Origin of the sequence: uncultured Clostridium sp., from assembly GCF_900547735.1 — a bacterium.
GTDB lineage: Bacteria > Bacillota > Clostridia > Lachnospirales > Lachnospiraceae > Otoolea.
Window position 1 is genome coordinate 1 of sequence record NZ_URHZ01000021.1, and the last position, 57,671, is coordinate 57,671.

Annotated in this window: 51 protein-coding genes and 1 riboswitch (1 of these 52 running past the window's edge); of the genes, 12 read left to right on the plus strand and 39 right to left on the minus strand. The window is 47.0% G+C overall.

Annotation, left to right across the window (positions count from 1 at the left end):
- Positions 1–131 precede the first annotated feature (131 nt).
- From QZT18_RS08755 to QZT18_RS08770, 4 genes are all read right to left on the minus strand, one after another.
- On the minus strand, positions 132–821 hold the full coding sequence (locus QZT18_RS08755; RefSeq protein ID WP_294146756.1) for a YkgJ family cysteine cluster protein: 690 nt from the start codon (positions 819–821) through the stop codon (positions 132–134).
- Between the two features lie 9 nt (positions 822–830).
- Positions 831–1,625, minus strand: a complete 795-nt coding sequence (locus QZT18_RS08760) for a creatininase family protein (protein ID WP_294146759.1) — start codon at positions 1,623–1,625, stop codon at positions 831–833.
- A gap of 5 nt (positions 1,626–1,630) precedes the next feature.
- Entirely contained in the window at positions 1,631–2,251 is a 621-nt protein-coding gene (locus QZT18_RS08765; protein ID WP_294146761.1) for an ECF transporter S component, read from the minus strand.
- Between the two features lie 310 nt (positions 2,252–2,561).
- Positions 2,562–2,681, minus strand: a riboswitch (FMN riboswitch).
- Positions 2,682–2,779: 98 nt separating this feature from the next.
- Positions 2,780–2,953 carry a hypothetical protein gene (locus QZT18_RS08770; protein ID WP_294146763.1) on the minus strand — a complete coding sequence of 58 codons (174 nt, stop codon included), beginning with the start codon at positions 2,951–2,953 and terminating at the stop codon, positions 2,780–2,782.
- A 317-nt stretch (positions 2,954–3,270) separates the two neighbouring features.
- Here QZT18_RS08770 and QZT18_RS08775 point away from each other — a divergent pair, with 317 nt between their 5' ends.
- From QZT18_RS08775 to QZT18_RS08790, 4 genes are all read left to right on the plus strand, one after another.
- Positions 3,271–5,502, plus strand: a complete 2,232-nt coding sequence (locus tag QZT18_RS08775; protein ID WP_294146764.1) for a hypothetical protein — start codon at positions 3,271–3,273, stop codon at positions 5,500–5,502.
- 261 nt (positions 5,503–5,763) lie between these two features.
- Complete coding sequence (locus QZT18_RS08780) at positions 5,764–6,213, plus strand: hypothetical protein (RefSeq protein WP_294146766.1); 450 nt, start codon at positions 5,764–5,766, stop codon at positions 6,211–6,213.
- Between the two features lie 101 nt (positions 6,214–6,314).
- Positions 6,315–7,508, plus strand: coding sequence for a glycosyl hydrolase family 18 protein (locus QZT18_RS08785; protein WP_294146768.1), 1,194 nt, complete (start codon positions 6,315–6,317; stop codon positions 7,506–7,508).
- Positions 7,509–7,599: 91 nt separating this feature from the next.
- The gene (locus QZT18_RS08790) at positions 7,600–8,937 is read left to right on the plus strand and encodes a putative ABC transporter permease (RefSeq protein WP_294146770.1); all 1,338 of its coding nucleotides are present in this window, start codon (positions 7,600–7,602) and stop codon (positions 8,935–8,937) included.
- A 37-nt stretch (positions 8,938–8,974) separates the two neighbouring features.
- Here the strand turns inward: QZT18_RS08790 and QZT18_RS08795 are convergent, their stop codons facing one another.
- Both QZT18_RS08795 and QZT18_RS08800 read right to left on the minus strand, forming a co-directional pair.
- A complete protein-coding gene (locus tag QZT18_RS08795) occupies positions 8,975–9,748 on the minus strand; it encodes a PhzF family phenazine biosynthesis protein (protein ID WP_294146772.1) in 774 nt (257 codons plus the stop codon).
- 47 nt (positions 9,749–9,795) lie between these two features.
- Positions 9,796–10,293 carry a YbaK/EbsC family protein gene (locus QZT18_RS08800; protein ID WP_294146774.1) on the minus strand — a complete coding sequence of 166 codons (498 nt, stop codon included), beginning with the start codon at positions 10,291–10,293 and terminating at the stop codon, positions 9,796–9,798.
- A gap of 120 nt (positions 10,294–10,413) precedes the next feature.
- Between QZT18_RS08800 and QZT18_RS08805 the strand changes: the two genes are divergently transcribed.
- A complete protein-coding gene (locus QZT18_RS08805) occupies positions 10,414–11,283 on the plus strand; it encodes a LysR family transcriptional regulator (protein ID WP_294146775.1) in 870 nt (289 codons plus the stop codon).
- A gap of 391 nt (positions 11,284–11,674) precedes the next feature.
- Here QZT18_RS08805 and QZT18_RS08810 read toward each other — a convergent pair whose 3' ends face one another.
- From QZT18_RS08810 to rpiA, 20 genes are all read right to left on the minus strand, one after another.
- Positions 11,675–13,117, minus strand: coding sequence for an amidohydrolase (locus tag QZT18_RS08810; RefSeq protein WP_294146776.1), 1,443 nt, complete (start codon positions 13,115–13,117; stop codon positions 11,675–11,677).
- A 42-nt stretch (positions 13,118–13,159) separates the two neighbouring features.
- Complete coding sequence (locus QZT18_RS08815; protein WP_294146777.1) at positions 13,160–13,948, minus strand: amino acid ABC transporter ATP-binding protein; 789 nt, start codon at positions 13,946–13,948, stop codon at positions 13,160–13,162.
- Complete coding sequence (locus QZT18_RS08820; RefSeq protein WP_294146778.1) at positions 13,938–14,603, minus strand: amino acid ABC transporter permease; 666 nt, start codon at positions 14,601–14,603, stop codon at positions 13,938–13,940. Before QZT18_RS08820 ends, QZT18_RS08815 begins: the two co-directional genes overlap by 11 nt.
- Before the next feature lie 33 nt (positions 14,604–14,636).
- Positions 14,637–15,602, minus strand: a complete 966-nt coding sequence (locus QZT18_RS08825; protein WP_294146779.1) for an ABC transporter substrate-binding protein — start codon at positions 15,600–15,602, stop codon at positions 14,637–14,639.
- Positions 15,603–15,995: 393 nt separating this feature from the next.
- Complete coding sequence (locus QZT18_RS08830; RefSeq protein ID WP_294146781.1) at positions 15,996–17,345, minus strand: ATP-binding protein; 1,350 nt, start codon at positions 17,343–17,345, stop codon at positions 15,996–15,998.
- Between the two features lie 112 nt (positions 17,346–17,457).
- Entirely contained in the window at positions 17,458–18,240 is a 783-nt protein-coding gene (locus tag QZT18_RS08835) for a CPBP family intramembrane glutamic endopeptidase (protein ID WP_294146783.1), read from the minus strand.
- 388 nt (positions 18,241–18,628) lie between these two features.
- Positions 18,629–19,687 (minus strand): FUSC family protein, encoded by a 1,059-nt coding sequence (locus QZT18_RS08840; RefSeq protein ID WP_294146785.1) that lies wholly within the window; start codon positions 19,685–19,687, stop codon positions 18,629–18,631.
- Positions 19,688–19,712: 25 nt separating this feature from the next.
- Positions 19,713–20,156 (minus strand): MarR family winged helix-turn-helix transcriptional regulator, encoded by a 444-nt coding sequence (locus QZT18_RS08845; RefSeq protein WP_294146790.1) that lies wholly within the window; start codon positions 20,154–20,156, stop codon positions 19,713–19,715.
- 458 nt (positions 20,157–20,614) lie between these two features.
- The gene (locus QZT18_RS08850; RefSeq protein ID WP_294146798.1) at positions 20,615–21,091 is read right to left on the minus strand and encodes a hypothetical protein; all 477 of its coding nucleotides are present in this window, start codon (positions 21,089–21,091) and stop codon (positions 20,615–20,617) included.
- A gap of 124 nt (positions 21,092–21,215) precedes the next feature.
- Positions 21,216–22,064 (minus strand): PhzF family phenazine biosynthesis protein, encoded by an 849-nt coding sequence (locus tag QZT18_RS08855; protein WP_294146801.1) that lies wholly within the window; start codon positions 22,062–22,064, stop codon positions 21,216–21,218.
- Between the two features lie 174 nt (positions 22,065–22,238).
- Complete coding sequence (locus tag QZT18_RS08860) at positions 22,239–23,072, minus strand: alpha/beta fold hydrolase (protein ID WP_294146803.1); 834 nt, start codon at positions 23,070–23,072, stop codon at positions 22,239–22,241.
- Complete coding sequence (locus QZT18_RS08865; RefSeq protein WP_294146805.1) at positions 23,065–23,622, minus strand: cysteine hydrolase family protein; 558 nt, start codon at positions 23,620–23,622, stop codon at positions 23,065–23,067. The genes QZT18_RS08860 and QZT18_RS08865 overlap by 8 nt, the downstream gene beginning before the upstream one ends.
- A gap of 25 nt (positions 23,623–23,647) precedes the next feature.
- Positions 23,648–24,004 (minus strand): MGMT family protein, encoded by a 357-nt coding sequence (locus QZT18_RS08870; RefSeq protein ID WP_294146807.1) that lies wholly within the window; start codon positions 24,002–24,004, stop codon positions 23,648–23,650.
- Positions 24,005–24,129: 125 nt separating this feature from the next.
- Complete coding sequence (locus QZT18_RS08875; protein WP_294146810.1) at positions 24,130–24,639, minus strand: O-acetyl-ADP-ribose deacetylase; 510 nt, start codon at positions 24,637–24,639, stop codon at positions 24,130–24,132.
- Positions 24,640–24,749: 110 nt separating this feature from the next.
- Positions 24,750–25,766 carry a transglutaminase domain-containing protein gene (locus QZT18_RS08880; RefSeq protein WP_294146812.1) on the minus strand — a complete coding sequence of 339 codons (1,017 nt, stop codon included), beginning with the start codon at positions 25,764–25,766 and terminating at the stop codon, positions 24,750–24,752.
- 62 nt (positions 25,767–25,828) lie between these two features.
- Positions 25,829–28,339, minus strand: a complete 2,511-nt coding sequence (locus QZT18_RS08885) for a UvrD-helicase domain-containing protein (protein ID WP_294146818.1) — start codon at positions 28,337–28,339, stop codon at positions 25,829–25,831.
- A 240-nt stretch (positions 28,340–28,579) separates the two neighbouring features.
- Positions 28,580–29,971: a glucose-6-phosphate dehydrogenase gene (gene zwf, locus QZT18_RS08890; RefSeq protein ID WP_294146824.1), complete on the minus strand. Its 1,392-nt coding sequence runs from the start codon at positions 29,969–29,971 to the stop codon at positions 28,580–28,582.
- The gene (gndA, locus tag QZT18_RS08895; RefSeq protein WP_294146827.1) at positions 29,964–31,379 is read right to left on the minus strand and encodes an NADP-dependent phosphogluconate dehydrogenase; all 1,416 of its coding nucleotides are present in this window, start codon (positions 31,377–31,379) and stop codon (positions 29,964–29,966) included. Before gndA ends, zwf begins: the two co-directional genes overlap by 8 nt.
- A gap of 37 nt (positions 31,380–31,416) precedes the next feature.
- Entirely contained in the window at positions 31,417–32,475 is a 1,059-nt protein-coding gene (locus QZT18_RS08900) for a beta-propeller fold lactonase family protein (protein WP_294146829.1), read from the minus strand.
- A 3-nt stretch (positions 32,476–32,478) separates the two neighbouring features.
- On the minus strand, positions 32,479–33,225 hold the full coding sequence (gene rpiA / locus QZT18_RS08905) for a ribose-5-phosphate isomerase RpiA (protein WP_294146831.1): 747 nt from the start codon (positions 33,223–33,225) through the stop codon (positions 32,479–32,481).
- A gap of 471 nt (positions 33,226–33,696) precedes the next feature.
- On the opposite strand from rpiA, the gene QZT18_RS08910 reads away from it, so the two are divergent.
- Positions 33,697–34,413: a LytTR family DNA-binding domain-containing protein gene (locus QZT18_RS08910; protein ID WP_294146833.1), complete on the plus strand. Its 717-nt coding sequence runs from the start codon at positions 33,697–33,699 to the stop codon at positions 34,411–34,413.
- A complete protein-coding gene (locus tag QZT18_RS08915; protein ID WP_294146835.1) occupies positions 34,410–35,735 on the plus strand; it encodes an ATP-binding protein in 1,326 nt (441 codons plus the stop codon). Before QZT18_RS08910 ends, QZT18_RS08915 begins: the two co-directional genes overlap by 4 nt.
- Here QZT18_RS08915 and QZT18_RS08920 read toward each other — a convergent pair.
- The 3 genes from QZT18_RS08920 to QZT18_RS08930 form a co-directional block, all read right to left on the minus strand.
- The gene (locus QZT18_RS08920) at positions 35,689–36,309 is read right to left on the minus strand and encodes a hypothetical protein (RefSeq protein ID WP_294146837.1); all 621 of its coding nucleotides are present in this window, start codon (positions 36,307–36,309) and stop codon (positions 35,689–35,691) included. The genes QZT18_RS08915 and QZT18_RS08920 overlap by 47 nt on opposite strands.
- A gap of 125 nt (positions 36,310–36,434) precedes the next feature.
- On the minus strand, positions 36,435–38,957 hold the full coding sequence (locus QZT18_RS08925; RefSeq protein WP_294146839.1) for a glycoside hydrolase family 3 C-terminal domain-containing protein: 2,523 nt from the start codon (positions 38,955–38,957) through the stop codon (positions 36,435–36,437).
- Positions 38,958–38,985: 28 nt separating this feature from the next.
- Positions 38,986–41,898: a glycoside hydrolase family 3 protein gene (locus QZT18_RS08930; protein ID WP_294146841.1), complete on the minus strand. Its 2,913-nt coding sequence runs from the start codon at positions 41,896–41,898 to the stop codon at positions 38,986–38,988.
- A gap of 340 nt (positions 41,899–42,238) precedes the next feature.
- Here QZT18_RS08930 and QZT18_RS08935 point away from each other — a divergent pair, with 340 nt between their 5' ends.
- Positions 42,239–42,361 carry a hypothetical protein gene (locus QZT18_RS08935; protein ID WP_294146843.1) on the plus strand — a complete coding sequence of 41 codons (123 nt, stop codon included), beginning with the start codon at positions 42,239–42,241 and terminating at the stop codon, positions 42,359–42,361.
- Between the two features lie 64 nt (positions 42,362–42,425).
- On the opposite strand, the gene QZT18_RS08940 is transcribed toward QZT18_RS08935, so the two are convergent.
- From QZT18_RS08940 to QZT18_RS08955, 4 genes are all read right to left on the minus strand, one after another.
- A complete protein-coding gene (locus QZT18_RS08940) occupies positions 42,426–44,288 on the minus strand; it encodes an ABC transporter ATP-binding protein (RefSeq protein WP_294146844.1) in 1,863 nt (620 codons plus the stop codon).
- Between the two features lie 3 nt (positions 44,289–44,291).
- Complete coding sequence (locus tag QZT18_RS08945; RefSeq protein WP_294146847.1) at positions 44,292–46,106, minus strand: ABC transporter ATP-binding protein; 1,815 nt, start codon at positions 46,104–46,106, stop codon at positions 44,292–44,294.
- Between the two features lie 708 nt (positions 46,107–46,814).
- Entirely contained in the window at positions 46,815–47,384 is a 570-nt protein-coding gene (locus QZT18_RS08950) for a phosphoribosyltransferase family protein (RefSeq protein ID WP_294146849.1), read from the minus strand.
- Between the two features lie 72 nt (positions 47,385–47,456).
- The gene (locus QZT18_RS08955) at positions 47,457–48,515 is read right to left on the minus strand and encodes an NCS2 family permease (RefSeq protein WP_294146851.1); all 1,059 of its coding nucleotides are present in this window, start codon (positions 48,513–48,515) and stop codon (positions 47,457–47,459) included.
- Positions 48,516–48,702: 187 nt separating this feature from the next.
- Between QZT18_RS08955 and QZT18_RS08960 the strand changes: the two genes are divergently transcribed.
- From QZT18_RS08960 to QZT18_RS23530, 4 genes are all read left to right on the plus strand, one after another.
- On the plus strand, positions 48,703–49,581 hold the full coding sequence (locus QZT18_RS08960) for a LysR family transcriptional regulator (RefSeq protein WP_294146858.1): 879 nt from the start codon (positions 48,703–48,705) through the stop codon (positions 49,579–49,581).
- Positions 49,582–49,824: 243 nt separating this feature from the next.
- Complete coding sequence (locus QZT18_RS23520) at positions 49,825–50,229, plus strand: transposase (RefSeq protein ID WP_366925834.1); 405 nt, start codon at positions 49,825–49,827, stop codon at positions 50,227–50,229.
- A gap of 7 nt (positions 50,230–50,236) precedes the next feature.
- The gene (locus QZT18_RS23525; protein ID WP_366925835.1) at positions 50,237–51,211 is read left to right on the plus strand and encodes a transposase; all 975 of its coding nucleotides are present in this window, start codon (positions 50,237–50,239) and stop codon (positions 51,209–51,211) included.
- Entirely contained in the window at positions 51,208–51,408 is a 201-nt protein-coding gene (locus tag QZT18_RS23530; protein ID WP_366925836.1) for a transposase, read from the plus strand. Before QZT18_RS23525 ends, QZT18_RS23530 begins: the two co-directional genes overlap by 4 nt.
- Before the next feature lie 155 nt (positions 51,409–51,563).
- Here QZT18_RS23530 and QZT18_RS08970 read toward each other — a convergent pair whose 3' ends face one another.
- From QZT18_RS08970 to QZT18_RS08995, 6 genes are all read right to left on the minus strand, one after another.
- Complete coding sequence (locus tag QZT18_RS08970; RefSeq protein WP_294146861.1) at positions 51,564–52,775, minus strand: helix-turn-helix transcriptional regulator; 1,212 nt, start codon at positions 52,773–52,775, stop codon at positions 51,564–51,566.
- 109 nt (positions 52,776–52,884) lie between these two features.
- A complete protein-coding gene (locus QZT18_RS08975) occupies positions 52,885–53,244 on the minus strand; it encodes a hypothetical protein (protein WP_294146863.1) in 360 nt (119 codons plus the stop codon).
- A complete protein-coding gene (locus tag QZT18_RS08980; RefSeq protein WP_294146866.1) occupies positions 53,228–53,437 on the minus strand; it encodes a hypothetical protein in 210 nt (69 codons plus the stop codon). The genes QZT18_RS08975 and QZT18_RS08980 overlap by 17 nt, the downstream gene beginning before the upstream one ends.
- Positions 53,438–53,481: 44 nt before the next feature.
- Positions 53,482–53,679, minus strand: coding sequence for a hypothetical protein (locus QZT18_RS08985; RefSeq protein WP_294146868.1), 198 nt, complete (start codon positions 53,677–53,679; stop codon positions 53,482–53,484).
- Positions 53,680–53,748: 69 nt separating this feature from the next.
- Positions 53,749–55,098, minus strand: a complete 1,350-nt coding sequence (locus QZT18_RS08990) for a hypothetical protein (protein ID WP_294146869.1) — start codon at positions 55,096–55,098, stop codon at positions 53,749–53,751.
- Between the two features lie 13 nt (positions 55,099–55,111).
- Positions 55,112–57,671: the 3' portion of an AAA family ATPase gene (locus tag QZT18_RS08995; RefSeq protein ID WP_294146872.1), read on the minus strand. 392 nt of this gene lie beyond the right edge of the window; 2,560 of the gene's 2,952 nt are visible here — the last part of the coding sequence; the start codon falls outside the window, past its right edge; the stop codon is at positions 55,112–55,114.

Sequence of the window (57,671 nt, forward strand, 5' to 3'; positions counted from 1 at the left end):
CGCATCCTGCCCGGAGGGCTTTTTATATCATAGGAGCATTTTCCTATGATATAAAGAAAGACCGGGATTCCGGGATTCCACCGCCATTAAGCGTATGGAGCCCCGGAATCCCGGTCTTTTAATCATATCTCTTATTCCGCATATAAACTCTTTAAGAACTGCTCTGAAAACGCCACGGCAGCTTCAAACCTCTGATAAAACTGACCGTAAAAATCATGTTCCGCTTCATAGGGCAGCATATAAAACTGCTTCAGGATATACATACTGATATTCTTTACCGCCCCTTCATCCGGTTTTTCTTTTACCGCATTCTGGAGCTTCTTCAGAAAATAATGCCAGTCCGAAACAAACTGCTCATACTGTCTGATATCCGGCGTATCAATCCATTTGCGGACCTTTACCTTGGTCCTGTTCTCCTTCCGGCACTCGTTCGTCTGGAGAAAATACCGGAAACCGCCGTCCTCATAGAAACGCCCGAGCGGGAAAAGCCGGCAGATTCCCGGCCTGTATGCATGAATGCTGCACCTGCCGTTTCCGTCCAGAAAGGCACACCGCTCATCTTCCCCTCTCATTCCGAGATTGGGGAGTATCAGCCCGTCTGCCAGGTTCAGCTCCACTCCGGACGCCAGCAGCTCCTCAAAGCTCCTGCCCAGATGAACCGTCAGACGGTAAATATCAAGCGGATCGAGGACAATCGAAGTTCCCATCCCTCTGCAGCAGGCAGAACAGCCCTTACAGTCCTGGCAGTCTGCTTTCACCATATCGTTCGGCCCGTACAGTTTGCCGTCCGATATCTCTTCCATACTCACATTGCGCTCCATTATCTTATGTCAACCTTTCCAATCTCTCATTTCTTTCAGGCCCGGCACCAGAACCCCGGCGCTTGTCTCCAGGATAATCCGTCCCTTTTCGGCCGTAGCTCCGGAAGGATCCCCGCCGATTCCAATGGGTTTTCCGTCCTTTGTTTTCCAGTCCTCGGAAACCCAGCCAATGGAAACATTGCCGTATGGTTTCAGGGCTTTATTATGTTCAAACGCCGTGGGGATGCCCGCCTCGGAGAGTTCCAGTTTCACCAGGCTCTCATCCACAGCCATCACCATCGATGTCTCCATCTCGCCGCCATGGAAATCCCATATATTACCCTCGGAGATTGTCGCCGTCACATCAGGATGGCTGAACGCTCCCGAAGAGAGGATAAACGGGGAAATCGAAAACTCACTTCTCAGTTCTCTGCTGAGCACCTGGACAATTGGAGCATTTCCTCCATGACAAATCAGAAACGCCAGCTTTTTGAAACCGTGATGCACCAGACTGACACTGATGTCGTAAAGCATATGGTAATAAGTATCCGGCTTCACCGTGATGGAGCCGCAGAAATTTTTATGTTCCGTGCTCAGTCCGACGGGAATGACGGGGAAAACCAGCATGGGGAAATCGTCCTCCCCCTCCTTCGCCAGCGCCTTCTTTATTTCCTCCGTCATCGCTTCCGCGATAATATCATCCGTGCCCAGCGGAGCCTGGTTTCCATGCTGTTCCAGCGCTCCCAGGGGAATCAGGACGATTGTCTCCTCCTTATCCACCCGTTCCATTTCCCATCTTGTTAAATCCCGGTAATTGCGTATCATTTTCTTCACACCACCTTTGGAACGATTTTGGCTGCCAGCAGACGGCTGTAAAGCAGATGCGCCACCACACTGTTGAGACCGATTTTCAGAATATTAAACGGTATCGTTGCCAATATGATAAATCCGTTGAGGTTCTGGATAGCCGGGTTCACGGCCGCCACCATCGTAATAACCTGGTCAAGAGGCAGGTTCATTGCCTGTGCATAAAGCGGAAGGGTAATAAACGCGTTGGTAAAGCAGGCAAATGCCGTTCTAATCGGAATGCTTACCACCAGAGCCTCAATTGCAGCCTTCCTGCCTGAGCCCCTCTTCTTGTAGACAAACCAGAGCGGTCCCACAAACAGGATAATTCCCATCAGGTTCGCGAACTCACCCACATACATGGTGTTGGTTCCAACCGTGATTAACTTGATCAGAATCTTGATCACTTCCACGCACACGCCGGACACCGGCCCCATCAGAAATACAGCCACGATAGACGGCACATCGCTGAAATCCACCTTGTAGAACGGCGGCATAAGCGGTACGGAAAACTCAAACGACATCAGCACACCTGCCAGCGCCGCCAGCATTCCCGTATAAATCAGTTTCTGGACACTCCATTTTGAATTTGTTTTTGTTCTCATACTTCATTTCTCCTTTCGGTTATGTCGGTCTTGCAAATTTCTTAAATTCTCCGAAAAAGAGTCTGCTGTCATGATAGAATAAAGAATCCTGCTCGCGGGATTCTTGCGCTGCCGCGCGGTTGCTCCAGCAACGATTTACCTCTGCGCGGCATGTGCATCCTCGCGGAGCGTTTTTTGATTCATAGGACGTAATTTCCTATGAATTAAAAAAATCCCAAATCACGGGGATCTGGGATTAAAATTTCATCATATCAGACAACATCTCACCGCATTTTGAGCATGTCAAAATAACGATGTATCTAATTGACTCTAATTTCTTCTCTCATCCAGACTATACTGTCGGTTTTGGATTTCCACCAAATCAACCGTTAAAAACGGGTCGCGGACTATGACCGCCGGTAGGGACTTGCACCCTGCCCCGAAGAACTTATTCAACTTGTGATTTAAAAATAGCACAGATTACTATTATTGTCAATAGGGAGTTAGGGGAGAAATGAGGGATGGTGTGGGTCTTCACTCCCGGGGAAGTTATTTGTCTTCTTTCCCGCTTCTGTTCACAGGATATCCATTTCCCTGGAGGTCGGTGGTCATTTCGTTTAAATGGCCGCACTCGTCTGTTCTCATTTCCCGGTCTGTGGTTCCGGCTTCGTACGCTCCCTTGGGGATTGTGTTGATTGTTTCTTTATCTCTTGGTTTCTGCATATATTACCTCCGTTTTTTGTATTCAGATATTAAAATTAGTATAACCGGCCGTGGTGCGGATTATGATGGAGGCTTATTCCATATGCATTTTCCCGTTGTGGCAACTTTTGATATAAAGATGGAAGGGATTTACTTTTTTTATGATTTTCCGGTTCTCCGATTCCCTTTGCTGTACATTTTTTTGGTTCTTTAACGGTTAAGACAAATTATGTATATCAGGTTAAATTTTGTTTATTTACCGTATCTGTAATATGCCATATAGTCAGATCAGCTAAACCAATTGCCCGAGAGGCTAAATTATCAAGGAGGAAATCACAATGAAAAAGCATTACCCAACCATCATCCTGACGGCTCTGGCTCTGACGCTGGGACTGTCGGTCAGTGCCGCGGCCGCAGGGCCAGGCTCTACGGCGCCCGATGATCTGAACGCCTATCTTCTGGCCCGCACCACGGTCAGCGACGGCAGCCGTTCGCTGCCAATTGACCGCAGCGAGGTCAACGAACATGCAATTACGGGTTACTACACCTACACATTTCAGGAGGGAGAAGCAGCCGGACGTTCATTTAAGCTCTATGCCGGCCGTCATGCAGCCCTGCGCGCCTATATTACCGTGATTGCCGTTCCCGACGGAACCGCCGACACCTATGATTTTCTGGATAAACAGGGATGGCTGCAACAGGCCGATACATACGGGGAACTCCTCTTCGTCCTGGAACCGGAAAATGGAAGCTGGAAGACCCCGGACGACGAGGCCGCCTATCTGGACGCCTGCCTGGGCGAAAGCGTGGGCAATACTGCCTTCGGTACCCGCGAAACAAGTTCCGGCGGCATCGTCCAGAGCGGAAGGATTCCGGTCAGCGACGGTACATCCTGCCCTGTCTTCACCGGACATTCCTGTAACTATTATGTCGGTTATGGCAAAGGCTGCGCTGTCCTCGAATCCTGGACCGCCAATCATCCTCTCTATGTCATAAGTCAGGCATTTATCGAAGGAACGGGTGTAGGGACGGAGTATCTGCAGCGCTCTGCGGCCCGGACCTACAACGGCATAAATACCGGCTCCTACTATCCCGGCTTTCAGGATTCCTCTTTCTCAGCCACCCTCAAGGCAATGCAGAAAGGCGGGGTGGGCAGCGGCAAATTTATCACAAACGCCGATATTCCGGTTCCCACGCTGTTTGCCGGATACAGTGACGAAGACACAAGTATTCCTTACTGGATCAGCGTAAATGATGCCGTGCCGGTGCCCGGTGAACAGGGTCTTTACCGCCAGAGCATCACTTCCGATGCATGGCAGACGGCATATGCCAACCAAAATGCCGCGAACTGGGAGCCGGGAACCGCTTACGGTATTTCCAAAGTCCAGGTTACCCGGGACAGCAGCCTGACCGCCTCCCAAATCCGCGGTTTTCTGGCCGGATATACCCGATACACCAATCCCTTTGCCTACAGCAATAATCTGTCCTACCGCCTGGACTATTACAAAGCAACCGAGGCGGCCCGCGTTTCCGCCAGGAAAGGTAAGACCGTCGCCTCCTATTCCTATCACGGTTATGACGGAACGGAAGCAAATGTAGAACTCCGTGCCCTTCAATCAACACGGGTAGCCGCTCCCGGCTGCAGTACCGAAGGCACCGTCTATTCCTGCATTTCCGCTTTCGGAGATTATAATGACGATGGAGTAATGGATCCGAGGGAATCTCTTATCTATGTCCCCGACACAGCCAAAAATTCCGGCCCGGACGGAGTTCCTGTCGTGGTTGTTTTCCCCGGAAGCACACAGGCTGCATCCACCTTTATGGATTGTTCCGGCTGGTGGGCCGTGGCAAACGATGAGGGCTGTGTAGTCATTATTGTAGGACAGTTCTGCCGCAGCAGCGCCGCCAGTCTCACCTACGGCGAAGAAGGGGACAGCGCCAATTTTGCCCGCTCAAGCCTTGTTCTGCTGGATCGCGTAATCAGCCGGGACGCAGGCGTTACACCGGACTTCACACGAGTGTACGGCAGCGGCCATTCCCTGGGCAGCAATACCATACAAACACTTTGCAATAATACGGAGGCCTACTATTTTGCAGCCGTTGCCTCCACCTCCTTCCCCAACCCGCAGTTTACCGCCGGACAGATGCCCTGCTGTCTTATTGTCGGACAGGCGGACATCAGTGAACCGCTGCCCGACCCAAGAGCCAGGGATCTTGTAAAAAATCCATGGGACACCTCGGCCGACAGCGCCATCTACAACTGGGTGACGGGAGCCCAGGCCATGAACGGGCTGACCGCGGCGTTCCTGCCCAATAATCATGCCAGCTTCCTGGCTGCCTGCTCCAGTTTCCAGGAGAGCGGACGGTATTACACCTATACCTGGAATAATAAAAACAACATTCCTGTAGTCCGATTTACCCGCACCCTGGCCCGCGAACATAACTGCTACCCGGAAGAATTCCGGCTGGCCTGGGATTTCCTCAAACACTACCGCCTGAAACCGGACGGCGCCCGCACCTACAGCGCATCCGCCTTTGAATCGGACGACTCCGTGTTAATCGTTAAGTAAAATATCGTTACCGGGCACAGAATGAACCGTAACAACGAAAAGCACGCTTCGCAAACTTTTCATTGCCACTCAACAAAATACAGCTCCGGAACATCAATGCAGTTTCATCCGTCATTGATGTTCCGGAGCATTACATTTAGATTGGCCCAAAAACTGAATTTAAAAATTTCGGAATAACAAGGATACCACAGGCCGGCGCAAGGAATACTATCAGGAGAAACTCATTAATTCCACCTCAAAACACACTTCAGGAGGTTAAAAATGGAAACAGATATGACAATGAAAAATGATACCATAAGCCTTGCCGGCCACTGTGACGCCGGATGCAAGATGGCGGTCGACAGCATGGAACAAATCAGCCGTTATGTGACCGATGAGAACCTGAGAACCGTTATAAACTCCAGCAAAAACAGGCACAAAGATTTGGAGCAGGAAGCTTCCGGCCTGCTGAACAAGTACGGCACAAATGAGAAGGAGCCTGCAAAAATGGCCTCTGCTTTTTCCTGGATCAGCACAGAAATGAAAATGATGTTCAAGGATGATAATAACCAGGTGGCCAAAATCATGATGAACGGCTGTAATATGGGAATCCAGTCCATCAGTGAGGATATTAATAAGTATTCTAATGCCTCGGGCGAAAGTGTATCTCTGGCTAAAAAAATCGTCAAAGCAGAGGAAAACTTTATGAAGGACCTGGAACGTTTTCTCTAAAACGGTTTGAACGTGCCGCCCTTTAAAAAAAAAAGTGAAATATATTATCTGTATGAAGTGAATATATAATAGTTAAGAACATACAGAGACAGCAGGTCATTATGCAAATATATATAGTAAAAGAGGGCGACACGATCGACGCCATCGCAGGCGCTGCCGGTATGGATCCGCTGCGTCTGGCTTTTGAAAATCAGATTGACGCTCCGTACCGTCTTGTTGTGGGACAGTCACTTCTTGTTACGGGCGGCGGGGAAAACGGCACAGAGAGCCGTCTGGAGGGAATTCAGATCAGTGATGAACAGACCGGCCCCGTAATTATGAACGGATATGCCTATCCCTGGATAGAGGAAGAGGTGCTGACCGAAACCTGCCGGTTTCTGACCAGCATTTCTATATTTTCCTACGGTTTTACAGAGACCGGGGAACTGATTCCGCCTTCCGGAGAAGGCGAAGAGGATGTGATACAGGAGGCCGAACGGCAAAATGTAATTCCTGTACTGGTTCTGACCCCTCTGGGAGCAGACGGCCGTTTTAACAACAACCTCGTTTCCGTCCTCGTGGGCAGTCTGGAAATCCAGCAGAAGCTCATAAGGGAACTCTGGACCGTAGTCCAGGAAAAGGGTTACGGCGAGGTTGATGTGGATTTTGAATATGTGCTGGCCGAAGACAGGGAATTATTCGCCGACTTCGTGCGGCGTCTGAGAATCATTATGAACCTCTTCGGCATCCGGGTGACCGTTGCCCTGGCGCCGAAAACCTCCCGGGACCAAAGAGGGCTTTTGTATGAGGGAATTGACTATAAAGCACTGGGAGAGGCCGCCAACGGCGTTTTGCTGATGACCTATGAATGGGGGTACACCTACGGGCCTCCAATGGCCGTAGCCCCGATCAACATGGTACGCCGCGTTGTGGAATATGCCCTGTCTGAAATTCCCGCTGAAAAAATCAGCCTTGGGATTCCCAACTACGGTTATGACTGGCCCATTCCCTACGAGCAGGGGGTGACGAGGGCGATAAGTATCGGTTATACCGAGGCAATCCGGCTGGCCGTCGATCACGGCGTGCGGATTTACTTCGATGAAACCGCGCAGTCACCGCATTTCCGTTACTGGCAATATGGAATCCAGCATGAGGTATGGTTTGAGGATGTCAGGAGTATGCATGCGAAGTTTGAGCTGATAAAAGAGTTCGGTCTGGCGGGAACCGGATACTGGCAGTTGATGAGACTGTTCCGTGCCAACTGGCTCCTGGCCGATCATGAATTTTTGATACAAAAGGGAAGGTCTGTTATTTAGAATCATTTTGTGATAGAATGGCATTATTTCAGAACCGGCAGGTACTGCAACTTCATTTCCGTGCAGAACATTCCGGTACAAAGGAGAATATATGGAATATACATTATATCAGCTTCTCTGGTTCTTCCTCATCTATGCGGCCGCAGGATGGTGCGCCGGAGTCGCATTTTTCGCCGTGCGCAAAAGACGTTTTATCAATACAGGATTTTTAAATGCTCCCTGGTGTCCCATCTATGGTCTGGGCGCCGTGGTATTTTCTGTTTTTCTTCAGGAGCTGAAGGGTAATCTCTTCTTTCTGTTCCTGGGAGGAATGATTCTGTCCGCTTTCCTGACGTTCATTACCGGATTCATTCTGGAACGCCTGATACACAGGCGCTGGTGGGATTTCACCAAACAGCGGCTGCAGTTTGAGGGTTACATAAATCTGCCATACATGGCGGTCTGCGGCCTGGCTGCCGTGGTTTGTATCCATTTTACAAATCCCCTGGCGGTGAGGCTGCTGGAACTGATACCGGCATTCATTGGGAAAATAACGCTAATCGGGCTGTACTGTCTGCTGGCGATCGATCTTTCTGTTTCCCTGGCCGCCGCATGGCGCATGAGAACCAGTCTGAAGGAACTGGAACAGGTGGCTGAGGAATTGAGGCGCGTCTCAAATTCGTTCGGCAATGCAATTACATCCAGAATTGAACGGAGGATGGTGCGCGCCTACCCTAACCTGAGGGAACAGGCGGCCGAAAGGGCAGTGGCTGATCTGGCCGCGGTCCAGGCCGGCGCGGCGGATTCCATTTTTGCAAAGGGCTGCTGTTTTTACAAGCTGACCGGGCTGTTTTTTCTCGGAGCATTCCTGGGAGATATCACGGAAACAATTTTCTGCTACGCCACCACCGGAGTCTTAATGAGCCGGAGCAGCGTCGTTTACGGGCCTTTCAGCATTGTGTGGGGACTCGGCTGTGCCATGCTCACCGCATTCCTGTATAAATATAAAGATCGAAGCGACCGGTATATCTTTCTCGCCGGCACGGTCCTCGGCGGCGCCTACGAATATATCTGCAGCGTGTTCACCGAGCTGGTCTTCGGCACCGTTTTCTGGGACTACAGCGCCATTCCGTTTAACCTGGGCGGGCGTATCAACCTATTATACTGCTTTTTCTGGGGCATTGCCGCCGTCGTATGGCTGAAGGGACTTTATCCCATTCTTTCCGCACTGATAGAGAAGATTCCCAAAAAGGCAGGAACCGCCGGAACCTGGATTCTGATCGTATTCATGGCGGTTAATATCACCCTGTCGGGGCTTTCGCTGGCCAGGTACTCGGAGCGGCAGACAAACCCGGCCGCGGAGCAAAACGCGGTCACCCTGTTTCTGGACGTGCACTTTCCCGACAGCCGGATGGAACGGATTTATCCGAATGCGAAGCTGGTGGACTAGGTTTTAGCCGAATGTCTCTGTACGAAGTGTTGCGATATCAGACCCGGAGTTCCGCAATGGAATACAGCGCCGCTTTTCCGGCTAATTTTACCCGTTTCCCATCCAGACGGCAGTACAGAATACCTCCCCGCTTTGAGGCCTGAACGGCTGTAATCCGCTCTTTTTTCAGCCGTTTTGCCCAATAGGGGACGATGTGGCAATGGCCGGAACCGCAGACCGCGTCCTCCGCCACGCCGCACTTTGGTGCAAAGGAGCGGGAAACACAGTCTGCATCCGTCCCCCTGGCCGTGGCGTGAAGGAGCAGGCCGTCCAGCGATTTTACTTTTTCCTGATTTGGGTTCAGTGCCCTGATTATTTCCTCGTTTTCAAAAATACAAAGCAAATCGCGCCCCATGTAGGCCTCCGAGGGTACGGCCCCAATCGCGCCGGCCATCTCTTCCGTCACAGGCACCGGTGTCAGTTCATACGCCGGAAAATCCATCTCATAAAGGCCGTCCCTTTTCTCAACAATCAACTCCCCGCTCAGCGTTTTAAATGTGATCTGTCCCGCTTCCGTTTCATAGTAGTTGAAAAGAACAAATGCACAGGCTAATGTCGCATGTCCGCAAAGGTCAATCTCACCGCCGGGAGTAAACCAGCGCAGTCGATATGTTTCACCTTCTTTTACCGCAAATGCGGTCTCGGAAAAATTATTCTCTATCGCTATGTTCATCATCAGTTCTTCTGAAATCCACGCGTCCAGGATACAAATAGCCGCCGGGTTTCCGTGAAACACCTGATCGGTAAAAGCGTCTGCCACATACTGTTTCATTTTTCAAAATCCTCCCTTTATTAACCTCTATTGAAAATACTGCTCTTTCATGCGGATTGAGCCGCCCCCTCATGGACCGTCCACCCTTTGCAGACATCCACCCAGCCCGCCGCGTGGGAATGCGTTTCCAGCTCCGCCAGATCCAGTTGAATCGTAGCGGTATCGATTCCCCCTGCGGTATGGACGGTGGAAAACCGTTTTAAGGAGATATCCAGATAAATCTCCACTCCCTCATTGACAGCAAAGGGACACACCGCCCCGGGCCGGTGTCCAATCAGCTCCTCTACCCGTTCACGGGGAACCATACCAGGTTTTTGATGAAAATACTGCTTAAACTTGGAACTGTTTACTCTTGTGTCTCCGGCCGTAACTATCATCACCGGCTTCCCGTCCACAAGAAAAGTAATGGCCTTGGCTATCTCAGCCTGAGTACAGCCAATGGTCTCGGCCGCATGTTCCACGGTATCTCCCGTCTGCGTGCGGACCGTAATGCGATCCGCCAGGCCCGCCTGTTCAAAATAGGTTTTTACATTTTGATATGACATAGTACTTTCTCCTTATTGTAATTTGCTCTTGCCTCTGATTTGCTCTTAGTATATACTTCAGATATGCATAAGTAAAACGAATATTTCTAATGATTACTTTAGAGAAAGTGAAGTAAAAACATGAACCGATATATTGCCTTACAGAAAATCGTGGAGCTGGGCAGCTTTGCAAAAGCCGCCGACGCCCTGGGTTATACTCAGTCGGCCGTCAGCCAGATGATTTCCTCCCTGGAAAATGAACTTCAGATTAAACTGGTAAACCGGTTCCGGACAGGAACGAAACTTACCATTGAGGGCGAGGAACTTTATCCCTACATCGAGCAGCTTGTTTATCAGTATTTTTCCATGCAGGAGAAAACGAAAGAGATTAAGGGGCTGGAGACCGGAGTCATACGCATGGGAACGATCGCCAGTATCTCGGCCCACTGGCTCCCCGTACTGTTTAAAGAATTCCAGGAGCAGTATCCCGGCGTTGAATTTATTATCCACCAGGGCGACTACACCTCCATCCAGGACTGGATTAAGGCGGGGGTTATCGACTTTGGCTTTATCAATCCTAACGCTGCAGGCGGGATTAAAACTCTGGTCCTGAAAGATGGAAATATGCCGGCCGTATTACCGGAGCATCATCCCCTTACCGAAAGAGATGTCATCCCTTTGGAGCTGCTGGCTTCCGAGCCGTTCATTCTGCTGGAAGAGGGTCATTATTATGAGCCTTTAGAGGCATTTAAAGCCATCGGCTGCAAGCCGAATATTAAATACACGATCCACGATGACTACTCGATCATGACGATGATTGAGGCGGGATTAGGGGTCAGTATCCTGGCGGAACTGATTTTGCACCGTACAAATTACCGCCTTGCGTTACGTCCGACCGATCCGCCGGTTACCCGCACGATCGCCATCGGATACAAGGATAAGGCAGGCCTGCCCATGGCCGCCAGACGCTTTATTGAGCACCTTCAGCTTCATATTGCGGAACTTCCATAATAAACTGTGTAATAGCTTCTCTAATAATTCACGTAAAAAAAGATAACAGCAGGCAACTGAGGAAACATTAGAAACTGGGAGCCCGGGAAGTTTTTCTATCTCAAAAAAGAAGCAGCGCATATTTTACGCTGCTCAGCTTGTCGACAAACTATACTTTCCTTATATCAGGAGTTTGAGGGTGTAACCCTCATTTCAAATCACGTAGGTGGAATTCAGTTCCGCCGTAGTGCTGAACTGCCGATTTCTAGGGGCTTTAGCCCTTGCGCGAGGAAATCGGCAGTTCTTCCTCCTGTGACTAGAATTTATAGCGTTATGCCATAAATTCTACAGAGTGGCGACTTTGTCGACACTCTGAGCAGCGCATATTTTACGCTGCTTCTTTTCTTATCATTTAGTACGTATCCAGCGGAGGTTTCACAGAATCGGGAAGCGGGCAGGTATATTTTCCGCCGTTTCTCTTCTTTACCTCTGCTTTGGCGGCTTCGATTACTTCCGGCCGCTCCATAGTCCTGACCGATGCCAGAGCCATCACTTTGGCCGCGGTCAGCAGGCCTTTATGGGCCAGCGGGCTGCAGGACTGGGCCGTCATCTGCCATGTGTGGCCCACATTACCCACGCAGCAGGTAGCCATATTGATATTCAGCGTCGGAACTGCGTATCCTACGTCGCCTACATCGGTGGAGCCTGCCTCCAGCCTGATCTTCGACGGATCGAAGGAATGGATTTCACTGTCCAGAGGTTTTTCAAGGATTTCCTCCACTCTGTCGTCACCGTACCGTGCGGCAATTTCATTCCGGATCATCACCTGTGTCTGCTCATTATAAGTTTCAAGGAACTGTCTTGCCAGACGGTAATCTTCTTCCGTCCACTGGGGAGCTCCTATCTCCTTCATACATTCATCCGCCACACCGGCCAGCGCAATGTTGGGAATATACTCGGTAAATGCCATTGCCAGTTCGCTTTCCACCGTTGTTCCGGTCATCATGGCCGCTCCCTTTGCGACATTGACAACGCGCTCATAAAGCTCCTTGACCTGGGAAACATACGGCGCCCTTACCTCGTAACGCACGGTTGCATGATCCTGAACCACGTTCGGGGCCGTGCCGCCCGCATCAATATAGGCATAATGGATTCTGGCTTCCGGTATTACATGTTCTCTCAGATAATTGCAGCCCACGCTCATAAGCTCCACACTGTCCAGGGCGCTTCTTCCCAGATAGGGCGTTGCCCCTGCATGGGAACTGAGGCCCTTGAAATAGAAATTGGCTCCCATAATTGCATTGCTGTGCATCGGATCCACCTGATTCGCCGTAGCAGGATGCCATGTGTATACAAAATCCACATCATCAAACATCCCGGCCCTGGCCATGAACTGCTTGGAACCGGCTCCCTCCTCGGCCGGACAGCCGAAGTAAATCACGGTTCCGTCCTTCTTAAATTCTTCCAGGTATTTCTTCACTGCAATCGCCGCAGCCAGGGAACCCGTTCCCAGTGCGCAGTGGCCGCAGCCATGTCCCGGAGCGCCTTCCTCTTCCTCTTTTTTCACCGGGACTCCCGCCTCCTGGCTCAATCCCGAAAGTGCATCGTACTCTCCCAAAATTCCGACAACCGGCTTTCCCGTACCAAAGGAAAATGTGCCTGTAAAACAGGTCGGGATTCCCGCTAACCCCGTTTCCACAGAGAATCCCGACTCTTTTAAGAGACTGCAAAGCAGCTCCGCCGATCGGTTCTCCTGAAACGGCAGCTCGGCAAATTTCCAGATCCGGTCATTGGCCTCCAGAATCCGTTTTTTTTCTTCCTCCACTGCTTTTTCAATGTACTCAATATCCGTCATGCTTGATTCCTCCTTCACTCATCCGGCTTTCATTCCTTCATTCTACAGTACTTTTCCGAGGAATTCAATGGTTCTTGGATTCTTTGCATTTCCGAATATTTCTTCCGGTGTTCCCTGTTCCTGGATGGTCCCGTTATCAATAAAAAACACCCTGTCACTGACCTCTTTTGCAAATCCCATCTCATGGGTGACAATCACAATCGTCATTCCCGACCCGGTCAGGGTCTTGATAACATTTAAAACTTCTTTCACCATCTCCGGATCCAGGGCCGAAGTCGGTTCGTCAAACAGCATCACTTCCGGTTCCATCGCCAGCGCACGCACAATGGCCAGCCTCTGCTTCTGGCCGCCCGAGAGCTTGCCGGGATAAACGTCCTTTTTATCCAGAAGGCCGACACGCTCCAGAAGATCGCACGCCTTTTTCTCCGCCTCGGCCTTCGGAATCTTTTTCTCGAGAACCGGGGTGAGGGTAATGTTGTCAATCACCTTCAGGTGAGGGAATACGTTGAAACTCTGAAACACCATTCCCATTTTCTGACGGAACTTATCGATGTTAACGGACGGGTCCGTGATATCGGTTCCTCTGAATGTCACCCTGCCCGACGTCGGTTCCTCCAGGCAGTTGAGGCACCGCAGAAACGTGCTCTTTCCTCCGCCGCTGGGGCCGATCACGGAGACCACTTCCCCCTCGTAAATACATTCCGTAATTCCTTTCAGCACTTCCAGAGTCCCAAAGGATTTTTTCAGATTCTCCACACAGATAACAGGCACGGCACCGGCCGGAACGCCTGCTCTCTCTTTACATAAGCTGCCGCTCTCTCTACCGCTCATTCCTGTTCATCCTCCATTCCGCATATTCCATAATTTTTCCCAAAACGGTTGTCACCATCAGATAAATGATTCCTGCTATCATCAGCGCCTCCACAGGACGGAAGGTCGCCGACGATATGGTTTTATACGATGTGGTGAGTTCGTTGATAAAAAATACGGAGGCGAGTGACGCCTGCTTAATCATGGTGATGAACTCATTGCCCAGGGCGGGCAGAATATTTTTCACGGCCTGAGGCAGGATAATCTGCGTCATGGTGTGGCCGGCCGTCATGCCGAGACTTCTTGCAGCCTCGGTCTGTCCTTTATCCACCGCCTGGATTCCCGCCCTGATTACCTCGGCTACATAGGAACTGGCGTTGATAATGAGGGCGATAATGATGCAGGCAGTATCCGATATTTTCACCGGAAGAACCCTGGGTAAGAATATCCAGAAGAAATACAGTTGAAGCAGTATCGGAGTGCCTCTCAACACCCAGATATAAAAACGCACAAACCACTGAAACGGCCTTATGCGTGTCAGCCGCATAACGGCCAGAATTGTTCCGATCAACGTGCCGCACAATACCGTGATTGCAGCCAGGCACAGGGTTCCGGCAAGGCCCTGTATATAGACAAAGCCGTACCGTTCCCACATTTTTATCATTGTCTCTATCATATCCGAAGTCCTCCCGCCTTAATTCCGGCCCTGTTACAGGCCCAGACTCCGGGCATATTCCTTGTACTCTTCATACCACTTGGAATATACGCCTTCATCAACGACTCCGTCTATGATTTCATTTACCTTATTCAGAAGCTCCGTCTCACCTTTTGTAATCCCGATCCGCGTTCCCTGCGTGGACTCATCCACCGTAAACGCAAAATCCGGCACTATGGTCATGTCACAGCCGCTGTTGGCATCGATATAGAGCTGCGCTGTGGTGATTGAGGTGATGACGGCATCTGCTTTTCCTTCCTGTACCATCAGGAAACCGTCCGTGGTAGCCGAAACGCGTTTCAGTTCCCTGTAAGCCGGAACCTGTTCGCCTGCAAACATCTCCTGCAGGGAACCGCTCTGGACGACAATCGTCTTGTCGGCCAAATCGTCCGCGTTTCTGATTTGATTTAGATTTTCTGTGCGCACCATGAGACCGTACTCTATCTTCTCATCATCGAAATAGTATCCGTTGGAAAGCTCCATTGCCTCTGCTCTGGCGGGAGTGTAAGCGAGGGCCGAAATGGCCATGTCATATTTGCCTTCCGTGATACCGCTGAGTACGGATTCAAAATCCAGAGGGACAATACGGCACTCGACTCCCAGTTTATCCGCGATATACCTGGCGAGTTCAATATCGGCGCCGACGTACTTGTCGTTCCCCTGTTTGGAAGGATCGATGAACTCATTCGGCGCAAAATACGGTTCTGTCGCAACTTCGATGTAACCGCGCTCTAAAATATCGGCGAGGCGGCTGCCGGATGCAGAATCTGAATGGGCTGCTTCAGAGCTTTCTGAACCGGATACGGGCGATGATGACTCGTTTGTATCATGATGCAGAGAACTCTCCTCATTTGCTACTGTCGGCGCCTGACCAATCATGGAACAGCCGCTGAGCATTGTCGTGGACAGTAAAGCGGCGGCTACGGAAGCGGCCAGCTTTTTCACTTGATTCTTTCTCATGTTTCCTTCCTCCTGTCTTAATATTTTAGCCTCTGGTGCTTATTTCAGATGAAGCTCCCGCCGGTTTGAAATGATTTCAGCGTTCACTTTAGTCTGCTACCATGCTAATTCATGAAATTATATCTGGCGAATCGCCGGCTGTCAAGTATTTTTTACTGTACAAAAAAGTACTTTTCGTTTGTATACATTGATTTTACAAGGAAAATTGACGAGAATTTTTTTATAATCGGATAGCAACGAAAAGCACGCTTTGCGAACTTTTCACTGCCGCTCAACAACGAAAAGCACACTTTGCGGACTTTTCATTGCCGCTCCAAAAAAGGCCTCAGCAAATTGCTGAGGCCGGGCCGGGTAGTTTCCGGTATTTAATTTAATGCCTGTTTGCAGGCCAATTTACATCACATAATGTCCTGTTTCGTCCAAAGCCCTGCTGATTTCCTGCTTCATGACAAAAAAGTCCAGGGGCTTTGCCAGGTGGCTTGTCATCCCTGCCGCCTTCGCCGCTCTGACATCCTCCGCAAACGCGTCGGCCGTCATTGCCAGAATCGGTACGGACGCCGCGTCCCTGCGGCCGCTGTTTCTGAGGCTGCGGATCACGCGGGCGGCCTCATATCCGTTCATAACCGGCATATGAATATCCGTCAGGATCAGGTCATAATAGTATTCTGCCGCTTTCCTGAAACATTCCACTCCCTCATTACCGTCTCTGGCGGTGTCCACCGCCGCCCCCATACCGAGCAGCAGTTCCCTTGCAATCTCCAGATTCAGTTCATTATCTTCAATTAGTAAAAAATGTTTTCCACAAAACTCAGGATGAACGCCCCTGTTTTCCTCAGAATGACCGTGATTTTCCGCAAATTGTACGGATTTTTTTATTCCGTTGTCCACTGCTTTGCCCATCGCTTCAATCAGGCCGTTCTCTCTGTCCACCGCAATAAAACCGTTACCCGGCACATTCAGATCAAGAATTACTGCAACAGAGGTTCCCTGTCCCGGCGTGCTCTGTACCTCTATTCTGCCCTCCATCAATTCCACCAGCTTACCGACCATGGACATCCCAATGCCGCAGCCTCCGGTCTTATCAATTCTTCCGTCCTGCTCCCTCTCAAAAGTGAGGAACAGATTTTCCATAAATTCTTTTCCGATTCCCGTTCCCGTATCCGAAACGCAAAACCGGAACCTGGCACGCTGCTCACTGCCTGGCTCCGGTTCCGTCACCTCCACCCGAATTACTCCGCCCTCCGGAGTAAATTTAATGGCGTTGGATATCAGGTTCGTCATGACCTGATTCAGTCTCAGAAAATCAAATTCTGCAATTTCGTGGTTAAGCCCCCGGCAATCCATAATCAGCGCCTGGTTTTTGGCGGCCGCTGCCGGCTCCATCATTCCTTCCAGACACTCCATGAATTCCCTGATGGAAAATACTTCTTTTTTCAGCACCAGACTCTTTCGCTCCATGTTTGACATTTCCAGCACATCATTTACAAGGGCTGCCAACACCTTTCCGGAGCACTCCATTTTTTCAAGGCAATCCAGGACACGGACGTGATCCTCCAGATTGGCTGCTGCCAGCCTGGTCATTCCCAGAATTGCATTTAACGGCGTACGCATATCGTGGGACATGGTGGACAAGAAACGCCTTTTAGCCAATTCGGCTTCCCGCCTTGCTCTGTACGCCGCTCTTTCTTTTTTTGCCAGTTCTCTTCTGTTCCATCTTCTTCCGCCGTAATGATCGTGTTTCACAATGTTTTATTCCCCTTCTATGTAGTTCATAATATTCCCCGATCCCCATTCGGGCACTGATACTATTCTATTCATAAAAAGTGAAAACATTCCGAAAATTATTTTTCCTTAACTATTTTCTAATACGGCGTCTCCTGTCATAGATGACCCTGAGGCAGGCTGCCGCCGCAAGAAAAGACAGCACCGTGCTAATCAAAATAAAAATCCAGCTTCCAAAAAAGGCGGGAAAAGCGCCGAGAGATGCGGTCAGAATGATCGAAGTCAGATTGGCGCTTACATGAAACCACACAGCCGGAAAAAGCCCGTCAAAATGTTCGTACACCAGCGCCAGGAGGATTCCCAGTGCAAACGCGTAGACTGCCTGAACCAGATTTCCGTGATAAAGGCCGAAAATCAGGGCCGAAACAACCGCGGCGGGAATAATTCCCATTGCAGACCGCAGACGGCCATAGCACAGTCCCCTGAAAATCAACTCTTCCACAACAGGTGCCGCAAGTCCGGTGGACAATATCTGAAGCACAATGGACACGCTGTAAATGTCCTCATTGATTTCATCAAAACCCTCGGACATATGTACAATACCGGTTAATTCCATCAGGTTGTTTAAAAATATACAGGAAGCAAAGGCAAGTATGAAAACCAGGGCCGCTCCGCGCCCCATATCGATTCTCACACGCCAGGACGGGCCATAATCCCTTCGTCTCTCCTGCTCTCTTCTTCCGTAAACGTAGAAAAGAAACACCGAGCTTATCACCGCCGCCAGAGTGACCACCCACATTACGTTCAGAAATCCGCCCATAAAAAAGGCGATTACTGCGGTCACCGCCGTATAGAATAAAATCGGCCAAACCACCTGCCAAATCATTGAAATCACTCCAAAATTTCTTCTTACCATTATTGTACTCCTTTGTAATAGATTTAAGTCTGCAACTATTGAGACTTAAGTCCGGAATTTTTATCCGGGGACTCAATATTATGGAGGGCGCCTGTTCCAAAACGGTGTTCCTCTTACGCACGCTTACCATCTTTGGTGCGTTTTTCCCCTGCCCCGGCATTACGTTCTATTGTAACATGACACTCCCCGAAAGTCTATTTGCACGGATTTGAATTCGGCAGGAATTCAGGCAATACCGGTAATAAAGAGTCTGCCCAGGCAGACTCTCGCGCCGAGCGCGGCCGCATAGCGGCATATTACATCTTCGCGCGAGTGCGCATCCCGCCCGGAGGGCTTTTTTATATCATAGGAAAGTATTCCTATGATATAAAAAGCGTCGGAACCTCCCTTATTCAGGGAGAGACTCCGACGCATTTTTCCTATGGATGATGCTGTCACATATTTTGTAAAATACAACGGCAAGCAGAATTCCCATCATATTTGCCAGATATCGGTTCAGAACGGCCCCCGATACCCCATATATACCGGCTGCCACGGCAAGGGCGCCGAAGGAGTTAAACACGGTCTGCCAGCCGTATGTTGCAGAAAAGCCAACGCAGATACCGCCGATAATCCCCAGTACTCCATACCCTTCCTCCGGAACGATAAGGCAAAGGAGCAGAAAGAGAATTCCTCCCACAATCGTTCCCGGAACCCTGTGTCTTACCCTCATTTTTAAATCCTCAGCAAACGGCTGCAGCACCGACATGGCGGCAAATCCGGCCCACATTGGTCTTGAAAGTCCGATAATCCGGGCCAGAAACATCACAAGGGCGACTCCCACCGCCATTTTAAACTGCCATCTGGTCCTGGCGGAGTGAAGGCGGAACTCATGGAAAAGGTTTCCTATCCGCCTCTTATACGTAATCTTGCGGTGATTACAGTAAAAAATCAGCGCGGTCAGCAGACCTCCCGCCGCCAGTCCTAAAAAGCGCATTCCGTACGCTTCCCCTGTCACATCATTGCCCGATAAAAGCAGGTATCCCAGGACAAAGGTCGCATGGTTCGACATCAGAATATTATGACAGCCAAAAAAGGTAAGAGCCAAAATACAGACAAAGTCCACAATCAGTGCAGCAAACGGAGACGACGTTGCCGATATATGGGGGCCAACCGCAAGAATTCCAAAAATTCCGAGGAGAACAAAAAAGCTCTGTTTCGTATCGATCCCCAAATCCGCCTGCCTGAATACCATGACGGCCAGCAATACCGCCACTCCCGCAATGCTGTTCTCAGGACCGAAGAGCTTAGAATAGATAGAGATAAACGCTACACAAAATGCCAGCGTTAAAAACACCTTAAAAATGTAGGTAGCAATGTGGCGCCGTTTTTCCCTGCCGTCTTTTGAATTTCTGATGAGCGCTTTCGAACCGGCCTGGTTTAGCTGTAATTCCTGATAAAATGTCAAATATGACACCTTCCTTTCTGCCTTGTCATTGTTGCATAAACTCGTTGCTCTCACGGATCAGACCGGCCAGATTCCCGAACTTTTCCTCCCCAAGATTCCTTCTTAACCGGTATACGGGTTCTAGGTAATAAGTGTAGGTTTCCTTCAATACCTGGTCTCCCTTCTCCGTAATTTTCAGAAAATAACTTCTCCTGTCGGCCTCACTGACTTCCTTCAAAAGAAATCCTTTCAGCTCCAGATTTTCAATCAGCCTGCTGCCCAGCGGCCTGCTGATTCCCATACTTTCGCACAGTGCATGCGGCGTAAGGCGATCCTTTGACATCTGTACTCTTGAGAGGAGATCCAGTTCCTGTGCCGAAGAAATGCCTCCCTGGGGGCTGCGTTTCACATGCAGGCTGCAAAAATGCCGGATATCCTGCATCGTTTTCATCATTGCCATCCAATCCTCATATTCCTGTTGCTTTTCCATACTTTCTCTCCCATTTGCGCCCCCAAAAACGGCGGGCATAGCAGCATACGGTGTGTTTCAAATCAGCTTTTTTCGATGATACATGTCGGTGTCGCGGCCGGATATTATCGGCAGGAATCTATATGATACTGATATGTCGATTATATAAAAATAGTTCACTTTGTTAATAAATGGAAATTTTACACCTGATTATTAACTTTGTCAACTAGTTTATAGTTATTTTACGATTGGCCTCGCTAATTACCGATTAAAGTTCTGTTCGGTTTTGATATGCGGTTACTTTCCAGTTTAGAAAACCACATATGGGAAAAACCACTGCTACTCTCTCTTTTCCGGAAGAATAAAAGTGGTTTTATCACTGTTTAAAATATTATTTTTTATTACATGAAACGAAAAAGAAGCAAAAAAACGACTAAAAATCTCTTGTCCTGTTCTTTAAGATACTGCATAAACTTTCATCACAGTCCTTTTTTGAAAAACGCCTTAAACTCTTTGATCTCCTCTTGAGTTTGCCGGATAGAAAGGGTGTACTTGCTGCCCCTGTTTACACCCGGCTGGTAATCAAAGGGAACAAATGTAAACTGATTTTGGGAATTGCCAACCGAGCAGTAGCCCATCATGTTGGCATCCGAACCGCTGCCGTTCTCTCTGGTAAAAATGCGGGGTGCTCCCACAACTGTAAGATTTGCGTCAATGGGTACAACCACAATGGTTCGGGGCGCGGATTCTTTGCAGCCTACAATATAACTGCAATGCGTCGTTACCTTGACGAGCACGGCGTCCGTAAAGTTTTCCGCCTTGCAATACAGAAGTTTATATGCCTGTCCGTCCGCGACTGCGGCGTCAAAAATTTCCCGCATCTTTTCCCGGCTTTTCTGGTTTTCCCCGTCGGTAGCCCCTGTAGCCGCTTTTTTTATGATATCCATGAATCCCATAATCATATCCCCCTCTAATATTTATTAATTTTTATTCTATACATCAATAACCATGAAATCAACTTGTGTTTTTCATCCTGAGTACGCATTATGCCAACAAACCGAGTTTAATCAGGCCGTCAAATTACACTGATAAGGTCGTTTGACCAAGTAAATATCCATATCCACCAACATAAACCGAATCAATTACATCCTCGTGATATGCGATATTGACGATAATCCGGGAAATCGCTCCCATGTTATATCCCTGTTCAAATATATATTGAGATCTCTTTTTATAATATTTAAAAAGGTAACACGCTAAGGCACAATTAGATGTTCCTGTTGCTGATTCTTCATCAATCCCATACAATGGCGCAAAATTTCTGCATATTGCTGTTATATCAGGTTCTTCAATCAGAGTAAAAGCATGGACGCCAACCACATTTTTTTCTTTGCTTAATTCTGCCATCATTTTAAAATCAGGCGATAATACTTCCAAATGGTTCCTCGAATCAACAGGAAGCATAATATCGCTTAGCCCTGTGGAAACTATTTGTATTGGAAAATCACAATTAATGAAATCTTTCTCTATGCAATCCCCAAATATATCCGGGTTTAGGACATCAAAATATGCAGGACAATTCTGTTCCATCAATATTAAGCCGTCTTCTTCAATCTGAATATTAAGAATTCCGGCTTTTGTTTCGATTGTAAATAGTTGTTTGTCCAACTCCCCCAATAATTTGAGAGTAGAAAATGCTGCGATTGTAGCATGGCCGCATAACGGGACTTCTTCTGTTGGAGTGAAGTATTGTAATTTAAAGTCTGCCAGATCGGAATCCGATACAAAGGCAGTTTCAGAATATCCTAATTCCCCTGCAACTTCCATCTTTTGACCAGAGGATAAATCTGGTCTGTTAAAAACAATTCCCGCCTTATTTCCGCCTTTATTATTTTTACTAAAAGCACTTGCAACATAAACGTCAACCATTATCTTTCTCCCTGGGAATTCCGATTTGCCGGGTACACCTTCTTTGGCTGAGGTGGACAAATGCATAACCGGCTTTTTTCATTTGATATCAGCATATAGAAACAGATCTTCCATACATTTAAAAGCCTGACAAAAGCAAATTTTTATATCGTCAGCTCCACAGGCCTCCGATGCTTAACGTATAAATTTACCAATGAATTCTTCGGCCTGCCCGGCCATTTCTTTATAGGCGTACTTGTACAGATTATGAGGAAAATCAAACAATCCGTATTGGGAACATTTAAGTTTGCCCAGATACTGTGTGGCATGGCTGATCCAGGAATCCTTTTCCAGAGTTGTCCCTTCTCCATTTGAGATGAAAAACAGCATCGGGAGCTGCAGATATGGATCCTCCGCGTCTATCTGTGCAAGAGTATCTCCAATATTGACCGCTTCGCTGATCCAGTTCTGATTGGCAAGATTTTGAACGGCTAAGAGTTCATAGTGTTCTGCTTCCTCCGGTAAAATGAGATTTTCCTGAAGCAGCTGCGAGATCAAAGCACCCGCCGTGTTTTTACGAAGCTCTTCATTCCCCGAAAGCTCCCTGAGTCCGGTAACCGCATTGTCCAGGTTAAAATCCTGGTAACACTGCGGTGTTGCCGGGTCGACGCCAAGGATACCCAGAATTTCAGAAGGATACCTCTGCCCCCAGTAAAGTGCTTCCAAAAAGCCCATACTGTGTGCCGCCAAAACAACCGGTTCCGTTATTCCAAGCTCCCGCAGCACGCACCTGTATTCACCCACCGTGACATCGACCGTCCTGTCTTTTCCTGATATATCGCTGTATCCATATCCCGGCTTTTCAATTCCCACCACCCGGCACGTCCCTGACAGCGTTTCCTGAAAGAACTTATATTCCAATTGAGGAAATAACACCCCAGAACCCGATAAAAAAACGATTGTCACCGGGCCTTCACCATATGAATACACATGTATTTTTTCTTTCTCCGCAAAAATAAACTTATCCATTTATCTGCTCCTTCTTTGTCAGCACATCATGTACCATTCTGTCAATCATATCATCCACTGCAATGCACTCCGCATATCTGCCGTCCCACATAAATTCATTATAATAACGATAGCTGTTTTCGCCCGTCATATAGGCATTATCGGTTGTCGTATTTGCAAACGCCGGCACAAACACGTGAAATCCGTGTTCAAAAGCACACTTAACGCTGGCATCAATACAGTAATCTGTCTGAAGCCCGGTTATGATAACGTCCTTTTCGCCCATCTCCATCAGGTATTCCGTCAATCCGGTGTCACGGAACGCGCTGTTTACCGTCTTATCATAGAGCTTTTCTCCCGGAAGCGGCCGGAATTCATCATAAATTTCAAAGCCTTCGGTACCCTTTGTAAGAGCTTCACCACCTCCATCGTCGTGACGGATGTATATTACTTCGATTCCATGAGTTCTTGCCGCTTCAATTAGTTTTTTCACGTTGAACCGGAACAAGTCAAAATGGGATAGTGTTTCATTTGTTATTAATTGCTGTGTATCTATTACGAGTAAGACCATTTCCGTTCCTCCAGGCTATTCCCATTTATATCCCTTCCCGCTCAAAGATCCCACGGAGCTCCAAGGCATCTTCAAAGGTACTCTTCCACCCATACTTTTTTAAATCCACTCTGTTCTCCGGCGACACCTCAACGCCCTCTCCCATCAGCAAAAGTCTTTGGGTTTCCGGATATTCAAAAGATGCTGCGCCGGACAGAAAACCGCCGCTGTTTACAATCCTCCAGGCCGGTATTTGGCCGTCCAGACTTTTGTGGCTCAATGCATATCCCACCTGCCTGGCATTGCGGGGCCTTCCACAGAGAAGGGCGATCTGGCCATAAGTTGCCGCCTTACCGTATGGAATCATATGGCAGACCTTTTCCATCCTTTTATAAAAATCCATGCTCCCCTCTCCTTTCCGCCCGCGGCTGAGTTCTTGTTCTGACTAAGACGCCTTTATCCTCCGGTAACGATAAATACTAATTTCTATCTCAATTTTCTTTTACTCATATATCCATATCCGGTTCTTTACTGTAGTTCTCCCCGATTAAAAGCGGCCTCCGCATCTTCGTATGCCTTCCTGGTTCTCTCATCAAAACATACCATCGTAACATCCAGATCCGGATACCGGTGGATCGTTCTGACTGCGATTTTTGCAGCCTCATCCACAGGGAAACGGTAAATCCCTGTGCTGATGGATGGAAAGGCAATGTCGTGAATGTCGTGTTTTACAGCAAGTTCAAGACAGTTTTTGTAACAGGATTCCAATGTTTCACGCTCACCATGTTCCCCGCCGTTCCATACCGGCCCCGGGGTGTGGATAATATATTTTGCCTTCAGGTTATATCCCTTCGTCATCTTGGCCTGTCCCGTCTTGCATCCGTGAAGCATTCTGCACTCTCCCAGGAGTTCCGGGCCTGCGGCGCGATGAATCGCACCGTCCACACCCCCGCCTCCGAGAAGCGAGGTGTTGGCGGCATTTACGATTGCCGTTGCCTCACATTTTGTTATATCGCCGGTCATTATTTTAAAAGACATTGCTTCGCTCCTTCCGCTTGTTTTCTATCTGCACATATACTCCATTTGTACATGTTTTCTGTTTGCTCATGTTTTCTGCTTGCACACGTTCTATGTTTACGAATTTAAAATCACTGTTTTTCTCCCTCATTCGCCTCCTCGACAATCAGCTCATCCACAGGAAGCTCCTCTGCAAAGGATACCTGCAGAACCGACTGGGGCCAGTTGAGCCCTGTTCTGGCATGTCTGCCCTTCACCCGGGCGGTCTGTTCCAGCAGTTTTAACAGTTCAGACAATACGTCCCGTGTCAAATATCCGCCGCGCCAGTGGAATATCAGTGGTTTTCCTTTCCGTATCGCCTGAATTGCCCGTTTTTCCACATCTTCAGTCTTCGTGAAAGAGAGTTTCTTCTCTTTGTAGTAGAATTTATCACCATCATTGCATTGCGGGATTGCGTAAATCACCGGTTCATGATCCCGGAAAATCTGTTTATCGTCCAGGTTAAAATAATCATACCGGATCACGTCACCTGACCCCAGGGTATTGTCAAACGTGGCATCCAAATGATAATACGTTCCGCCCATTTTAATGATATTCCATGCATGGCGGTACTTAATGTTTTTATCCGGATTGGAGTCCGAGATTGCAATAATGCACCATATGCCCAACGCATCACACAAAATTTTAACCGTCTTTGCAATTCCCTCACAGACCCCGACTCCCTGTCCAAGAGGGCCGATTATTTCATGGGAATATGGCTTCTTCAACTTATCATAATGGACATTGTTACAGATGAAATCATGAATGTACTGCTCTTTATCACGCTCTGCCAAAGACTGGGCCGGCCGGCTGAGTTTTTCCACCCTGGCCCTCATTGCTTTCTGGTGTTCTTTGATTTTTCCTTTATCAAATAAATATTCCGGAATCATCTCCACATTGCCGGAATCCGGAAAAAAACGGTAGTGAAAACCCACCGCATAAAAAATCTCCGGGCAGTCCAGACGCAGTTTGAAAAATATATCGCTCAACTCGTGATTTTCCAGACGCGGCACCGGAAAGGACGGCGCCAGGTCGATGAGTCCGGTCTTCATGGCGTGGTAGGCCATTCGCTGTGGTTTGTTCATTTGGTTGTAGTAGTATGGTTCCATAGGGTGTCTCCATGTTTGTATATTTTTTATCGTTTGCATGTTTCCGGGCTTCTTTATCATCACTATCTGTCTTTTGAGTGAGTAATTTTTCTGGTATACCGGCAGCCTGTTTTTCTATAGCCCGTGCAGCCATAGAAAGCTCCGAATTGCCCGTTGCGTAGTTTTAATGGTGCACCGCATAGAGGGCAAAGCAACGCCGCTTTCTGCAGTTCCGACTGATAAATACTTTTAAGTTCCTCCGCGAAAGGAGATATGTTGTTATCGGCTGTCACCAGATATACCTTTTTTCTGGCTCGGGTTATAGCCACATAAAACAGACGGCGCTCTTCTGCATCAGGGTACATATCCGCCTGTTCCAGCAGCATATCTACCAGCGGGGGATTTTCTATCTTACTTGGAAATCCCATATTCCTTGATTTGTTATTAATAATAAACACATAATCGGCTTGGAGACCCTTCGATTTATGGGCAGTATAAAATGTCATTTTTAAGTCGGGCCTTGAAAGAAGCATTATTTTCAATACTTTTTCTGTATTATCATAAGCGGTTCTAAGGCGCGGCTCATCCTTGAGATAAACCGAATCAAACTGATACCTGCCGATAAAATACACGCTGCTCCCCGCAGGAAGATTTTCAAGTTCATTCACCATAAATTGTATTGCCCATTTATCCGTAAAGCCTTGAATTATTTCCAGGACATACTGCTCCGCGTCCTCATGGGCATGGATCGTTTTTTTCATTTGATTAGGATTCTTCATGACAAACCGGCCGGATATATCGATAAGACGCTGGGAAAAACGATATGTTGTTTCGATCCTGCTGATTTCCGCATCACCCCAATACTTTGAAAAATCAAGGATATAGCCTATGTCACTGCCTGCAAACCGGTAAATACTCTGCCAGTCATCCCCCACGCAGAACAGTGAATAATAACGGTCCGTGCGCATAGCCTGCAATAAACGGTACTGCGCTCCGGAAATATCCTGATACTCGTCAATAATAACGTATTTATATGGATGGTGATATTCACCCGCTATAATATGATCAGCGGCGAGATTTATCATATCATTAAAATCGATGGCTCCTCTGTCGGACAGCATCTTCTCATAAGCTTCATAGATAGGATCAAAAAGCTTTACGATTACCTGTTGTCCTCTGTGAAATGGAGATGAGCAAAGTTCCATCAATGCCGGATATGACAGGCGGCGGTTTTTGGTTAGTACCAAAACGGTCTGAAGAAGCTCCGCAAGACCATCTAATCTATTTTTTCTTTCCGCCTTCATGTCGGCAAAAATCTGTTCCGCCGGGACCTCCTCCAGGACGACTCCATGTTTCTGCAAACTGATGTAAAGCCGGTCTAACATCACACCGTCAAATTTTTCATAGGCATAACATTCAATCAATACCGTATCATTTTCTTTGTGCAGCTTTTTTTTCCAGGCAATACTTTCCCTATATGTATCTGATGCGCTTTTTCCGTCGCGCCCTGAAAAGTAGGGTGGAACCTCCCCCTGTGCATTTATCCCATAATATTCAATGTAAATACCATAATCCGTCAGAAAAAAATCAGGATAATACTGGTCATATTGTTCAGTACGGGTATCTGTCGGATAGGGTTCCTCGTACTTATATTTAATACCATACTGAGTCAGGAAATTAGCAATCTCCATTTCACCATAGCTCTTAACCGTTTCACCTTTGATTGTGATTGGAGGATTCGTCTCCAGGTATTCCCTGTATGAACTTTCCGAGTCAAACTCAAACTCCGACTTCTGGTTAATACGGTGAAAAAGCAAGTAACTCGTAAACAATGCTGCATATCCCGGGTCTTTCAGGCATACCTCAATCCGGCCGCGTATGAATTTACAGGGATCGTCGTTATAGATAACGGGAGCTTTTCCTTCACTCTCCCGGATAATCTGTAACCCGAGTTTGTGAAATGTCCCTGCCTGTATAGTTTGTCCGGTTTCCTTCGTAAGCCTGTCTCTCATCTCGTTTGCAGATGCACTGGTAAAAGACAAAACAAGAATTTCATCAGGGCCGCATGCCTCAGTTGAAAGAAGATATTTTATTTTTCCTAAAATGGCAGTAGTTTTTCCGGTTCCTGCACCGGCGGCAACCAGGTGATTTGGAGCATCTTTTACAATACATTCCATTTGCTGACGATCCAGCGGACGGCCTTCAATACTCCCAATACGCTTAAATGCATCTGCTGTCTTCTCTTCCAGGTATTTCCGGTTATGCTGTTCAATATCCTGCGGCAAAGCAGACAAAACATGGTTTAATTCCTGAATGCCTCTTTGCAGTTCCTGACAGCAAGGCGATTTTTGCAGTCTTCGGCTAATCTTTCCATAACGGTTCTTAACTCTGAGCCATTCAACTTTTAGCCGGTTGTAGCTGTATTCATAAATATATTTATCCTGATTTGAGAGTAAATGATTTATGCCGCGGACGGCATCGGTTACTTCATTAACAGCAGAGCGGCATTCCGAATCGCGTTCTTCTCTTTTACGGTTTTGATATTCAAAAAACTTGTCGAACAGTCCCATAAAAAAATCCTTCAACCGGGCCATTATGAAATCTTCCGTTCTTCCTCTCTTAAACGTGCAGAGAAAAAACTCAGCCCTGTCCTTTCGTTTCTTTTATTTTACCTCTTTTTAACGGAGAGTACAATGAATGGAACTGATTTCTTAATCCCCGTCCGACTCTTATGCTGCTGTTTTCCCCATAGACAAAAAAACACGCCCCGAGTTCAGACAAAACTAAGCCGCCATAGAAAGTTAATATTTTCTATGGCGGCTGCAAAAATCCGTTTATTCAAACCACGTATGCCCATACCTCTCAAGCAGCTCCTCCGCCTCTTTCGGCCCGCTGCCGCCCTGTGCATATTCATACGTCGGCAGTCCCTTATTCCGGTACTGATCCCGCACCTCATCCACATACTTCCAACTTGTTTCAACCTGATCCCACTGAGAGAACCAGGAGCGTTCTCCCCGCATGCAGGCGCCGAGCAGACGCTCATAAGCTTCCGGTGTATTCATCCGGTTTACAAAAGAACAGCTCTGGCAGAAATCCATTTTTGCCTGGATCACTTCCTCGGTTTCTCCCGGTTTTTTAATATTAAACTGGAGATAGACACCCTCTGTCGGCTGGATTTTAATATTCAGGATATTGGACTCTACTCCTGCTACAGGACTTTTAAAGACGATAGCCACCTGCATTTCACGCTTTCCGAGTTTTTTCCCGGTACGCACATAAAACGGCATTCCTCTCCATCTGTCATTGTCCACCAGAAGCCGCAGGGCGGCATAAGTCTCTGTGGCCGATTCCTTATCTACGGACGGTTCCCCGCGGTATCCTTCGTATTGACCCAGTACCATACTTTCCGATATATCCCCGGGTATGCTAAGTGCCTTCAGCACCTTGATCTGCTCCTGGTGCATATCCTCCACAGCCAGGGTTCCCGGCTGTTCCATCGCGACAATGGAAAGAATCTGGAACAGGTGGTTCTGCACCATATCCTTAAGGGCGCCGCTGTGGTCATAATAACCGCCTCTCGTCTCCACGCCGACCTCTTCCATGGCGGAAATCTGAATGCACTCGATATGCTCCGCATCCCAGACGTTGCTGAAAATCGGGTTTGCAAAGCGGATAATCTGAATGTTGCGGACCATTTCCTTCCCGAGATAATGGTCAATCCGGTAAATATGATCCGGCCTGAAAAACGATTCCATTGCCTCATTGAGTTCGGCCGCCGCCGAAAGACTTTCACCAAACGGCTTTTCAAGCACCACTTTTCCGGCCTCGGCGCCTGCTACTCTTTTCAGTCCGTTTACAATTGTTCCAAAAAACCTGGGAGCAACGGCAAAATAGAATATATGGCTTCCGGCTCCCATTTCCCGGTAGAAATTGTCGAGTCCGTCATATGCATTTTCGTCCGTAAAATCCATCCGGTAATATATAATATTTTCCGCCAGTTTTTGATAGGTCTCTTCTTTAAAACGAAGTCTCGCGAACTTCTCCACCCACTCTTTCGCCATGTCACGGTATGTTTCACTGGTGTAGTCTCTTCTTCCGATTACCACCACCCGGGAACAAAGCTCCTTGTCTTCGGCCGCCTCTATATTATAAAGAGCCGGAAGGAGCTTTCTGAAGGTCAAGTCTCCGGTTCCTCCAAAGATTGTAAATACCTGCTCTTTATTCATGCTCGAACCTCCAATCGTGGTGGAAGATGCCTTCCCTGTCTGTTCTCTCATATGTGTGCGCGCCGAAGCAGTCCCTCTGGGCCTGAATCAGGTTTGCCCCCACCGGTGTTCCACGGAATGCGTCAATATAGGCAACCGCCTGGCTCATGGCCGGAACCGGAATTCCGTTCTGGATTCCAGGCCCCAGGATATCTCTCAGGCTTTCCTGGCCCATGTTGATTTTGTCTCTGAAGAAGGAATCCATCATCAGGTTTTTAAGATCCCTGTTTTTCTCAAATGCTCTTGTAATATCGTCCAGGAACTCAGCCTGTATGATACAGCCCGCCCTGAAAATGGATGCGATTTTACCGTAGTCCAAATTCCATCCGTACTCCGAGGATGCATGTGAAAGCAGGTCAAACCCCTGTGCATAGGCTGCGATTTTGGCCGTATAGAGACCTTTTCTCACCTTTTCCTGGAACTTCGCCTTATCGGGTACCAGCCTCTGCTTCGGACTTTCAATCAGTTCTTTTGCTTCTTTTCTTCCTGCTACCCGGTTCGACATAATTCTGGCATTGCAGGCAGCCGTGATCATGGACACATTCACTCCCTGTTTCAGGGATTCCAGACTGGTCCATCTTCCGGTTCCCTTCTGTCCCGCGCTGTCTAAAATGTAGTCAACCAGCTCTCCATCCTCAAAATCATCCTTCTCGCCGAAGATTCCTGCCGTAATGCCGATCAGATAGCTTTTCAGTTCTCCCTCGTTCCACTCGGTAAAGATATCCGCCAGTTCCTGATTGGTAAATCCGCCCGCATATTTGAGCAGCAGATATGCCTCCGCTATCAACTGCATATCGGCATACTCAATTCCGTTATGGACCATTTTCACATAATGACCGGCGCCATCCGGGCCCATATAGGCACAGCACGGCTCTCCCTGCGCCTTCGCGGAAATTGCCTCCAGGATTGGCGCAATATGAGCGTACGCCTCTTTCTCTCCGCCCGGCATGATGGATGGGCCGAAACGGGCTCCCATCTCTCCGCCCGAAACGCCCGTGCCGAAATAATAGATTCCCTTTTCTTTCAGGCTTTTTTCTCTTCTTCTCGTATCTTCAAAGAATGAATTGCCTCCGTCCAGGATCATGTCGCCCTCGTCAAGCAGAGGGATAAGCTGGTCTATCACCATATCCACCGGTTTCCCCGCTTTGACCATAATGAGAACTTTGCGCGGCCTTTCCTGGGACTCCACGAGCTCTTTCAAATCATAAAATGGGATGAAATTTTTGTGTGGATGTTCTTTTATCAGCGTTTCCGTCACTTCTCTGCTGCGGTTGTATCCGCCTACGATAAACCCGTGATCCGCCATATTGAGGGCAAGGCTCCTGCCCATAACTGCAAGCCCGATGATTCCTATCTGTGTTGTCTGCATAAAATACCTCCTGTTGATATTATCTATTCTGAATCTGTTAACTGGTTTTCTGTCCTTTATTGCCGCCAAGTGTCAGGGATACGCCCTCCGGCATTGAGACGGAATGCAGGGGGATTTTCAGCAATCCGCTCTCCGCATCTCTTTCCATACTCACGATTCCGCCCTCAAAACGGTTTGCCACTAACAAATATCTTTCATCTTCACTCAGGATAAAATCCCTGGGATGAACCCCGCCGCAGGAAATATGCTGAATGACGGCTGCCCCGTTTCCGCTTATATTGAAAACGGCCAGAGTGTCGATGCCCCTCACCGAAACATATAAAAAGCGTTCATCCTTTGTCATTCTGATTGCCGCTGCCGCCGCATTTCCGTTTTTCTCACGCTCCCGTTCCGGCAGGACTGAAACCGTCTGCATCAGGGTGAATTCGCTGCCATGAACGCGGAATACAAAAAGCTCGTTGCTCCACTCGCTTACCACATAGAACATGGTGTGCCGTCTGTTAAATATCCCATGTCTGGGTCCGCTGCCCGCCGGGAAAGTGATTTCTCCAGCCGGTGTGTAGTCATGTTCCGTATCAAACAGCCTAATCCTGTTTTGTTCCAGACAGGGAACACAAAGATATGATTCATGTAATAAAATCTGATGGCATCCCGCCTTCTCTCCGTTTTCTATCCGTTTTACCAGGGAAGGCACTCCTTTTTCCAGATGATATACCATTACGTTTCCTTCATGATAATTTGCCGTATAGACGTAATCGTCTTGCCAAAGGATATAGCACGGCGTCTGTGTTTCTTCCAGTATTTCCGCCGCATGGCTTACCTTTCCCTCCATCAGTTCCAGGAAACAGGTGCCTGCTTTCCCCTGCTTTTCGATAGGGAACGCCATGGAACGGCCATTTAAGCAAACCCATTTTGCATTGTGAGCCTCATAAAACAGCTCCGGCTCCGTGAGCGTGCCGTTTTCACTGTCAAACGTAAAATGATAAATTCCTTTGCTCTCTTCCGAATAATAAGTTCCAATATATCCATCCGTCAGCTTCTTATTTACCGATGTTATTGTTGACGTATTTATCTCTTTTTGTGCATCGTTTGCCATGTATTATACCTGCTTTCCTGTCATATCACACTTCGATTCGTCCCTTGGCTGCTTCCGGCTTTGCCGCTGGTTCACAATCTCTTTTGCGCCCGAATCGGTTCCTACTATGATCCGGCTGCAAACCGGATTAAAATATCCTGTTTCAAGGACTCCCGGTATCTGTCTTATTTTGTCGGCAGCCGTATGATATGTTATTCCCGGGGGAAATGTTACATCCAGTATATAATTGCCGTTATCTGTATCATATATTTTGCCGTTCCGTTCTCTCAGTCTGGCCTTGCCGCCTAATTCCTCTATTCTCTCCGCCGCCCATGTATGAGCAAATGGGAGTACCTCTGCGGGAAGAGGGAAACGGCCGAGACGTTCAACCAATTTGCTCTCATCCATTATCCATATTACATCATCCGCTTTATATGCAACGATTTTTTCTCTCAAAAGCGCTCCGCCTCCGCCTTTTACCGCATAAAAGCTGCCGTCGATTTCATCTACTCCATCAATCGCCAAATCGATATGATCCACTTCCTCCGGCAAACATACGGAGATACCGCAGGAAATAGCCAGTTCTCTGCTCGATTCGGATGTAACCACCGCGCGGACATTGATTCCTGTCGTTCTAAACGTTCCTATCTCCTTTATCAGATAATACACGGTAGAACCGGTTCCTATCCCGAGCGTCATCTTATCGCGGATAAAAGACGCCGCCGCTTTTGCCGCCGTTTGTTTCTGCTTTTCTCTCGCATCCGTACTCATATTGTCACCGCCTTAGATGGATTTGCTGCTCTTTCATATCTGTAATTATAATTGTTACAGTTCTAAAAGTCAACCGTTTCTTTAAAGAGATTTTGAAAGGGATTTTGTATGGAACAAAATATTAAAAGGCTGGGCAAAACAGATGTCTCTCACCGCTTTCTCCAGCCTCTTTTCGTTATTTAGTATGTATTATTTCTAAAACCTTGTTTTCTTATGCTTCTACTTTACATTGACCGAATCTGATATTGCCTCTGATTAACACTTAGTCACACTTCGTGGGAGATTTGTCTCCGATTGGAACCATCCATTCCGCGTTACTGTTTGCTCCGTGCCCGGTAACACGCTTCGTGGCGCACAGAAACAGCCTCTCTTTTCCCCGCCTGATAATGGCTTGTTCTTTTTTTACGGATCATTTATAATTAGCGTATTAAAAAGAAGTATTATTGCGCCCCCAGAAAGGACCGGATACCCATGATTCGTATTGCAATCGTCGAAGATGACAGACATGACGCAGAACTTTTACAGGACTATCTAAAACGCTACGAAAGGGAGAATTCCGTCCATTTTCAGATTACCGTATTCACGGACGGTTTAGACATCATCTCTGACTATCGGGCGGAGTATGACATCATTTTGCTGGACATTCAGATGAAGCATTTAGATGGCATGAGCACCGCCGAAAAAATCAGGAAGCTGGATGAGGACGTGATTTTCATTTTCATCACCTCCACGGTACAATTTGCCGTACAGGGCTACACGGTGGACGCCCTGGGTTACGTGCTCAAACCGGTGCCCTACCTTGCATTCTCGCAGATTCTGCACAAGGCGGCGAGACAGATTGAGAAAAAGCAAAACCGTTTTTACCTGACCCTGGAAACGGACGGCGGACAGCTCCGTCTGGATACGGCGCAGATATATTATATCGAAAGTCAGAAGCACGATATCCTCGTACAGTCGGAGAAAGGCGGTTTCCGGACCGCAGGGCCCTTAAAACGCATGGAGGAAATGCTGCTGCCCCTTGGTTTTGCCAAATGCCACAATGCATATCTGGTGAACCTTCTGCACGTCACCGCGCTCCTTCCTAATGTGGTCCGCCTGTCGAACGGGACGGAACTGCCGGTCAGCCGGGCGCGCAAGAAAATATTTCTGGATTCATTTACCGATTATGTGGGGGGAATACAGCGATGAATATTGCAAACCTGATGGACACGCCCAGAATATGCACGGCCATTGCCGAGTGGGCGGCGTGCGTCTCCTATATTATGATGCTGAGGAGAAAAATTTCCGGAATAAAGCTTTACGGCGCGTTTTCCGGAATGCTTTTATGGTTTCTGCTCTATCAGCACCTGGCCGGAATTGCCCCGCTGTTTCTATGGATACCCGGTATGCTGGGCGCTGCTTTCTGCATGTACCTGTTTATCTTCCGGATATGCGATGTGACGCCCCAGGATGCAGGATTTTGCTGTATCCGCGCGTTTGTGCTGGCGGAATTTGCCGCCTCCCTGCAGTGGCAGCTTAATGTCTGGCTGGTGGTTCATTTCCAACTGTACAATTTCTTTATAACCGCGGCTATTATGACTGCGGTGTATCTGGTGGTCTATCTCGTATACTGGTTTCTGGAACGTGAGCACATTCCGCAGGATGAGAATATGAATGTGGGAAATAAAGAGCTGGTGGGCGCCACCACGATTGTACTGGCGGCATTTACTATCAGCAATCTGAGCTTTATCATGCCGGACACTCCGTTTTCCAGCGCCACCAGTTCGATCCTGTATGTCCGCACCCTCGTGGATTTTGGAGGCCTCGTCATGCTGGCCGCCCAGATGGAAAAACGGGAGGAACTGCGGATGCGCGGCGAAAACCAGATCATGAACGTGATGCTCCAGAGGCAGTATGACCAGTACCGCATGTCCATTGACAACGTGGAGCTGCTGCGCCGGGAATTTCATGACTTGAAACACTATATGATTGCCATCCGGGCGGAGGAAGATCCGGAAAAACGCGATCAATATCTGGAGGAAATGGAACAGGCTATTCTCACGCAGGAAGCCCTGACCAATACCGGAAACCGGGTGCTGGACGTCGTGCTTACCACGAAAAGCACTTATTGCTCCCAGAAAGAGATTACCTTCACCTGTATGGCGGACGGAAGTCTCATTTCCTTTATGCATGTAAAGGATATCTGCTCCATTTTCGGCAATGCCCTGGACAATGCCATCGAATGCGTTTCCCAGTTTGAAGATCCGGAAAAACGTCTGGTCACCCTGTCCATGTTCAGGAAAAACCAGTTTTTAATGATCCAGTTTGAAAATTATACGGAAACTCCATTGGAGTTCAATTCGGGCCGGCTTCCCCGCACAACGAAGGGCAACACCCAGTACCACGGCTACGGCCTTAAAAGCATTCAAGCCGCCGCACAAAAGTACGGCGGCTCTATGACCCTCCAGTCTAAGGACAACTGGTTTACTCTGTCGGTTTTGATTCCTGTGGAGTGCCTTCCGGAAAAATAATCTTGAATACAAAGAAGAATATCACCATGGAAACTCCGCCCGTGATAAATGTCACAAGCAGATTATAAACTGCAGGCGGCATGTAACTGTAGGCAATCGGCATCCAGAGATTGTTAAATCCGTTGCAGATCAGGGAAATCACAACCCACGCGATAAAATACCACATCGCCTGATACGCGGGATTTCCATGGCTCTTGAAGGTAATATTTCTCTGCAGAGGAAAGTTGATACACTGGGCGAGGAATGAGCCTACCTCATAGCTGATAAAATATCCCAGCCCTCCGCCGATGACCACTGCTCCGGCAGAATCCCGCAGTACGTTATATCCCAGCAGGCTCCAGGTAAAATCCACGCCCAGGATACTGAGTTCCTTCTTCGGCCACATAAATTCCGTTCCCGCCAGGCCGATTCCCAGCATTCCCGGCATGAATGTGAACACCAGATACTGAAAGATCGTAACTCCCATGCTGAAAACAAAAAAGTAAAAAATCTGATAAACCCATTTCGACAGTTTGGGATGCTGTTCTTCAAATTGCTTATAACGCCTTGACCAACTGTCATATATCTTTTTCAACTGTCTTGCGCCTCCTTATTATCCCGCCGATTCCACTATTGAACTCTCCGTGAGAAGCAGCCGCACAACTCGGGATTTTCACAAAAAATCAAGTGAAAACGCCTCGCGGAATGCAGCATGTATGTTCAGTTCCCTAATTTCTTCTCATACTGCTTATTCGCCTTTAAATTGCGGAAGAATCCGGCTATAATCCGTCCGATTCCCCGGAAGAAATGTCCGTTTACCACGGTCACGGCTCCCTCCGCCATTTCCATGCTGACCATACCTCCCGTCATCTTGGCAATCGCCCGGAACGGGATATTATATTGGAACAGCAGGTTGAGGTCCGGAGTCCCGGCAGCCTCGTTTTTATTCTTCTTATCGGTCAGCACCTTATAAATGAGCCTGGCGAGTCCGCTCTTTGCATAATACATCTGGCAGACCGCATCGTTGAGCCCCAGTTCTCCCATCCACTTGCCGGAGGGAAGGGGATGCCCGAGAAGTTTCTCATACTCCTCCCGATCCACATTCTGAATAAAGCCGGTACGGTAAGACGGCAGTTCCAGACCTTCATAGGGCAGTCTGTCCGTTGTTCCCGTACGTGTGATGCTGCCGCTGAGCCGGATATCGAGCACACAGGCGCCGACCAGAATCTGGTAGGTTCCCGCCTCCGTCTCCCAGCGGTTTGTCGCAACATTCCAATACCGGAATGTCTTATCGTCAAACGGGATTGAAACCTGTTTTTTCTCTCCCCGTTTCAGAAACACCTTTTTAAATCCCTTCAGCTCCTTTTCCGGGCGGAATACGGCTCCGTCCCAGCACCCGACGTAAAGCTGCGCCACCTCCGCGCCGTCACATTCCCCGGTATTCTCAAGGCAGAAGGTTACCCCTGTCTCCGTCACCGTCAGCCCGCTGTAGGCAAAGGACGTGTAGGACAGGCCGTAACCAAAGGGATACTGCACACGGACCCTGGCGGTATCGTAGTACCGGTAGCCGATATACAAACTCTCCCGGTATTCCGAATTCCGCTCCGTACTCGGGAAGAAGCGGAATGCAGGGGTATCCTCATACCGTACCGGATATGTCTCGGCGAGTCTTCCGGACGGATTGACCTTGCCGGTCAGCACATCGAGCATGGCGCCCGCTCCGGCCTGGCCGCCCAGATAACCGTGGACAATCGACCGGCAGCAGTGATGCCACGACATTTCGACCGCGGAACCGCCGCTCAATACACCGACGATATTGCTGTTTACCTTTACAAGCGCTTCCAGCAGTTCAATCTGGTTCTGCGGAATCCGCATATGGCTGCGGTCCATTCCCTCCGACTCGCTGATCTCGTTGAGTCCAAAGCAGTAAATTACCACATCCGCATTCTGCGCCAAATCAAGCGCTTCTTTTTTCAGAGCCTCATCCGCCTCACCGGTGCGCCGGTAGCCCGCCGCACAACCGGCGTTGACGAGCGGATAGCCGGAAATCATGGTTTCCATCGTTGCAATCTCCATAATCGGATTCACCAGAGAAGAACCGGCTCCCTGATACCGCGGACGGATTGCAAAGTCTCCAACCAATGCCACGCTGCATGATTTTTTAAGGGGCAGCAGAGGTTCCGGATCCGGTACATTTTTCAAAAGCACAATGCTCTCCGCCGCAGCCTTCCATGCTATGGCATTATGAGCCGCCGCGTCGAATCCGGCTGCACTTTTACCTGACTTTCTATCTGCTGTTCCGGCTGTCTCTCCGTCAGACTTTTCCTCTGACTTTGTCTCTTTCCCTTCTTCCGCTCCTGCGCCGTCCCGGCCGTTTTCCGTCAGCGTCAGCACCGCGTCGAGAAGATCGTCCACACAGGTGTCCAGCTCCTCCATGGTCAGTCTTCCCTCGTCGAGCGCTTTCAGAAGCTGCCTAGCTGAGTCCAGCCCCGGCGTCGGCATCTCCAGGTTCGAACGGCATGCCACACCGCGGACATGGTCGTTGGAACCGCCCCAGTCCGTCACTACCATACCGTCGAATCCCCATTCGCCCCGGAGGATATCCTTCAGCAAATGTTCATTTTCATTCGCATACGTTCCGTTTATCTCATTATAGCTGGTCATCAGGGCTTTGGCTCCGCCCTCTTTTACCGCAATCTCAAATCCGGTCAGATAAATTTCCCGCAGAGTACGCTCATCAATCACAGCATTCATTGCCATTCGCCTGAGTTCCTGGCTGTTTACCGCAAAGTGCTTCGGGCAGGCCGCTACGCCCTGGCTCTGTATGCCCCTGATATAGGATGCGGCCATTTTTCCCGCCTGGTACGGGTCTTCGGAAAAGTATTCGAAATTCCGGCCGCAGAGCGGGCTGCGCTTCATATTCAGGCCCGGGCCCAACAGCACATTCACCCCAAGGGCCGCCGCCTCGGCGCCCAATGTCCGTCCCAGTTCCTCACCCAGCTCCTCATCCCAGCTGTTTGCGACCGTTGCCGCAGTTGGGAAACAGGTTGCCGGCAGAGAGGGATTTAACCCAAGGTGATCCCCCTCGCCCGCCTGCTTCCTCACGCCGTGAGGTCCGTCCGCACAGAAGATGGATGGAATTCCGAGATGCGGGATATCCCGGCTCTGCCATTCATTCTTGCCGCTTAAGAATGCCGCTTTTTCCTCCACCGTCATTTTTTCTATGATATCCATATGTTTCATAAATGCACCCGCTCTTTCTTTTCCCTCTTTAAAGCTTGAAATCCTCTGAATCGTTTAACGATGCGGATTCCAGGACTGCCGCCTCACCGCTTCTCTTTTTATAGCGCTTCACAGCCGCAAGCTCCAGGCCAAGAATGCCTGCCGCAAGGATAACATCAATCACAATCGCCATTATCTGCCAAGGCAGCAATCCGGTCTGTAAATTTTCCGGTTCATAGGCACGGCTGTTTACTACCGTATACATCACATTTTTGCATGCCTGGCGCATTGCCTTCACTCCGGTTGCGCTCTTCGTATCTTTTACATGGTTTGTTTCTGTGTCGTATGCCACCAGCATGGCGTCGGTGCCGTTCCGGATTGCCTGATCCGAACTCATGTAGCCGTAAACACCAAAGTAGTCGGTCAGAACCAATCCTTGGAATCCCCACTCATCCCTGAGTACCATGTTGCACAGCTCGGAGGAACCGCCTGCCCATCTGGTGCCGATATAGTTGAAGGAAGACATGACTGCCTTGGCTCCGCCCTCTTTCACCGCAATCTCAAACGGTTTTAAGTAAATTTCACGGATTGCCTGCTCATTCGTCCACGTACACAGCATGCTGGTACGGTTTGTCTCCTGATCATTTAATGCAAAATGCTTGATATAGGCGTATACGCCGTACTGCTCCGCCCCGATGACCGCTTTTGCCGCAATCCTTCCGGACAGCACACCGTCCTCAGAATAATACTCAAAGTTACGTCCTGCAAATGCGGAGCGGTGGATGTTCATAGCCGGTGCATACCAGCCGGAAACTCCCATTTCATCAGCCATCTTACCAATGCTCTGTCCAAATGCCTCCGCAATGTCTTCATTCCAGGTACATGCGATCATAACTGCCGACGGGAAGCCGATGGAACCGGTTCCTGTAAAGTTATTGTTGATAGAAGCCGGGCCGTCACAGTCGATGGTCTGCACCTTTCCGACGCTGCCCGCTGCCGAGGTCTGGTATCCGCCAAGGGCAATGACCGTATCCATGTCGCCGACCGTCATATTGTTGAGCAGGTCTTCCCACCGCGTATCGTCATAGGATGCGCCGCGCAGGTCGGCCAGTTTGATACTGTTCTTGGCTCCTGTTACCGGCATCTCATCGTCCGCCAGGTTCAGGCTCTCCGTATTATAATTGCTGTTGTTGATGAACAGCGCTTTTTCTTCCTCCTTAAGCGTCAGGCTTGCCGGTGCGGCCGTTGACGCCTCATAGTTGGCAAATCCATCTCTGCGTGAAAGATAAGTCAGGTCTCCCGCCGCGTAGTCAAACAGGTTGGATGCCGTAAGTACATCGGTGGAACGTCCTTCCTCGCCTGTATAGCGGATAGTTTCATCCACGGTGTAGGTCTGTTCTGCCAGGATATTGTGGGAATCACGGTTGATGCTGATGATATAGTCGCCCGCATCCAGCACATACCCCTTTGTATCCCGGTAATCATAAGATGCCATATCTTCCGCTGTGAACGTGATGGTCAAAGTCTGGGAAGCTCCCGGCTCAAGCAAATCCGTCTTGTCAAATGAAATCAGGTTGGCCGAAGCTTTTTCGATCCCGCCGTTCTCATAAGGCGGGTTGTAATATACTTCCACCACATCCTTGCCGGCGGTATCCCCGGTATTGGTCACGGTTACGTCAAAGCTTATTCTTCCGTCCTGCTCCGAGATTTTTCCCATTTCCTGTGTGAATTCCGTGTAGGAAAGTCCGTATCCAAAGGGATAAAGAACGTTTTTGTCATAATCGATCAGCCCCTCGGCCGCGGCCGTCTCGTAGAAACGGTATCCTACGTAAATGCCTTCCACATAATCGATAAAGGATGGTGTCGTGATCTCCTCTTTGCCGGTAAAGCCGGTCTGGGTCACCTTGAATTCATCCATATTGTCATAGGTAAAGTTTCCAAAATTATTTGCCGTAGGCGTTGTTTCCAAATCAAATACAAAGGTATCGCTGGTTCTGCCGGACGGATTCACCTTTCCGCTCAGAACCGCTCCCAGGCCGTTAAAGCCGGACTGACCGGTTCCCGGGCACCATACAACACTTTTAATCTGCTCATAATCGTTAACAAAACCGAGTTCCATGGCGTTTGCACCATTGTAAACCACAACGACGTTGTCGAAGTTGGAGCAGACCAGATCGAGCATATCTTTCTCCGTCTTATCAAGCTGGAGGAAATGTTCTCCCGGCTCAAAATCATTATAGCTGTCGGAGTTATTTGTATAAGTCACCTGGCTGACATCCAGCGGCAGATCCGCGCCCTCACCGCCGACACGTGTAATTACCACCATTGCCGTATCGGAGAATGTCCTGGCGTTATCCAGCAGTTCTGCACTGTAGGAATCGGCCGTCGGCTCAGGAAGCGTCCAGTCCTGCTCCCACATTCCGACTACGGGACGGTCCGCGCGGTAGGATGTGTAGAAATCGGAAAGTTCGGTATTCAACTTGAAACCGGCGTTCTCCAGGCCCTGAAGAAGACTCACGGTCTCATAAGCATCAGACAGGGAACCGGAACCCGTACCGCCGTAGCATGGGTTGGTGGATGCCCAGCCAAACACATTTAAATTGCCGCCTGCCAGGGGAAGCGTATTTCCCTCATTCTTCAGCAGTACGATTCCTTCCTCCGCAATCTCCGTACAAAGCTCCGTCGCCTCGTCGGATGTTTCCGTGGATATTGTGCCGTTACCGGTTGCGAGTGAAATCATGCTGGACATAGGTCCCCAGCAGATTAAGTTTACGGTTACAACGAGCGCCAAAAGGATTGCGATCCCCGCCTCGGCGCGCACCAGTTTCCTCTTGTGCACCTGCATCTTGTGCGCTGCCACGATTGCAATAACCGCAAGTATCAGCACGACGGCAAAGCCGATAAGATATGGTTTGCAGGTATTTAATACATTTACCACATCTGCCATATTAATTGCTAACATATTCTACCTCCCTGTATCTATGTGTGCACCCGATAAATCCGCGGTGCTTTTGATGGTGTCACTTTACCATAATTTTTAGGGGCTGTGAAAAATTCTGCACAACTTGCAGGAAATGAGGCATGATTGGTAAAGATGAATTGTTGGTTATGATAAGAATATCCCCCTTCCTGTGTATTTGTAAAATGGGATTACAGGTACATGGAGAGGGGGAATGACGGTATAATGAAATGATGCAATAATGGAATGACGCAGCAATGGAATGGTGCAGTAATTGAATGGTGCAATAATTGAACGGTGCAATAATGAAATGGTGCAATAATGAAATAAATGAGATAATAAAATGATGCAGATATTACCGGAAGTATCATATGAAGGATTGGAAATAAGGGCATCCTGGGGTGGCTGTGCCATAAAAGGAAGCGACAATAAAGCAGATCACTCCCTCGTATTAATAATAAAATAATATAGAATTAAAATAGCCGGATTTCACATTTTGCGGGATTTCACATTTCGGAAATGATCAATTGTCAAATCTTATTTTCCTGACTCCCCTTATCCGGTTCCCCCGCATATATTCTCATAGCCGCTTCTTCCTCAAACTGCCTGGAATACAGTTCATAGTAGTATCCCTTTTTATTCAGCAGTTCCAGGTGGCTCCCCCGCTCTATAATCTTTCCATCCTTTACAACCAGGATCAAATCCGCCTGGCGGATTGTGGAAAGGCGGTGGGCAATCACGAACGAAGTATGTCCCCTCAGCAGATGGTTCGTTGCATCCTGGATCAGCTTTTCCGTCTGTGTATCGATCGAGGAAGTCGCCTCATCCAGAACAAAAATGGCAGGGTTAGCAAGAACTGCCCGCGCAAATGAAATCAACTGCTTCTCACCGGTCGACAGCAGGCCGCCGCTCTCGCCCACATCGCTGTCGTACCCCTTTTCCATTTTCGAGACTACCATATCCGCGGACACACTTTCAGCGGCCTCTTCAATCTCTTCATCCGAGGCATCCAGGCGTCCGTATCTGATATTCTCCCGGACGGTTCCCGAAAACAGATGAGGATTTTGCAGCACATAGCCAATCTGGCTGTGAAGCCACAACTGCGACCGCTCCCGGTAATCCACACCGTCAATCAGGATTCTTCCCCTGGTCGGCTCAAAAAACCGGCCCACGAGGTTTACAAGCGTAGACTTTCCCGCGCCTGTCTCACCGACAATCGCAACATTCATACCGGCGGGTACATGAAGGTTAAAATGCTCCAATACATATTCCTTACCGTCCGGATACATAAAGGAAACATCCTCGAACACAATATCTCCCCGGATCCGTTCCCAATTTTCCTTATTGGGTGAAAAGGCATCCCCATACTTCGCAAGCACATCGGGCCGGTCCACCACATTTGGCTTCTGTTCCAGAAGATCCATCACCCGCTCAATATTCGCCTGACAGGAAATGAGATCGGCCAGTAGTCTGGCAAGCTGCTGGATTGGTTCAAATATTACAACTGCATAAGAGATAAATACGGACAGGGTCCCAAGTTTTATAAGGTTCTCCTGCACCATATATCCGCCCTTTGCCAATACAACCGCTGATGCCACGGAACTGAAAAATAAAATGGCTGGGATATAGACCGCATTCAGCTTCGCCGAACGGATCGCCGCATGATGCATATCCGATGTTCTTTCAAAAAAACGGTTTTCATTGTCATTTTCTATCACCATGCTCTTTGACGTCTTAACTCCGGTAATGCCTTCATTGTAGGAACTGGTAATCTGGGAATTAATCCGCCTGACCTTCCTGTTCCATTTCAGAATCCGGTTCTGGAAATACATCGTGAGCAAGGCGATGCATGGAACAATCACGGTAATAACCAGCGCCAGGCGGGCATTCAGGATAAACATAATCACAAATACACTGACCACATAAATCAGGGCCCAGAACATATCCACCAGCCCCCACGCGATCATTCCCGCTATCCTCAGCGTGTCGCTCATGACGCGGGCATGGATATACCCCACAGGCGTCGTATTGTAATAGGAAAATGACAGCGTCTGCAAATGCTGGAACTGCGCTCTTTTTAAATCTTTTCCCACACTCATCTCGATCACCGTCGCCGCGCGGACGGACAGGTAGACGCAGGCTGTCTGGCCTATAATGACTGCGATGTAAATCAGTGCAAATATCCCAAGGCCATTCATATGGCCGGGTATGATAAACGTATCAATTGCATAACTCTGAAACAGCGGTACAAGGATATCTACGCCCGCCAGCAGCATGTTGAGCCCCAGCGTAATTGCAAAAAACTTTTTATACGGTTTGAAAAACGGAGACAGCTTCATCCATATCCCGAAGCTGAAGGGACTGTTAAATTCCTGTTCTTCGTACGCAGCCATCTGTTATTCCTCCATTTTCTCTCTGTCATCCCGGCTCATCTGGATTTCATAAATCCTGCGGTAGATTCCATTTTTCCGTATCAGTTCCCCATGGGTTCCGCACTCTTCTATTTTCCCCTGATTCAGCACCATAATCTCGTCTGCTCCCATCAGTGAGGTTACCCGATGTGAGATCAGTATTACCGTTGCCTCCCTCATATGCTCTTTCAGCGCATGACGGATGTTATAATCCGTCTGGGAATCGACGGCCGATAAGGAATCGTCAAAAACCATAATCGGCGCTTTCTGAAGCAGCATTCTTGCAATGGCAATCCTCTGTTTCTGCCCGCCCGACAGCGTGACTCCCCGCTCTCCGACAAGTGTCTCATACCCGTCCGGGAAGTTCATGATAGCGTCGTCGATACACGCAATCTGCGCCGCATACCGGATCTCTTCCATGGATGCATCCGGTACGGAAGCCGCAATATTTTCCCGAATTGTCCTGGAATATAAAAACGGCTCCTGCAATACCATCCCGATATTTCTCCTGAGCACCTCAATCGGGATATCCTGAATCTCTCTGCCGCCAATGCAAATACTTCCCTTGTTCCCGTCCAGCTCATACAGCCTTGAAAGAAGCTGGATGACCGTGGATTTTCCGCTTCCCGTTCCACCTAAAATACCAAATGTCCGGCCCTCCGGGATCGTGAAGGAGACGTCCCGAAGCACCTCTTTTCCTTCCTCATAGCCAAAGGAAACATGGCGGAAGGAGACATCATATTTTCCGGTAGCTTCTGTATTCTTCCTCCGGGATGCATCACACGATTTTCCTTTTTCGTATTCCTCTTCTTTTCCATATTCCTCTTCCTCGGAACGAATGATATAGTCCACTCGTTCAAAAGAAACGCCGGCTTTACTCATATCCGACAGGATACGGCCGAGGCCGCGGATCGGCCACACGAGCGTAGAATTATAAGCAGCAAACGCGATAAATTCCCCTACAGATATGGAGCCGTTTACCGCTTCCATGACTCCGAAAATAATAACCGCAACTACCTGCAAGCCCGTTATCAGATCGCCAATCCCCCAGTACAAGCCGGATAAAGTCCCCAGGCGGATCCACAGTTTTGCAAAAGCGTCGTTCTTCTCATCAAACCGCTCCATTTCAAACTGTTCACGGCCAAATGCCCGTACCACCCGGACTCCTGTTGCATTTTCCTGCACCACAGTGGAAAGTTCTCCCTCCGCTTCATCCGCGGTGGTGAACCTTTTTGCTATCAGCTTATAAAATACCGTGGAATATACGATTACGACGGGTACAAACAGCAGAACGATGCAGGACAGCTTCACGTTCATGGAAAACATCATAACAAAAGAAATAACCACAAGAAACGCCGTGCGGAACACTTCCAGAAGCTGTGTCACGACAAAACCGCGGATTACCTCCACATCGGAAGTACACCGCTGAATAATATCTCCTGTCTGATGCCTGTCGTGCCACCTCATCGGAAGTTTCTGTACATGGATAAATAATGTATCCCTTAAATTTTTTGCAAAATTCTCACCCGCTTTCGCCGTGTTGGTACGGCTTATATAGGTAAAAATTCCTGAAGCTACCGCGACGGCCACTATCATCAAAGCCAGCACCCATAGTTTATCCGACAGATAACTACCACCGTTTCCGCTCAGCACCTCATCAACACTGAAACGGAAAATCTGCGGTGTCAGCGCATTTAAAATGGTCGATATCAGCGACGCGGCTATCGCCACTGCGAAGTAGCCTTTTGAACCTTGAAGAAATCTAAATATTAAATCGATTTTTCTATTTTTTGATTTCATGATTTTTTCCTTGTTTTTATTCTGGTCTATTATTATGAATCGGGGGACAGATGTGATGTTAAATGCAGTCCTGTAAATTGCTGTTTTGATAACTGCCGTCTTGTAACCGCTGTCTTGTTAAATACTGTTTCGTTAACTTCTGTCTGCCTTCTTCATTCTATCATTTTTAAAGAAGATTACAACCGAATGGCGAAGATATCTTTATAATAATCGTGTTACACGTTATTGTTCACATCGCATTGCGCTGTGAACAATAACACGCTTCGCGGAATGCATCCCGAGTGAACAGTAACTGTTACACATTCAGCCGTTTATGCTATTTCCAATACAAATTCAAAATTTTTTATTTATCAACGTCATTTCCGGCTGCATCTATTATGCTTAAGCCAGTCTGCAAGATATTGGGCCGGCTCTGAAATATTATGCATATTCTTTTATTGTCTGTTGCATTTCCCATTCTTATTTATGGCAAGCAAAAAAGCAGATATCCCTCACTTCCAGCCGGAATGTGCAATATCTGCCTTCTTTTTATTTATCCTGAACTCCTTATGCTGAACTCCTGCAGCCAGTATCATCTCATATCCGATTCATGAATATGGGGCTTCATCCACTTCATAGATAAGGGGCGACGACGGAATATAACACCCGGATTTCTGCTATAAGTACAGTAGCCGGTATACGCCGGGTATAATGTCCACTTTGTAGGCGTTATGCCTTGATTTCATAGTTTCCATTATCAGATTTCTGAAATAACGGCAGCTTTTGCAGAAAAATGATGTCATCCCTCTTTGCCGCGTTTCCCTCTGCGAGAACCGCTGCTTTTTTAGTGACAATCCCCTCTGCACTTTCAACCAGAGCTTCCAGTGCATAGAGAGACTCTCCGGTAGAAATCACGTCGTCAACGATACACACTCTTTTTCCCCGTATCCTCTCCGCATCATGACCATCCAGATACAGATGCTGCTCCCCTGAGGTAGTGATCGAATGCACGGAAACCGATACCACTCCGCTCATATAAGATTTAATGCTTTTTCTTGCAACAATAAACTCTTTTTTCCCAAGGATTCTGCTGATTTCATAGGCCAGGGCAATTCCCTTGGCTTCCGCCGTCACAATCACATCCACATCCCCGATCTTCTTAACAAGCTCCGGTGCACAGGCCATGATCAGTTCCGTATCTCCCATAATCACAAAGCTGGCGAAGGCCAGATCGTCCTCCAAATCGATAAAAGGCAACTCCCGTTTAACACCAAAAAGATTTAATTCATAGGTATTCATAAATGATTTCCTCCCTATACAGTCCAAGTATTACAGTCTAAAAATCATAGTCTAAAAATCACAGTCTAAGAATTACAGTCCAAGAATTCTGGCTGCAATTCCGGCAAGCATACCCAGAAATGGATTGGAGATTGCCGTAACAACGAGTGCACTTCCGCCTACCGCCGGATTAACCGCTAAAGCCGCCGGTGCATCAATGATAAATGTCTTAAACAGGCCAAGCACAAGCAGAAATCCTGCAATAGACGAAGCCGGAACATAATTTCCAATCTTAGGAAGCAGTCCGCTTAAAAGAATTACGCCTACCACCACCATCATCGCCACACCTGCCCATACCGGGTGGGGTGCATTCGCGGTAGCGGAGATAATCGACTCAACCGGTGCGCCGCCGAAGAAGGAGGAACCGATATCAGCAAGAGAAGAGATTAAAGTTAAATGATCCACATTAAAGGTGTCCGTCCCTGCCATGCTGGCAGTGATTGCTCCGAAAGAAATATTGGAACCAATATTTAAACAGACCATGCCGAGAGCGCCGAAAATAACCGTTCCGTTGATTGTAAATTTCTGACGCGTAAATTTGTCATCGGCAACAACAATGTTTTTCTTTTCTTTATTAAATATGGCCGACGCTATACTGGAGATGGTGACTGAGATAACAATTGTGTAAACCAGTGTATTGGCACTGTTTCTGGTCAAAAGATAGGTAATCACCGCAGCGGCCAGAGAAACACCTCCTGCCAGACGATCCTCCTTAACCATGTTAACAGCCGCTTTTGTTAAAATCAATCCAACTCCGGCCATCATTCCGTTTGCAATATCCGTTCCGATAAACTCCACAATCCTGGTCAGCATTCCGCATGCTCCGACTACGGCAAGGATAACCGCTCCGATAAAAATCATGGTACACCGCTCCGAGCGGTTTCTTCCGCTGGTACCCGCGTACGTTATAGTTTCCGCCTGAAATGAAATCGGCGCCACATTTCCCGTAATTACGTTTCCCGCTGCCCCGATAAAAAATGCCATCGCCGTCGGAACGGCTGCAAATCCAAAAGAAAGCGCCAGAAGTCCCTGAGGAAGCGCGTTCAAAACAACACCAAATACGGCAAGTAAATCTGTCAGTAATGCATTCATTGTAATCTTTAGTCCCCCTTATTTTCATTAATCAATATTAATAAGTATAGCTTATAACATGCACATCTTTTATAAGTATGCTTTTTTAAAAACAATTTGCATTGTAGCATATATTTTAATATAATAAAACTATCATTTTTACATAGTTATTATAATAATTTTATTATGATACAAGGGAGCTTTTACCATGACTTTAGAATCTTACCGGAATTTTATTGCAATTGTAGAATGTGGAAGTATTTTAGCTGCATCAAATAAATTACTGATTGCCCAGCCTTCGCTCAGCAACCAGCTCAAAAATATAGAAGCTTATTATGGAGCAAAGCTGTTAATCCGAAACCGGCACAAGCTGGAACTGACCGATGCCGGGCGTGTGTTTTATCTGCGGGCAAGGGAAATCTGTCAGGCTGAAGAAAAGCTTCACAACGAAATTCACAATAAAAAAACATCTTTTTCCGAACTGTTAAAGCTGTCGATCCCGGCGGGGAACTCCGCCTATTTTCTCCACCATCTGTTCGATGATTTCCGGGCCGAATATCCCAATGTCAATTTTGATTTTTATGAAATTCCCAGCGATTTCGCGATTCCCAATGTCCTGAACCATGTGACGGAAATCGGGCTCATACGCTCCAACCTCCCCGGCTATGCTTCTCTGGCCGTATACCCCTATGAGAAAGAGAAAATCGTGGCAATCTGCAGACCGGAGCATCCTCTGATGCTGAAAGGTGATATACTTGATATTTCCCAACTGGCAGATTATCCGCTGGCTGTTCCCTTTGACTGTCTGGATCTCGTCCGCTCTTCCTTTGGGCATTGCCTGCTGGCACCGAATATTTCGATTATCACTTCTTCCAATGCAACTGCAATCGAGTGGGCCAGATCTTTCGGCACAGTTGCCCTGGCCTCCCTGACAGCGGCCGATTTTCAGCATATTCATGACCTGTCGGTGAAACATTTTTCGGATGAAAATCTCTTTATTACCAGTGCTTTTATTGTTAATAAGGAATATCCGCTGTCGCAGGCGGCACGGAATTTTTTGGGGTTTCATGGGGTTGATGTTGGGTGAAGGGATGGGATAAGGAGCCAATGTAGATTTGTTGTCTGATCGGGAAAATTAAATTAACAGTAATGTAATTATTATTAGAAAATGGTGGAGTTTTTAGATTTACTTGCTTTGAGTCTGTAAATCTCTGTATCCGGAGGGCGTTGCTCCATAGATGAGCAATCATCTATGGAGCAACGCTCCCTTTTTGTACCCTCAAATAGAAAACGGACTCCGAAGAGTCCTCTATCCGTGGTATAATTAATTATGCGAATAAACAATTATACTATAAAAGATTATACCGAACTTGGCGCAACTTATCAACTGGTTTTGCCATTAAGTTTGGAAGGTCTGGTTCCGAACGATGATTCTGTCCGACTGCTGAGCCACGAATTGGAGGATTTAGATTACAGCAAGTTGTATCTGGCTTACTCTGCCAAAGGCAGAAATCCGGCAGTGGATCCTAAGACTATGTTCAAGATCCTGACTTACGCTTATTCTCAAACGATTTACTCTTCCAGAAAAATTGAAACTGCCTGCCGCAGAGACATCAACTTCATGTGGCTGCTGGCCGGACAGAAAGCACCGGATCACAGCACCATTGCCCGGTTCCGAACCGGTTTTCTTCTTAAAGCCTGCGAGGACCCTTGCTGCGGCGGGAGAGCTGTCTAAAGAGACCTTGTTCATTGACGGTACAAAGGCCTGTGCCAACAAATACACCTTTGTCTGGAAGAAGTCGATGGCCAGATGGGAAGAAAAAATGTATGAGAAAATAGGAAACGCCGTTGGGTTGCTGAACCATGAATACATCCAGTCATTTACCGTGTCACGTAAGCAACGGGCAGAGGATTTGCAAAGAATTCTGGACTTTTTGGAAGCGTATACAAAAGAGCACGGCATTGTATTTGTATCCGGCCGTGGGAAAAGAAAAACGGCTCATCAGCGTTATCAGGAGATGTTCCGCCGTTTCCTTGACCGCCAGAGGCTCTATGATCTGCATCGTTCTCATTTGGAAGGGCGCAACAGCTATTCCAAAACCAATGTGGATGCCACGTTTATGCATATGAAAGACGACCACATGAGAAATGCCCAGTTAAAACCGGGATACAACGTCCAGATTGGAGTAGACAGTGAATATATTGTTTCAGCCGAGATATTTCAAGAGCGAAATGATGTGTGGACCCTAATCCCATTTCTAAAACACATGGAAAAGGATCTGGGGTTTCGTTATCCCAGCGTGACAGCAGATTCCGGTTACGAAAGCGAGGAGGGCTACCACTATCTGCAGGAACACCGGCAGACTCCTTATATCAAACCGCAGACATATGAACAATGGAAAAAGCGTAGTTTTAAAAAAGACATCAGCAAGCGGGAAAACATGGCATATGACGAGGCTGCTGATATCTATACCTGCCACGCCGAAAAAGAGCTGCGCGCACTATACATAAAAAAGCAGAAAAGCAAAAGCGAGTACGAATCCGAAGTAACGGTATATGAATGTGAAAACTGTGTGGGCTGCCCCAACAAAGAGGCATGCACGAAAGCCAGGGGAAACAAACGTCTGTATGTTTTCAAAACCTTCATAGAGAGGCGGAAGGAATCCTATGAAAATATCATGAGCGAAACGGTAGTTCTGTATCGGATGAACCGATGAACCGATCGCTCCAGGTAGAAGGAGCCTTCGGGGTGTTAAAAAATGACTATGAGTTTCGAAGATTTTTACTGCGGGGGAAAATCCGAGTGAAACTGGAGATTCTGCTGCTGTGCATGAGGTATAACATCAACAAACTCCATGCTAAAATTCAGAACGGACGGACAGGGAGCCATCTGTTTTTGTTAAAAACCGCATAGAAAAGAGGAAGAAATCAAGAGAGTTATTAAAGTACGCCAAAAAAACGGTTGGAATTCTGGTTTGCAGATTCCATCCGTTTTTTGTCCGCATAGAACGAGGGGCATCGTTCTATCACTTTGTTTCAGTGATTTTGCGACACCCCCTTGAGTAAGATTTATAATGGATCAGCTCCATATTTTTCTAATTCATTTTTCACTTCATCCACAGTCTTTGGATACAAATACTGCAAAGCAAAATCGTACCATTGATGATTCTGATTTGACATCAGCGATTTTGTAGGGGAATTATTTATAACGTGCGTACTGATTTTATAAGGCAAGTGCATCCCAAGGCATATGAGGATCAATGAATTGAGCGAAGTCGTTTCGCCCTTCACTACTCTCTGTACCGTTGCCTCATTCAAGCCTGTGCGTCTGCCGATTTCTGCCGCAGTTACATTTCTCCAGGTCATAGCCTTATCCAAGCAGACGGTATAGTCAATTGGCAACTCACTAAAGAAACGATTTTCCTCTGCTACCGTTTCAGCCACCAACTTGATCTGCTTATCTTTCGATGAATTCTCATACCCGTCATGGAAAGTAACGTTGAAATCCACAGCCGATGCTTTATCACGATTTAAGAAGCATTCACTGTGATACTGCTGACTAATCTTAGATTTGACTGACAAATCAAAGACAAGGCAACACTCATCCATATGATTGCGGGCATAATGCGTAAGCGCAGCATTCCCATCTTCATCTTGCTCCACATACAGATTGCTGTCTACAACCAGATGTGAATCCACATACAAATATCGGCCTTTCTCCAAGACATCACGAAACTGCGGATTGCTAAATTTCATAATGGCAAGATCATACGTGGAAATAGAGAATGTCTGATTCGACTTTAAAAATCCTTTTGTTGCCTTATGCGTTTTCACATATCTGCCATCAATATATGTAAATGCTCCGAGTGCCTCTTCATATCCGGCATCCAACATTCTGATTTTAGCAGCTGTCCTGGAAACACCAAAATCTAAGACCAATTGATCGATAATTGGCTCGATAATATCGATCATGTCATAAGCACTCAGGCTTTTTCGATATGTGGAGATAAGGCTTTCTACTCGTTTCTTAACCATTGCCAAAGGCATCTGGATTTTAGGAGTCAGTGCATTGGCCTGCCACTCCATCCAATCAACAACGTTCCACTCGGCCTTATCGCCAACAACACCACCTTCAACCCGGTAGCCAATGTTCGTAAGGTCTTTATTATACAGCCTTGCAAGAGCAAACGCCTTCTGATGCTTATCCCAGTAAACACACTCATGAATGATGGTATTATTGGTTGCCCCAAGTACATACATAAATGCAACAGCCTTATCCACCAATATCGTCTTCTCCGGAATTACCTCAGAAACGATCTGCTCTGTTTCTGAATCATATAACTCCGTTTCGCATTCATGGAAATAACTTCTGCCAAAGATAGATCCTTCCTTATGTAATATTGACAAAACGAACATTTAAACCCATGCTCTCAGCCAGTTCGATGGGATTTACCCAAATTGGCTCAAGCAGTGCCTTCTTATAACAATCACGCAGGAACTGCTCGGTCACCTTTTCCAGGTTATCTTTATTAATCACCGGAACAAGTGCATCATCCATCGGCTTTTTTGCACGATTGTTCCGCTTGTAATCGGACACCTCAAATATCTCAAAATCTGCTAAATCCTGTGCCAAGTCTCCCCGACAACGAATCATCATCCAGATTTTCTTTTCTTCAGTATCATCATAATGGTAATCCGCCTCATGGATTTCAAAAACTACTGACAGAGCCACGTCAAATTGGATTGCCATTTCTGGTAAATCTTCGACCCATACAATGCTCCACATTAACAGCCTGAATCTCAGTTTCTCCTGCCCTGTGTATCTTGTACAATTCAATGTCCAAGTCATCCATATTTTCACGCAGAAATTCCTCTGCCGCTGCCCAGAACTGATTATCAAATGTTTGTGCGACATATTCTGTAAATGAGTGGCTGTCTGCCACACGCAATTTCCCCCTGTTTCCAGTCTTTTTCAAAAGACTTTTAATTATTCTGAATCTGATTCTTCTCCATCATCCTCAATAACGACCTTATAATTTTTTCGCAATCCGGAACGTGTTTTAGAAACAAATGCATGGAATTGCCTTGTATTTTTAAGTCCCAGAATAGCGGTGCATTGCGAGGCATTACCAAAGGCTATAATTTCTTCTGTGCGTTCATCATACACAGTATAATACTTTCCCAATTTCCCTCCTCCAACCACTTATATGTTCATATACTAATGATGGAATAAAGCCCCATGTATGTACCCGTGCTACGATAATACTTTCTTAATTTCGTCAGCATTGCCATCATTTCCCATAATCAACTCATAATACCGAACTGGTTCAGCGCTAAGTGGAAGATAGAAATCCTGGGTACTTTCCATCTTTTTCAATCGCGTAACTTCTCCAGGGAATATAAACCCACACATTTTAACTCCAGTTAACAAAACATATGATAGTAATTGATGACTATCTGCGCGAACTGGACGGCTGTCTGGCTTATACTTTGCATCTAAAACCATAGATGGCTCCCCGGTTTGTTTATCACAAACAATAATATCCGGGATACAATACGTCATTAAGTGAATACCTTTTTCCGAATACTCTGTATTTGCGATTCCATTTTGCAGGAACAGCTTTTGCGAATACTTCTCCAACTTATATTTGTCAGCAGACAAGATTTCCTTTAATATTGTCCTGGTATAGAATTCAAATAGCGTTTCCATATTAATGACATATGGAATTGTAAAAACACTTTTCTTTGTAGTACAACCATCGTTTTCTAAATATGTGTGCTGTTTCTGACCTAAAATTGCTCTGGACTGTTGAATCACAGGCTTGTAATATGAATACAAACCGCTTACAGCAACTGAATTAAAATCACTGTTGTTAATTCTTGTATTAGAAACGTGCCGAAGCGAATTCACACAAAAACCGATACGGTTTTTAATTGACGCATTATCCTGAAACCGTTTCTTAAGCGTTGTCTTACTTTTAAGTAATGCTGCCTTGATTATTCTGTTTTCAATATTATCTTCTGTAAAATCGACATATTTACAAAAGAATTTGTCACTTCTTCCACGAGCCGTATTGTGTTTGATATTCTTTGAAACATCAATTTTCCCACGTAACTTTGCCGTGTAATTTTCCTTTTTATAGATGAGAGACTTCTTGAGACCCTTTTTGCACAAAGAATAACAAGCGTTCAAAAAACTCAAGGCATATAATATTTCCGCATCTGAATCATCATCCTGCTCAAGTTGAATCACTGGCTGATCATAAAAAATCCGATATAGGAACTTGTTTTCCTTATTCAGTTCTTCTGTGTATGCCTCGTATTCATCGTCTTTCAAAACCTTTTCAAGCATCCGCCACGGATTCATTCCGTAGCTAGAAGAAACAATCAATATATGTTCTTTTCCGTTATCATGGATTGGGGCACCGTTGATATCAAAAACACGGCCTACTCCAACTAATCCACTGGTCCATAAGCCATTGTTGTACTGATGGATACCAAAATTATCTTCCGGTCTCTGTAGATTTATCTTTCCCCAGAAACCATCGCTCTCATCTATCTGGCTCCAATCATCTATTCTGTGTGGTATTATTCCTTTTGCCATAATCCCTCACTTCTCAGTAGCTAAATTCTTTTCTCAAATCGTCAATAAACTTACCAATGTACTCATTATCAATGGTAACATTTGACTTGTTGAGATTTCCGAATTCTTTAATATAGAGCATTATATTTTCGCTTAATAGTGCGACCTGCTCATCTCCTGTTGCAGCAGAATGAATTTCAGCTACTGTATGTTCATTCGCAACAAGATTCTCAGTTACATCCAGTATACCATCTTTTACATACTCTCTCATGATAGGAACAACCTGGAAAACAAAATGTTCGATTGCAGCGTCTTCATATCCACGCTTTCTATCTCTCAAAAAGTATGTATGACCAATTTTTACATCACTCTTTTGATATTCAGTATTAAAGAAACGTTCATCATCAAAAATATGCTGTACCGCATCAAATAGTAACAGTTCAATAGAATTTTCATCTGTATTGCCAGATACGTTTTGATAACAGCCCAGAACAACATCTCTATTTGCAGGGCTATCAACAAACATAAATCTTCTCCTGATAGCATAATCTATTGCATCGATCGATTTATCCGCCGTATTCATAGTCCCTATAATAAATAAGTTCTTTCCAATAGTAATATCTTTAGTAATATTTCCTGTTAACTTTTCCTTAACTTCATATGGTGTAGAAACCTTACTATTTCTATATTCCAGACCATAAATCAACTCGCCGAAGACTGTTGCAAGATTTGCACGGTTAATTTCATCCACAATCAGATAAAACTTTGGTGTAGTACCTGTTGTGGCATTATCAGCGGCCGCTTTAGAGAATTCAGCTATTCGACCAAGAATACGATTAACACTAGCATAACTTGGCGTTGTAGACCCTTTTGGTATTTTAACTTCAATGCCACGGATAAAATCCTCGTACCCATAAGACGGATGAAACTGAACCAAGTCCCAGCCTCCTGTCTGAAGCTTTGGAGATGCTGATGGATCGGCGTAATCGTCATCACTGAGTTTAAATGATTCCAAATCTTTTGAAATGTCTTCTTGGGATGCAAATGCTTTGCTCAATGCGGCTGCCGTCGGATCAAGCTGGTTCAGAACAAAACGTTTACTCTCAAATGTTTTTGATGTACCCGGAGGTCCCTGAAAAATCATCTGTCTAATCCCGATATTCTCCATTATTTTTTGATAATCTTTCAAATCTACCATTTTTACCACTCCTTTTATCTCGATTTTTATTGTCAATCCTACGTTGGTGTCGAACATTTTTTCATATTCATCAATGCTAAAAACAATACGTCCACTTATAAGATCTTCAAACTGCTTTTCGGAAACCTCAATGATATCTCCGATTCCATACCAAAGAAATCTTAAATTAGATATCTTTTCGCCATAATATTTTAATCTTGCATCATCACCCGTTGGCTTTCCTGGTAGTTTTCCCTTCAGAACCTGTTTCACCGATTCTAAATATTTTTCTTCCAAGATAATCAAATTATACAGATTATTATACTGAGGATTCGTCCCCATAACTAAACCTATATTCGTCTTATACAAATCAAGATATTTTGCCAGCAGAATATGTACAGCCGTCATGATATTGACTGTATTATGTTGTATCACTAATTCGGCAGAGTCCGGATTGAATCCATGATTTCTAAATCCACTTAAGATAATAAACTCAGCATCCGGGCTCCCATCAGAATACGACAGAATATATTCTTCTGTATCATTCTCCGCCTGCCATCTTCCAGTTGCAGCAACATCCAAGGTGTAATAGGCATGCGTTCCCGATATCTTTCCTGCCCGTACTGTTTCGTACATAAAGCGATTGGCTTTATATTTCTCCACCATATATGAAGCTTTGACTGTCGGAGTATGGAGACTTTCTATGTATGCAAGATTTGTATTCATCAGCAGAGAGCCTACCAACACATCATATGGGAACACTCCGTTCAAAATCAATGCATCTATTATACATTCCATCATTCCTCTGAAATCAGAACCCCCTGCTGTTGCTATGGTACTCTTGTAATAAGAGCGAGAATCACTGAGTGAAAATGGTGTAACTATTTTTCCACTTTTCACTAATTTTTTTGTGATAGCTGAAATCTTACATAGGCCCGAAATCCCAATATTTAAACTGGACAATGTTCGCTCCAAAAAAGCCTCTGGATTGATGCTAATAATTCCTCTGGAATGTAAGTCCTTGAGATATGGTGCAATTTGAAAACGGATCTTCTGTCTTATATTATCCAAAATGAAATATGTACTTCCCGCTTTCGCAACTAAATACATACAGTGACCTGGTACATAATCATCTGCACTAATTCCAACGTCTTTACAGATATAACTTGTAATAAAATCCTTAATCCTGTCGTATATATCCAAAATCAATCTCAATGCATTGGAATCAATGGCTCCGCTGTAATACCTTCTGATATCTTCACGACTTGAACGGAGTTCTTTCAAATAGGTCATTCTTCTTCGCACTGCCAAATCCAAGCCGTTTCCTACATCCAGTAAATTTTCAGTAAAAATCAATGACACATTATCCGGAATTGACATTACTTTTCCATCTGACAATTCTATTTCTTGATTTCTA

Excerpts from the sequence above, each read along its gene's own strand:
- QZT18_RS08990 (WP_294146869.1), bottom strand. The coding sequence starts at position 55,098 with ATGGCAAAAGGAATAATACCACACAGAATAGATGATTGGAGCCAGATA.
- QZT18_RS08845 (WP_294146790.1), bottom strand. The coding sequence starts at position 20,156 with ATGGAAAAGCAACAGGAATATGAGGATTGGATGGCAATGATGAAAACG.
- QZT18_RS08900 (WP_294146829.1), bottom strand. The coding sequence starts at position 32,475 with ATGGCAAACGATGCACAAAAAGAGATAAATACGTCAACAATAACATCG.
- QZT18_RS08800 (WP_294146774.1), bottom strand. The coding sequence starts at position 10,293 with ATGTCATATCAAAATGTAAAAACCTATTTTGAACAGGCGGGCCTGGCG.
- QZT18_RS08855 (WP_294146801.1), bottom strand. The coding sequence starts at position 22,064 with ATGGTTGACGTTTATGTTGCAAGTGCTTTTAGTAAAAATAATAAAGGC.
- QZT18_RS08790 (WP_294146770.1), top strand. The coding sequence starts at position 7,600 with ATGGAATATACATTATATCAGCTTCTCTGGTTCTTCCTCATCTATGCG.
- QZT18_RS23520 (WP_366925834.1), top strand. The coding sequence starts at position 49,825 with ATGCGAATAAACAATTATACTATAAAAGATTATACCGAACTTGGCGCA.
- QZT18_RS08770 (WP_294146763.1), bottom strand. The coding sequence starts at position 2,953 with ATGCAGAAACCAAGAGATAAAGAAACAATCAACACAATCCCCAAGGGA.
- QZT18_RS08870 (WP_294146807.1), bottom strand. The coding sequence starts at position 24,004 with ATGGATTTTTATAAAAGGATGGAAAAGGTCTGCCATATGATTCCATAC.
- QZT18_RS08810 (WP_294146776.1), bottom strand. The coding sequence starts at position 13,117 with ATGACGGATATTGAGTACATTGAAAAAGCAGTGGAGGAAGAAAAAAAA.
- QZT18_RS08835 (WP_294146783.1), bottom strand. The coding sequence starts at position 18,240 with ATGGTAAGAAGAAATTTTGGAGTGATTTCAATGATTTGGCAGGTGGTT.
- QZT18_RS08815 (WP_294146777.1), bottom strand. The coding sequence starts at position 13,948 with ATGAGCGGTAGAGAGAGCGGCAGCTTATGTAAAGAGAGAGCAGGCGTT.
- QZT18_RS08850 (WP_294146798.1), bottom strand. The coding sequence starts at position 21,091 with ATGGGATTCATGGATATCATAAAAAAAGCGGCTACAGGGGCTACCGAC.
- QZT18_RS08885 (WP_294146818.1), bottom strand. The coding sequence starts at position 28,339 with ATGGCCCGGTTGAAGGATTTTTTTATGGGACTGTTCGACAAGTTTTTT.
- QZT18_RS08765 (WP_294146761.1), bottom strand. The coding sequence starts at position 2,251 with ATGAGAACAAAAACAAATTCAAAATGGAGTGTCCAGAAACTGATTTAT.
- QZT18_RS08760 (WP_294146759.1), bottom strand. The coding sequence starts at position 1,625 with ATGATACGCAATTACCGGGATTTAACAAGATGGGAAATGGAACGGGTG.
- QZT18_RS08975 (WP_294146863.1), bottom strand. The coding sequence starts at position 53,244 with ATGGCAATCCAATTTGACGTGGCTCTGTCAGTAGTTTTTGAAATCCAT.
- QZT18_RS08780 (WP_294146766.1), top strand. The coding sequence starts at position 5,764 with ATGGAAACAGATATGACAATGAAAAATGATACCATAAGCCTTGCCGGC.
- QZT18_RS08910 (WP_294146833.1), top strand. The coding sequence starts at position 33,697 with ATGATTCGTATTGCAATCGTCGAAGATGACAGACATGACGCAGAACTT.
- QZT18_RS08875 (WP_294146810.1), bottom strand. The coding sequence starts at position 24,639 with ATGTCTTTTAAAATAATGACCGGCGATATAACAAAATGTGAGGCAACG.
- QZT18_RS08960 (WP_294146858.1), top strand. The coding sequence starts at position 48,703 with ATGACTTTAGAATCTTACCGGAATTTTATTGCAATTGTAGAATGTGGA.
- QZT18_RS08825 (WP_294146779.1), bottom strand. The coding sequence starts at position 15,602 with ATGAGAAAGAATCAAGTGAAAAAGCTGGCCGCTTCCGTAGCCGCCGCT.
- QZT18_RS08950 (WP_294146849.1), bottom strand. The coding sequence starts at position 47,384 with ATGAATACCTATGAATTAAATCTTTTTGGTGTTAAACGGGAGTTGCCT.
- QZT18_RS23530 (WP_366925836.1), top strand. The coding sequence starts at position 51,208 with ATGAACCGATCGCTCCAGGTAGAAGGAGCCTTCGGGGTGTTAAAAAAT.
- QZT18_RS08785 (WP_294146768.1), top strand. The coding sequence starts at position 6,315 with ATGCAAATATATATAGTAAAAGAGGGCGACACGATCGACGCCATCGCA.
- QZT18_RS08865 (WP_294146805.1), bottom strand. The coding sequence starts at position 23,622 with ATGGTCTTACTCGTAATAGATACACAGCAATTAATAACAAATGAAACA.
- gndA (WP_294146827.1), bottom strand. The coding sequence starts at position 31,379 with ATGCAGACAACACAGATAGGAATCATCGGGCTTGCAGTTATGGGCAGG.
- QZT18_RS08955 (WP_294146851.1), bottom strand. The coding sequence starts at position 48,515 with ATGAATGCATTACTGACAGATTTACTTGCCGTATTTGGTGTTGTTTTG.
- QZT18_RS08775 (WP_294146764.1), top strand. The coding sequence starts at position 3,271 with ATGAAAAAGCATTACCCAACCATCATCCTGACGGCTCTGGCTCTGACG.
- QZT18_RS08935 (WP_294146843.1), top strand. The coding sequence starts at position 42,239 with ATGATGCAGATATTACCGGAAGTATCATATGAAGGATTGGAAATAAGG.
- QZT18_RS08860 (WP_294146803.1), bottom strand. The coding sequence starts at position 23,072 with ATGGATAAGTTTATTTTTGCGGAGAAAGAAAAAATACATGTGTATTCA.
- QZT18_RS08925 (WP_294146839.1), bottom strand. The coding sequence starts at position 38,957 with ATGAAACATATGGATATCATAGAAAAAATGACGGTGGAGGAAAAAGCG.
- QZT18_RS08930 (WP_294146841.1), bottom strand. The coding sequence starts at position 41,898 with ATGTTAGCAATTAATATGGCAGATGTGGTAAATGTATTAAATACCTGC.
- QZT18_RS08915 (WP_294146835.1), top strand. The coding sequence starts at position 34,410 with ATGAATATTGCAAACCTGATGGACACGCCCAGAATATGCACGGCCATT.
- QZT18_RS08880 (WP_294146812.1), bottom strand. The coding sequence starts at position 25,766 with ATGGAACCATACTACTACAACCAAATGAACAAACCACAGCGAATGGCC.
- QZT18_RS08820 (WP_294146778.1), bottom strand. The coding sequence starts at position 14,603 with ATGATAGAGACAATGATAAAAATGTGGGAACGGTACGGCTTTGTCTAT.
- QZT18_RS08755 (WP_294146756.1), bottom strand. The coding sequence starts at position 821 with ATGGAGCGCAATGTGAGTATGGAAGAGATATCGGACGGCAAACTGTAC.
- QZT18_RS08940 (WP_294146844.1), bottom strand. The coding sequence starts at position 44,288 with ATGGCTGCGTACGAAGAACAGGAATTTAACAGTCCCTTCAGCTTCGGG.
- QZT18_RS08795 (WP_294146772.1), bottom strand. The coding sequence starts at position 9,748 with ATGAAACAGTATGTGGCAGACGCTTTTACCGATCAGGTGTTTCACGGA.
- QZT18_RS08805 (WP_294146775.1), top strand. The coding sequence starts at position 10,414 with ATGAACCGATATATTGCCTTACAGAAAATCGTGGAGCTGGGCAGCTTT.
- rpiA (WP_294146831.1), bottom strand. The coding sequence starts at position 33,225 with ATGAGTACGGATGCGAGAGAAAAGCAGAAACAAACGGCGGCAAAAGCG.
- zwf (WP_294146824.1), bottom strand. The coding sequence starts at position 29,971 with ATGAATAAAGAGCAGGTATTTACAATCTTTGGAGGAACCGGAGACTTG.
- QZT18_RS08945 (WP_294146847.1), bottom strand. The coding sequence starts at position 46,106 with ATGAAATCAAAAAATAGAAAAATCGATTTAATATTTAGATTTCTTCAA.